Source organism: Paenarthrobacter sp. 10L420, from assembly GCF_056395385.1.
In genome coordinates this window covers 853079-910749 of record NZ_JBFTJK010000001.1, presented here as the reverse complement: position 1 = coordinate 910749, position 57671 = coordinate 853079, and the positions used below count along the sequence as shown (strand labels likewise).

The following is a 57671-nucleotide window of genomic DNA, read 5'->3' as shown; positions in this document are numbered from 1 at the left end:
CTGCACAAGGGCTTCGAACTTCCGCTGAGCTACGAGTTCCATCCTGTGGCTCCGGGGTCTGCTCCGAATCCTTCAGACGGTGTCACCGCTGAAGTTCCTGTGTTGTTCCTGAACCAACTGGACGACGCACCGTTCCGGTGGCAGATTCCGGGACAACGCGTAGACCTGGTCACAGCGCTTATCAAATCCCTGCCTAAGCAGGTTCGGAAGAACTTTGTGCCTGCCCCTGACGTCGCCCGTCAGGCTACGGAGGCCTTGGAAAGAGACTTCGATCCCGCCGTTGACGAACTCGAGTCCTCCTTGGAACTGGTTCTTCGCCGGCTCCGTGGACACGTCATCCCATCAGGATCATGGAACTGGGAGGCAGTGCCTCCCCACCTTCGCGTGAGCTTCAAGGTAGTGGACAGCAACGGCAAGGTCCTGGACGAAGGCAAGGACCTTGCCCAACTACAAGAACAACTGGCCCCTGCCACGCGACGGGCAATCGCCGAATCGCTCGGTGCAACACCCACGACGACGGCCCGCGGCAAGAGCGGCACAAGAACCGGAGCCCCCGGGACCTCAAACGGCAAGACCGCAGGTTCCGCGGCAGGGAGCGCCAGCAGCCCTGACGTTCGCGCCAGTGCCGACCCAGCCCAAGGAGCCGTGGCCGAACGTACTGGTATCACCGAATGGGACTTCGGGACCGTGCAACGCCAAGTTACCCGAACGGTCAGGGGCCACGCAGTGACTGGCTACCCAGCGATTGTGGATGAGGGTACCTCTGTGGCCCTGCGCGTGTTCCAAAGCCAGCAGGAGCAGGAAGCGGCCATGCGTGGTGGCGTAATCCGACTCCTGGCACTTCGGATTCCCTCACCGGACCGGTACGTGCTGGAGCATCTCAGCAACACCGAAAAGCTGACGTTCAGCCAGAACCCGCACGGCTCGGTAAGTGCTCTGATCGCTGACTGTGCCCTCGCCGCCATCGACAAACTGACCCCGGAGGCACTGCCTTGGGATAAGGAAGCCTTCGATGCGTTGTATGAAGTAGTCCGTGCAGAGCTGATCGATACCGTATTTACAGTGACGGCCGTCGTCGAACGCATCCTGGCGAGCACCCGCCGGATCCAGAAGCAGCTGAAGTCCAGTGCCAGCCTGCCACTCATCAGCGCCCTCAATGACATGAAAAGCCAACTGGAGCAGTTGGTCTTTCCGGGCTTTGTGGCACAGACGGGCTACGCGCAGCTGAGCCAGCTTCCACGGTACTTGCAGGCGATAGAGAAGCGGCTGGAGAAGCTTCCTGGCAACGTTCAGCGCGACGGATTGAATATGGCTATCGTCCAGGCGCTGGAGGACGACTACGACGACGCAGTGTCAGCGTTGCTCCCCGGACGCAGGGCAGGTGCGGAATTAACACGGGTGCGCTGGATGATCGAGGAACTGCGTGTAAGCCTGTTCGCCGTCGAGTTGGGCACGGCCCACTCTGTTTCCGAGAAGCGCATCCGAACGGTGCTGAACCAGGCCTTGGCGCCGGCCTGACGGTTAGTCTTCAGGTACGAAGTCCCCGTGGCCGGCAGCCCGCAAGGCCGCGCGGAGCTTCACAGCCGTAGCATCCATGACGGCAGGATCCGGGTTATGGTCCACGTTGTGGACCTCAAAGTCCGCCATCGAATAGGCGGGCCAGATGTGCACGTGCAAGTGGTCCACCTCGAAGCCTTCCATCAGGACACCCACGCGCTTGGCGCTGAAAAGCTCTTCCTGGACCTTGCCGATCCTCTGGGCAACGTCCATGACCTTGGCCAAAAGCTCCGGGCTGGCGTGCGTCCAGGAATCCACTTCCTCACGAGGCACCACCAGTGTGTGTCCCGGCGTGATCGGAGCGATTGTCAGGAAGGCCACAACGTCCTCGTCCTTCCATACGAAACGGCCCGGGATTTCCCCATTGATGATTTTGGTGAACAGCGTGCTCATGCATCTGCCCTTTCTGACGGTTCCTGAAGTGTTGAGGTGTCCAGCACGAATCGGTACTTTACGTCGCCGGCCACCATGCGGTCGTACGCTTCGTTAAGTTGGTCTGCCCCTACGATCTCGATGTCGCTGGCAACTCCATGCGCGGCGCAGAAATCAAGCATTTCCTGGGTTTCCTCGATCCCACCAATCAGCGAACCTGCATAGGCCAGGCGACGGCGGATAAGCAGCCCCGGGCTGACAGGCGGCATGTCTTCGGCGGGGAGCCCAAGCTGGAAAAGGGCCCCATCAAGCCGCAGCGTGCGGAAGTAGGGGTTGAGGTCATGCGGGGCTGCAACGGTGTCAATGATGACATCGATGCTGCGGTTCGCAGCCGCCATTGCCTCGGCGTCCCTGGACAGCACCACCTGGTCCGCCCCCAGTTCCCGTGCGGCGTCGAACTTCGCTTCAGAAGTGGTAAACACAGTGACCTCGGCGCCCATGGCCTTCGCGATCTTGACAGCCATGTGGCCTAACCCGCCCAGCCCCACTACTCCCACCGAATCTCCCTCTTCGACGTCGAAATACCTCAACGGCGAATACGTGGTGATCCCGGCGCATAACAGTGGGGCGGCTGCTGCGGCGTCCAGGGCTTCAGGGATACGCAGCACGAAGCGCCGGTCAACCACCACCGACGTCGAATATCCGCCCTGGGTTATTGCGTCGCCATTGCGCGGGTCCGCAACTCCGTACGTGCCAACATTTCCCCGCTCGCAGTACTGCTCCAGTCCGTCCAGGCAGCTCTCGCATTCCCGGCAGGAATCCACCAGGCAGCCAACACCAACGCGGTCACCCGGAGCGAAATTCTGCACAGCAGCACCCACCCGCGTTACCCGGCCGACGATCTCATGGCCCGGAACCAGCGGATAGGGTGGCAAACGCCATTCGCCACGTGTCGCATGAACATCGGAGTGGCACAGACCGCAAAACTCGATCGCGATCTCTACATCGTCTTCCTTGGGCGCGCGGCGCGCCACAGTCAGCGGTACCAATCCGCTGTCCGGGGACGTGGCGCCAAACGCCGCCGCGAGTGTGGAACCTGCCGGTTCAGATGATTGCCCAGGAACAGGCTTCGCTGTGTCTTTGGGAATTGGCTTCGCTAGCGGCGGGGGCACGGGACGTCCAGGGGTCATGATCCGACGCTACTCCCGGCAGCGGTGCTCGTGCCAGTTTGCCCGTGGGCGCCAGGAGCATCCCCAACGTTCCCTACATGTTCGTCCTCGAATGGTTCACTCCCAACGGCCACGGGATTCGTGTCATTGTTTGACCATTGCGAGAATGACCCAGGGAAGAGTGCCGCGGTGTATCCCGCAATTTCCAGGGCAGCAACCTGGTGCGCAGCCGTGACGCCGGATCCGCAGTAGACGGCAACGTTGCCCGGGCCATCCGCTCCCAAGCCAGCAAAGCGCCTGCGCAGTTCCTCCGCCGAAAGGAACCTGCCTTCAGCGGTGAGGTTTTCGGTGGTCGGTGCGCTGACAGCGCCGGGTATGTGTCCGGCGCGGGGGTCAATCGGTTCGATTTCGCCCCTGTAACGTTCCCCGGCCCGCGCATCCAGCAGTACGCCCTGCTCATGCCAGTGCGCAGCTTCCTCCTCATTGATCGTTGGCATTTTGCCGTCGGCCAAGGTGACATTCCCGACCGCGGGCGTCACCTCGCCTGCCTCCACAGGGTGACCTGCCGCACGCCAGGCGGCCAGTCCGCCGTCGAGCAGGTAGACGGTTTCCACGCCCGCATTCCTCAGCATCCACCAAGCGCGGGCCGCGGCCATACTGCCGCTGTTGTCGTAAGCGACCACGGTGTCGCCGTCGTTGATCCCCCAGCGTCGCGCGGCAAGCTGGAAGCCTTCAACTGAGGGAAGGGGATGCCGGCCCAGGGCAGGCTGTGCGTGGTCCGCAAGTTCGCTGGGCAGGTCAACGAAAACCGCCCCTGGCAGGTGGCCTTCCAAGTATTGGCTGTGCCCGTCCGTCCTGCCCAGGACCCAGCGCACGTCAAGGAGTACCGTGCGCTCCCCCGCCGCGAGCCGCCGGTGTACTTCGGATGCGTCCATCAGAATGGTCATCTGCTCTCCTTCAGGTAAGCCTGCGCGGGCGCTCTGCTACCCATGCCGGTCTTCCAGCCTAGTCTTGCGTTCCACACCCCGCCGGTAGGCTTGTCCGGTGAGCAATTCGTGCATTCAGGACAGGGTTTGGGCCAGCGAGGCCATCCGCAAGATCGAAGCTGAGAACAATCGTTCGGCGGATACGCACCTCTACGCCGTCCCCCTGCCCGAGCATTGGGGCGTTCAGCTCTATCTCAAGGATGAGTCGACGCACCGATCAGGCAGCCTCAAACATCGCCTGGCCCGTTCCCTGTTCCTGTACGGCCTGGTCAACGGCTGGATCACGGAGGGAACCACTATTGTCGAAGCCTCCAGTGGCAGCACCGCGGTCTCCGAAGCATACTTCGCCCGGCTCATTGGTTTGCCGTTCATCGCTGTCATGACCAAGACCACCAGCCCGGAAAAGATCGCCCTCATCGAGGAATTCGGGGGCGCCTGCCTTTTGGTGAACCACGCTTCAGAGGTATACGCCGTGGCGGAGGAGACAGCGAAAACCTCCGGGGGCTACTACATGGACCAGTTCACCTTCGCCGAGCGCGCCACGGACTGGAGGGGCAACAACAACATCGCTGAATCAATCTTCCAGCAACTCTCCCTGGAAGAGCATCCTGTTCCCGAGTGGATCGTTGTGGGCGCAGGAACCGGCGGCACGAGCGCGACCATAGGTCGCTACCTGCGATACAACAGGCACAGCACCGGCCTCGCAGTGGTGGACCCGGAGAACTCTGCGTTCTACCCGGCATGGCGGGATGGCAACGCTGCCGCCGCCACGGGTTTGCCGTCCCGGATCGAAGGCATCGGCCGTCCCCGCGCGGAGCCGAGCTTCGTCCCGGCTGTCATCGACCACATGATCCAAGTCCCGGACGCCGCCTCTGTGGCGGCCATGCGACACCTGCGTAAGCTCACGGGATTGCACGCGGGGCCCTCTACGGGCACCAACCTTTGGGGCGTCTGGCAACTCGTGGCCAAGATGGTCTCGGAAGGGCGAAAGGGAAGCGTCGTCTCCCTCATGTGCGACGGCGGCGAGCGCTACGTCGGCAGCTATAACGACGCGGATTGGCTGGCCAGCAAAGGACTGGACCCCGCGCCGTACGAAGCGGTCCTGGACCGCTTCCACGAAACCGGTGCGTGGACCGCTTAAACCTCTACTGACTCATGGGGCGCGAGTCGCGTGTACGTAGTTCCGTATCGGGCACCGATCCGTGTGACATGGCCTTCCACGATCCCCCGGCCCAGCTCGTTAAGCAGGCCGTCATGGACAGGGAACGCTTGGGGCGCGCGCACAGAGATGACAAAATCCACCACTTCCCCCACTTTGGACCATGGCGCATGGATGGGCACCAGCAGCGTCTGGACGTCGATACCGTCCGGAACCACGAATGAATCACCGGGGTGGAAGACGTTCCCATCCACAAGGTAGCCGATGTTGGACACCACGGGAATCTGGGCATGGATAATGGCATGCTGGCCGCCGAAAGTTCGCACCGGGAACCCCGCTGCCTCGAAATCGGACCCCGGTTCGACCGTATGGATGCGATTGGCCAACGTTTCGGATCCAGCTGCGTCCACTCCTGCTCCATCGATGAGGGACTTTGCAACACCTAATGGCGCATAGACCTCAAGCGAAGAGTTGCTGCGCAGGGCCGCCAGCACGGCCGGCCGATCAATATGGTCGTTGTGCTCATGGGTTACAAGGACAGCATGCGCACCTGCCAACGCTTCTTCGGCCTCAGAGAACGTGCCCGGATCGATGACCAGGACCCGCCCGTCTTTTTCGAGCCGGATACAGGCATGCGTGAACTTGGTGAGCTTCATGGTGACAGCCTAGGGGCGGCCACTGACAGTTTCCAAGCCTCCCCTGCTGGTAAAATTGGGGTTTGCCAGCGTTTCCAGGGAAGTGAGTCTTTCAATGCCACAAGGCACCAATTCCGCCACGACCGGCCCAGCCTCGCCGGCCGTGACAGGCATCAAGGAGCAGCGCGTCACCAAGCAACGTCTGGCCGTCAGCGCAGCGCTGGATGAATTGGACGACTTCGTCAGCACCCAGGAACTGTACCGCCTTCTGCAGAACAAGGGCATCTCCGTATCCCTTGCCACTGCCTACCGCATCCTGCAGTCACTTGCCGATGATGGACTCATTGATGTCCTGCGCAACGGGGAGGGCGAAGCCGTCTACCGACGCTGCACCGTCACCGGACACCACCACCATTTGCTTTGCCGGAACTGCGGCAAAGCTGTGGAAGTTGAAGCCCCGGCGGTTGAGACCTGGGCGGCCCGAACAGCCGCTGAGCATGGCTTCACCGAGGTGGCGCACACTGTGGAGATCTTTGGACTGTGTCCTGAATGTACAGCCAAGAAGGCCGCGGGAAAGCTCTAGAGAGCGCCGGCTGGCTGCTCCCGTGATACGCGGCCGTTGAGGCCACGGTTGGCCCGCACCCGCCCGATTACCCGGCACACTACGTAAATAAGGAATGACAACGTGGTGACATAGGGGCTGATGGGTATGCGGCTGCCAAGGGCAAGCAGAATTCCACCCACCGTGGCAGCGATCGCGAACACAACACTCAAAAGCACCACCAGGCGTGGTGAAGTGGTAACCCTGAGTGCGGCAGCGGCCGGTGTGATGAGCAGCGCCAAAACCAGCAGTGCACCCACGATCTGGATGGACAAAGCCACACTGACCCCCAGCAGCACCATGAAGCCTATCGCCAAGCCGCGAACGGGAACACCACGCGCTTCAGCCATTTCAGGGTCCACGCTGGCAAAACTGAGCGGGCGCCAGATCGCTACGAGGGCAATCATCACCAGGATCGCGGTACCCGCGAGTGCCTGAAGCTGGACGGTGTCCACGGAAACGATCTGGCCGGTGAGCAAGCCGAATTTATTCGCGGCCCGGCCCTCGTAGAGGGCAAGGAACAAGATGCCCAGGCCTAGCCCGAACGGCATGATGACGCCAATGATCGAGTTCTTGTCCCGCGCCCTGACACCCATGAATCCCAGCAGCACTGCCGCAGCGACTGAACCGATCAGCGAGCCGAAAATGATATCGGCACCGATCAGCAGGGCAAAAGCCGCACCTGCAAAGGACAGCTCAGAGATGCCATGGACGGCGAACGCCAGGTCCCGCTTCATCACGAACGTGCCAACGAGTCCGCCAAGAAGTCCCAGGACAGCCCCGGCCCAAATGGAGTTTTGAACCAGCACCAGCAATTCGCCGTAGTTCTCAAAGTTAAAGATGGTCTGCAGGATTCCATTGAGGTCCATTTAGAACTCCTGCCCAGCTGCCGCGTGCGCGTCGTCATGGAAGTGCGTGGTCGCGTCCGGAAGCCCGACGACGACGATCCTTCCGTTGGTGTGGATGACCTCCACATGGCTGTTGTACAGCTCGGACAAAACTTCAGTAGTCATGACTTCCTGTGGCGTCCCCACACGGAAATGGCCGCCGGCCAGGTAGAGCACGCGATCAACGTAGTCGATCACGGGATTGATTTCGTGCGTTACGAAAACGACGGCACTGTTCCGGGCATGGCATTGTTCGTTGATGAGTGAACTGACGCCCTGCTGATGATGCAGGTCCAAGGACAGCAACGGTTCATCACAAAGGAATACCTGAGGTTCCGTGGCCAGGGCTTGGGCCACTCGAAGCCGTTGTTGCTCTCCACCAGACAACTGCCCCACAGGCACTTTCGCGTAGTCCGAGGCTCCCACCAGCTCCAGCAGTTCATCGATCCGCTGGTTTACCTTCCTTGAGGCCAGCCGCATACCCCACCGGTGGCCGTCAATGCCGAGCCCTACCAGGTCTCGTGCACGTAAAGGCGTATCCGGCGCGAAGGACTTTTGTTGAGGAATGTAACCGATCCGCTTGCTTCCCCGCTCCACCGGATGCCCACCCAAGGCAACCGTTCCTGACTTCAATTCCTGAAGCCCCAGGAGGACCTTCAGGAAGCTGGTCTTGCCGCTGCCATTGGGGCCGAGGACGGCAAAGAACTCCCCCGGATTTATGTCGAGATCAAGATCGCGCCAGAGTGTCCTCTTGCCGAACTGAAGGCTCGCTCCGCGGAGGCTCACTACGGGTGTCAAAAGTTGTCCTCGATTCATGCGTTGCTGGCGAACGCAACTAGTGGCGGCGCCTTACGTTTGATGCCTGAGCTGGTACAGGAGTCCTTGCTGGTGCGGGATTCTGTGCTGGTAAGAGACAGAGGGCCCCGCAGCCATCCTGAATATCTTAGGACGCCAACAGGGCCCCCACCGCAGGGGAGGTGAGGAAATCTACTTCTTGAGTGCTGACGAGATCGATTCCACGTTGTCTGTCATCCACTGCACGTAGTCCTTGCCCTCCGGCAGGGTCTCAGTGAAGTTCACTACCGGCACGCCCGCAGTCCCGGCAGCCCGCTTTACGGACTCGGTCTGCGGCCCTTCCGTCTGTTCGTTGTACGCCAGCAGCCGGACACCTCCGGAGCCCACCAGGTCTGTCGTTTCCTTCAGGACCGACGCCGGCACATCGATTCCCTCTTCAATCGCTGCGCTGTAGGCCTCCGGAGTCTTGTTCTCCAGTCCGGCCGCTGCCAGCAGGTACAAAGGAACGGGCTCGGTGATCGCCACGGGAGCGTGGTCGTTGGCTTCCTTGAGGGCAGCAAGCTTCCCGTTGAGCTCGGTCAGCTTCGCCTTGAAAGTGTTCGCGTTGGTTGTAAACGTCGATGCCGATGCCGCATCCAGCCTGCTGAGCTTGCTGGCAACCGCGTCGGCGAATTTGCCCATCGTGTCCAGGCTGTACCAGACGTGCTCGTTGAATTCACCGTGGTCATGATTGTGGCCCTCTTCGGAGGACGCGCCTTCGCTGTGGCTTTCCTCTTCGGGAGCCAACCCCGAGACCTCAACGGCGCTGATCATATTTTCGTGGCCAACCTTTGTCTCATCGGCAATTTTGTGGAGGAATTCGTCATAGCCTCCGCCGTTCTCCACCACGAGCTTGGCTTTGGAGATGACCAGTTTGTCTTGCGCACTGGCTTCGTAGGAATGCGGGTCCTGGCTCGTCTTGGTGATGATCGCGTTCACGTTGACCTTGTCCCCGCCAATGGCCTTCACGACGTCCCCGTAAACATTCGTGGAGGTCACCACTTCAATGGCTCCTGTCGATGACGACGGGGTTCCTGCCCCGGCGCTACCGGAACAGGATGAAAGCAACAGGGCGGCAAGGCCTGCAGAAGCGGCCAACGACATGCGGGCGACGGAACGACGCACGGAAACCTCGGATCTACTCAAATGAGAATCAAAAACATTTATTGGTTGGGTTTCAGCTTAGCCCTAAATGGGAATGATTCCTATTTAGGATGGGCTTGCGCCGACCACCGAGGCCGGCGCAAGCTTCAACTTTCCGCTATTGCTGAGTCTGCGGACCGCCAAGGCGCCGTATCCCCGTGGCCTGCGTAGCATCCCGGATCTCGCCCACCAATTGCTCGATCACGTCCTCAAGGAACAAAACGCCCTGTGTCGCGCCGCCTGGTCCAACCACGCGGGCCAGGTGCGATCCTGTCCGCTGCATCACAGACATCGCCTGCTCAATCTCATCCTCCGGGGAGAGGTTCGCCAGGGAACGGATCCGCCCCTCGGCAATCGGATGGCGGCGACCCTCCTCAGGTATGGAGAGGATGTCCTTGACGTGCAGGTACCCGGCGAGTTCGCCGTCGTCGTCCACCATGGGGAAGCGAGAGAAGCCGGTACGGCTGACCGCCTTTTCCAACTCGACGGGAGTCGACGCTGTCCTCAGCACCACCAGCTTGTCCAACGGAACCATGATGTGCGACGCCGTATGTTCGGAGAACTCCAAGGCACCACTGAGCAAACCAGCGTCATCGTCCACCAGGCCGTGCCGTGTGGATTCCTGCACAATCGACTGGACTTCCTCAAGGGTGAACGAAGATGACACTTCGTCCTTCGGCTCGATCCGCATCAATCGGAGGATGTGGTTCGCAAGCCAGTTAAGGGTCCAGATCACTGGTTTGACCACGCGGCCGATAAACACCAGCGGCGGCGCCAACAGCAGGGCCGCCTTGTCCGCTACGGACACCGAGATGTTCTTGGGGACCATCTCTCCGAACGTCACATGCAGGAACGTGACAAAGAGGAGCGCAATCGCAAAGGCGATGACATCCGCCAACTCCATCGGAACGCCAACCATCTCAAGCGGCTCCGCCAACAAGTGATGGATAGCCGGCTCGGCAACCTGGAGAATCAAGAGCGAGCACACGGTGATGCCCAGCTGGGCGCAGGCCAGCATCAGGGACACACTTTCCATGGCCCGCAACGTAGTTTGCGCCCGCTTTGACCCAGCTTGCGCCAAAGGCTCAATCTGGCTGCGGCGTGCGGACATGATCGCAAATTCGGCACCCACGAAGAAAGCATTGCCGATCAAAAGAACCACGAGCCAGGCAATTCCTGCCCAGTCACTCATACGGCACCTGCTTCATGGCGATCATTCTGCGTGTCCTCAACGGCCGCTTCATCTTCCTCAATGTGGCGGAAGCAGATCCGGTCAATTCTCCGACCATCCATCCTGGTCACGGTCAGCGTGCCGCCCCCGGCCTCCACCACATCACCCACCTTCGCGATACGACCAAGCTTGCTCATCACGTAGCCACCAACAGTTTCGTAAGCAGGCTCGTCGGGGACAGTCAGGTTGGGGATTTGCTCGGATACCTCATCCGGCCTCAGCAGTCCAGGGAAGTACCAGTCGCCGGATGCGCTCTGCAAGAGGCCCGGGCGGACCTTGTCGTGTTCGTCGGAGACCTCCCCAACGATCTCCTCAACCAGGTCTTCGAGGGTTGCGATCCCGGCAGTGCCACCATATTCATCCAGAACCACAGCCAGTTGCAGGTTTCCTTCGCGCAGTTCGGAGAGGAGGGCATCCAAATGGATGGTCTCGGGAACGCGAAGCACATCCGTCATGATTGCCCCGGCCTGAAGCTTCGCCCGGCGATCTGCGGGCACGGCAACTGCTTTCTTAATATGGACCACCCCACGGATGTCGTCGGCCGAGTCACCGATCACCGGGAAACGGGAGTATCCAGTCCGCCGTGCGGCGTCGAGGATGTCGCTCACAGGTTGATCAGCGTCAATCGTTTCCATCCGGATGCGCGGCGTCATGACATCCGCCGCAGTGCGGCCAGAGAAATTCAGGGTTCGCGCCACAAAGTTTGCTGTGCCTGCATCCAGTGTGCCGAGCTCCGCGGAACGCCGGACAAGTGAAGCCAGCTCGGCAGGAGTCCGTGCCCCCGAGATTTCCTCTTTCGCTTCAAGCCCAAACAAGTTCAATACCTTGTTGGAGAAGCCGTTCAACACGACGATGGCGGGCTTGAAGATGGCCGTGAAAATCAGTTGCGGACGGGCAAGCTTCCTGCCCAGCGGGAAAGCAAGGGCGATCGCCATGTTCTTGGGCACCAGCTCGCCCAGGAGCATCGACAGCAGAGTGGCGAAAGCCATTGCGAGAACAAGTGCTATGGAATGTGCGACTTCCGGGGTGAGGCCAAGGAGGCCCAGGGGCCCCACCAGGAGCTGTCCCACAGAGGGCTCCATCACGAAACCCGTCAGGAGCGTGGTCAGCGTAATGCCAAGTTGGCAGCTGGAAAGCTGCGTGGACAGGGACTTCAAGCATTTCAGCAGCGGAGCTGCGCCGTGATCACCGTTGTCTACTGCGCGCTGAACGCTCGCCTGGTCCAGGGCAACGAGGGAAAACTCAACTGCTACAAAGAAGCCGGTGCCAAGAATCAGGGCAAAGCCGGCAAGGAGGAGAAACCATTCCACTTAGCGCTTCCCTCCAAGGGCAGGCGCTTGCAGTGCGGAACTTGCCCTCGAGGGAGAGATTCGCCCAGGCGGAGGCTGATCGGGTGCCGCAGACGCATGGTCCGTGGCGCCACCGGCTTGGAACGCCGGCGCGTGATGGGCATGTGAACGGGTATTGCCGGCTCGAGGGGTGCGCTGTGCGGAGTTGCCTGATCGGCTCCCCCGACAGCTCCCAGGCCGGCACCTAGATTTACTGTCCATAAGGGTTTCAGTCTACAGGGCAGGTTCCGCGGGCCCATGCAGCGGTCCCTCCCCCCCGGGAAATGGAGCGCCGGAGCATTACGTCGGCCTCAACATGATTTAGGTCACCACTATTGGCAGTTAACCAACGATCCTAACTAGACTGACAAAGGTCTGAGTTCGCGGGACCCGGACCCTGGTGCATTGTTGCGGAAAAGCAACCTTGACCAGCGGGAAATCAAAACTCATGGAAGAGGCGTATTTCAAGTGCCAGAGCAGCCCAGCCACCGTCTACCAGAGGAATTTGGCGGAAACGAGTGGCTCGTTGACGAACTGTACGAGCGGTACCAGCAGGACAAGAATTCGGTCGACGCCAAGTGGTGGCCGCTCTTCGAATCCTTCGACACCGGTGACGGCACTTCTTCCAACGGAACCTCCGCAGCCCCCACCGCTGCCAATCCCCCCACCCAAGTACTTCCCGTGGTAGCTCCGGCTGCAGCGGCACCGGCACCGGCGCCGGCCGCTCCTGAAGCTGCCCCTGCGACCACCCCTGCCGCTGCTGCTTCCGGTGAACCGGCAGTTGCGGCTCCGGCGAAGAAAGCCCCGGCCACGGTTGCCAAGGATGGAGCAAAGAAGCCCGTCGGCGGCAATGCTGCACAACCGATTCCTGCCCAGCTGCCCAAGAGCACCAAGGCGCCCACCGCTCCCGAGGAGGACGTCGTTTCCGTCCTTCGCGGACCGGCGAAGGCCATCGCTACCAACATGGTGACCAGCCTTGAAGTGCCTACTGCCACCAGCGTCCGGGCAGTTCCGGCCAAGCTGCTGATCGACAACCGCGTTGTCATCAACTCCAACCTTGCACGTGCCCGCGGCGGCAAGGTGTCCTTCACGCACCTCATCGGCTACGCGGTTGTCCGCGCCCTCTCCCAGTTCCCGTCGATGAACGTCTACTACGACGAAATTGATGGCAAGCCGAGCGCTGTCCAGCCTGCCCACGTCAACTTTGGCATCGCCATTGACATGCCCAAGCCCGATGGCACCCGCCTCCTGATGGTTCCCAACATCAAGAAGGCCGAGACCATGGACTTTGCCGAGTTCTGGCACACCTATGAGGACCTCATCAAGCGAGCCCGCAACGGCAAGCTCACGGCGGACGACCACGCCGGCACCACGGTCTCCCTGACCAACCCGGGCGGCATCGGCACCGTTCACTCTGTACCGCGTCTCTCCAAGGGACAGGCAGCCATCATCGGCGTCGGCGCCCTTGACTACCCGGCCGAGTTCCAGGGTGCCAGCGAGAAGATCATCGCCCAGAACGCCATCAGCAAGATTCTCACGCTGACCTCCACCTACGACCACCGGGTTATCCAAGGCGCAGGCAGCGGCGAGTTCCTCAAGCTGGTCCACCAGCTCCTCCTTGGTGCGCAGAACTTCTACGACGAAATCTTTGAAGCCCTCCGCATTCCGTACGAGCCCGTCCGTTGGAGCCCTGACCTCCAGGTTGACCCAGCAGATGAGATCAACAAGGTTGCCCGGATCCAGCAGCTCATCCACTCATACCGCGTGCGTGGCCACCTCATGGCCGACACGGACCCCCTGGAATACGTCCAGCGCAAGCACCCGGACCTGGACGTCCTGACCTACGGTCTCACGCTCTGGGACCTGGACCGCGAATGGCCTACCGGTGGCTTCGGTGGCAAGTCGCAGCTGAAGTTCCGCGACATCCTGGGCGTACTCCGTGATGCTTACTGCCGCACTACCGGCATCGAGTACATGCACATCCAGGAGCCGGCGGAGCGTAAGTGGTTCCAGGACCAGTTGGAGCACCCGTACTCCAAGCCGAGCCGCGAAGAGCAGCTGCGCATCGTTTCCAAGCTCAACGCAGCCGAGGCTTTCGAAACCTTCCTCCAGACCAAGTTCGTCGGGCAGAAGCGCTTCTCCCTCGAAGGCGGCGAGTCGCTTATTCCGCTCCTTGACGCTGTCATCTCGGACGCTGCCGACGACGGCCTGGACGAAGTCGCGATCGGCATGGCCCACCGTGGCCGCCTGAACGTGCTCACCAACATTGCAGGCAAGACGTACGCACAGGTGTTCCGTGAATTCGAAGGCACCCAGGACCCTCGCTCTGTCCAGGGGTCCGGCGATGTGAAGTACCACCTGGGTACTGAAGGCACCTTCACCTCGGACAACGGCAAGCAGACCAAGGTCTACCTCGCCGCCAACCCGTCCCACCTTGAAGCAGTCGACTCCGTGCTCGAGGGCATCGTCCGCGCCAAGCAGGACCGACTGGATCAAGGCGAGTCCTTCCCGGTCCTGCCCATCATGGTTCACGGTGACGCTGCATTCGCAGGCCAGGGTGTTGTCGCCGAGACCCTCAACCTGTCCCAGCTGCGTGGTTACCGCACCGGTGGCACCATCCACGTGATCGTGAACAACCAGGTTGGCTTCACCACGGCGCCGTCCTCTTCGCGTTCATCGACGTACTCCACAGATGTTGCCAAGATGATCCAGGCTCCGGTGTTCCACGTGAATGGCGACGACCCCGAAGCCGTGGTGCGTGTTGCGCAGCTCGCCTACGAGTTCCGCCAGCGCTTCCACAAGGACGTCGTCATCGACATGGTGTGCTACCGCCGCCGTGGTCACAACGAGGGCGATGACCCCTCGATGACGCAGCCCCTGATGTACAACCTGATCGAGGCAAAGCGCTCAGTCCGCAAGTTGTACACGGAATCGCTGATCGGTCGTGGCGACATCACCGAGGAAGAAGCCGAGCAGCTGCTCCGCGACTACCAGGAACGCCTCGAGCGGGTCTTTGCTGAGACTCACGCGGCGCAGACCTCCCCCATCCCGATCATCACGGCTGACTCTGCTGCTGTCTCGGACATCGAGCGCCCGATTGCCCAGCAGGCAGACTTCGGAACCAACTCACCGGCTTCCACCGCGATCTCCCCCGAGACCCTTGCCCGCATCGGCAAGGCCCACCTGGAGATCCCGGAGGGCTTCACGGTTCACTCCAAGCTCAAGCAGCTCCTGGAGAAGCGTGAGCAGATGTCCCGTGAAGGTGGCATTGACTGGGGCTTTGGCGAGATCGCCGCCTTCGGTTCGCTGATCATGGAGGGCGTCCCCGTCCGGTTGGCTGGCCAGGACTCGCGCCGCGGTACCTTCGTGCAGCGTCACGCAGTGTTCCACGACCGCGCCAATGGCAATGAGTGGCTGCCCCTGGGCAACCTCTCGGATAACCAGGCGAAGCTGTGGATCTATGACTCGCTGCTGTCCGAATATGCGGCCATGGGCTTTGAATATGGATACTCGGTGGAGCGTCCCGACGCCTTGGTGCTGTGGGAAGCCCAGTTCGGTGACTTCGTCAACGGTGCCCAGACCATCATCGATGAATTCATTTCCTCCGCTGAGCAGAAGTGGGGCCAGCGTTCCTCGCTCGTCCTGATGCTGCCGCACGGCTACGAAGGCCAGGGGCCTGACCACTCATCCGCACGCATCGAGCGGTTCCTGCAGCTCTGTGCCGAGGACAACATGATTGTGGCCAACCCCACCACGGCAGCCTCGCACTTCCATCTGCTGCGTCGCCAGGCCTACAGCCGTCCGCGCAAACCGTTGATCATCTTCACGCCGAAGCAGTTGCTGCGCCTCAAGGGCGCCGCGTCCGCCGTCGAGGACTTTACGACGGGCGGCTTCAGGCCAGTCATCAGCGATCCCGAGGTAGAGGCCGCAAACGTGGACCGGGTCATCCTGGTCTCCGGCCGCTTGTATTACGACCTCCTGTCCAACCGACAGAAGTCCGGGGACACCTCCACTGCGATTATCCGCGTGGAGCAGTTGTACCCGCTCCCGAAGGCCGAAATTGATGCAGAGCTCGCCAAGTACCCGAACGCTGACATCGTCTGGGCGCAGGATGAGCCCGCCAACCAGGGTCCGTGGCCGTTCATGGGCCTGAACCTGGCACCGGTGCTGGATCGCAGGCTCCGCCTCGTGTCGCGTCCGGCGTCTGCGTCCACCGCCGCAGGCTCCATGAAGCGCCACGCTGCTGAGCAGGATGCCCTGATCAAGCAGGCGTTCGAACGCAAGTAGCCAAAAAAACTGCCCGGCCGGAGGTGCTGTCAATGCACCTCCGGCCGGGCAGTTCTGTTTAATGGGACAGGTACCCGGTTCATCAAGCCGGCCGCAGATCCAAAAGCCGTGCAAGGACCGTAACGAGTGTGAAGAGGTAACCGTGGAAGACAGGAAGCTGCGCATTGCGGCTGTAGGAGATGAATTGCTCGCCGGTTTGGGTGACCCCCGCGCCTTGGGTTGGCTGGGAAGAGTGCTGGCCCGTACGCCCCAGGACACCGTGGTGGTGGAAAGCTTCTCACTCCCCTGCCCCATGGAAGGCACAGAGGGTTTGGCCTCGCGATGGCAGGACGAAGCCGGCCGCCGTTTCAGCGACTCGCACGAGAACCGGCTGGTCATAGGACTCTCCGGCCGTGACCTGGAATTCGGGCTTTCAACGGCGCGAAGCCGTTTGAACCTTGCAAACATTCTTGATGGAGCCTCGCACAGTGGCGTCGAAGTGTTCGTGGTGGGCCCTCCGCCCACCCTTGATCCGGCGCGCAACAAACGCCTGGCCGATCTCAACACGGCATTTGCGGATGTCACCACCCGCCGCAACCACCACTACGTCGACACTTTCTCTCCGTTGCTGAACCACGAGCAATGGAGGACGGACCTCGCAGCCAATGGGGGGACACCAGGACAGGCCGGCTACGGATTGATTGCGTGGCTCGTGCTGCACCGCGGCTGGTTCCAGTGGCTTAACATCGCCCAGCCGGAGTAGCCCTCCCAGAAAACCATTGCGTTCCCTTCATTCGCGATATATCGTGTTTTCATCAACGCGATATATCGCAATTTGGAGGGATCATGTCTGACGAGCTTTGGACCGTGACGGGCCCACAAACAATTGATGTGGACGATGTCCGCTCGCTCAAACTTGGAATAGTCAAGGGCAGGTTCGACGTCGTCACCCACGACGAACCCTTCGTCCGGATCGAGGTCAGCGAGATCAGCGGCGACCCCCTGACCATCACGCTGGTGAACGGCCGCTTGGAGGTACGCCACCAACTCCAAGGACCACAAGGTTGGTTCCGAAACCTGATGGGTACGGTCAACAACACCAGCACCAACTCCGTAGTGGTCGGGATCGCGCTTCCGCGTGGAGTGGACGTCGAAGCGGGAACAGTAAACGGCGATGGCATGGTCTCCGGCATCAACGGACGGATCCGGCTCAACACAGTTTCGGGCTCCGTCATGGCCGACGGCACCAGCGGTGAATTGCACGTCAACACCGTCAGTGGCGAGGTCATCGCCAGAAACCACGACGGCGTCCTGACCGCCAAGAGCGTTTCGGGTGAAGTCACCGCCTCAGGCAAGTTCAAGAACGTCCGGGCAAGCACGGTGAGCGGGGACCTCAGCTTCGACCTCCACGACTACACAAACGACCTCGGAGCCAATTCGGTGTCAGGGGACCTGACCATCCGGCTGCCGCACGACATCGGCCTGGACATCGTTGCCAAGTCCGCCAGCGGCACCGTCATCATTGATGACCAGATGTATGCCCAACCCGGAAGTAAAGTGCAGACCATTGTTGGTCCGGATGAGAGGCTCATGCTCGTACGGACCAATACGGTCTCAGGCAAGACTTACATCATGCACGGTACAGCGCCGGCATCCGAAAATGACCGCCCGATGCCTGGGGAGGCTGGTCTCTGATGCCTCCTGTTTTTGCGCATGGCGCCCTGCGCTTGTACCTTCTGGCACTGCTTGAGTCAGGACCCAAGCACGGATATGAGCTCATCAAGGCATTGGGTGACCGGTTCGGCGGTACCTACTCCCCCAGCGCCGGGACGATTTATCCGCGGCTCGGGAAACTGGAGGAGGAAGGCCTTGTGGCTACCGAGACGGAGGGCCGGCGAACAAAGTACTTCATCACGGAAGCGGGGCTGGCGGAACTGAACCGTCGGCGGCAGGAGCTTGCCGACGTCGAGGATAATATCTCAGCCTCCGTGCGGCGGCTGGCCGACAACCTGCGGGAAGACATCAGAACCAACATGCGTGGGCTGAAGGCAGATCTCGCCGCTACAGCTGAAGCCGCGCGCAGCACGGCGACGGCCGCCACCTTCCAAAGCAGAACGTCGGGCTTTTCCCCTGAAGGACACCGAATGCTCAAAGAGGCCGAGCTCCTGGTTCAATCATTCCGCGATGACATCCGCGTGGAGCTGCGTCAACACAGCGCCTCGCACCCGCTGAATCCCGTAACGCTGGAGACAGTACGTGCAGTCCTGGACCAAGCCCGCATCTCCATCAGGAATTCCCTGCGGAGCTGACAACAGTACAGTCCGGTTCGCGAGCGAACGCCCGGATGTGCGAAACTGGAGGGCAGCTCTATTGAGTATCAATCATTGAAGGAGGCCAGCTATGAGCAAGCGTGCACGTAAGCGTCGTGACCGTAAGCGCGGCGGCGCGAACCACGGCAAGCGTCCCAACACCTAAGCCACCGGCTTAGCGTCAAGGCTTAACAGCGAGGGCCCCGGAAACCATACGGTTTCCGGGGCCCTTGGCGTGTGTGGCCTTTTACCTGGTCCATTGCTGGATCAGCGGCGCTAAATCAAGCCTCCACCGGCTTGATGGAGTGGATCCGGTCAAGTATTGAGTTCTTGAGGTTCTCCGGCGCAGACTCCGTGCAGGAACGCTTGACCATGGTGCGGATGAGGCACTCAAGGTCATACTGCTCAGCACATTCCTCGCAGGTGTCCAAGTGCTGCTTGATCTCTGTGAGGTCCTCGCGGGTCAATGCGCCGTCGAGGTACTCATAGATCCGCTGCATCCGTGTATCGTCGCAATCGCCCAATCCCTGGCAGTCGCTCATTGCTCTTTCTCCTGATTGTTGCTCCCGGCCGCGGCCTGGTCTTCGGTGTGGGCCTTGAAGCCCCGTTCTGCGGCGTAATCCGCCAGCATGTCCCGCAGCATCTTCCGGCCGCGGTGCAACCGCGACATGACTGTGCCGATCGGGGTGTTCATGATTTCGGAAATCTGCTTGTACGCATATCCCTCGACGTCGGCGAAGTAGACAGCCAACCGGAATTCCTCCGGGATGCCCTGCAACGCGCTCTTGACATCGGAATCCGGCAGGTGGTCCAAGGCCTCAGCCTCTGCGGAGCGCAACCCGGACGAGGTGTGCGACTCAGCCTTTGCCAACTGCCAATCCTCAATCGTGTCCGAGTTTGACTGCAGCGGTTCACGCTGCCTCTTCCGATAGAGGTTGATGTAGGTATTGGTCAGGATCCGGTAGAGCCAGGCCTTGAGGTTGGTCCCCGGCTTGTACTGGTGAAAAGCCGAAAACGCCTTGGTGTAAGCCTCTTGCACGAGGTCCTCGGCATCTGAGGGATTCCGTGCCATCCGCATCGCCGCTGAATACAGCTGGTCCACGTACTGCATGGCGTCGCGCTCAAACCGCTCCCGCCGCTGTTCGGGAGTTTCCGTGGCGATATCGACGTCGGCCGGTACCGATGCGTCGGCTGTGCTGTCCTCCGGGGACGAGTCGGCTGCTTCGTACATGGCCGCTGCGGCCGGTTCAATGGTGCTCATCGTTGCCAAGTCTACTGTCAGCTTCCGGGAATCCCCCTGTGCAGGATAGCCAGCCTCCAGCAGACCCACACGGTCCTTAACCAAGGTCAAAAAACCAACTCCGTTCAGCGAAGCGGCAACACCATGCCGCGGCCCGGTCTTCACCGTGCCTGTTGTTCACAACGGCAGCCGCTGGGTAAATATTCCGCAAAGGTGCAAGACTAGAGCAGACTGCACCCCTTGAACACAGCACTTAGTGAATAACGTCATGAATCAACATGACAAGCCATCCAGGAGGCAAGACATGTCTGTTATCCGTTTTCTCGCGCGACCGATGCTCGCGTCCAGCTTCGTCATCGCAGGTCTGGACAAGCTCAAGAACGCGGACGACACTGCCAGGCAATTGTCCCCGGTCCTTCGCCGCGCCTCCGAGTCACTGCCCTTCCCGACTGATGAGAAAGTCCTGGCCCGGGTAATCGGTGGCGCGCAGCTGGGCGCCGGCGCGTTGCTTGGCCTTGGCAAACTCTCCCGCTTCGCGGCAACGGTCCTGGCGTTGACGTCCGCACTGAACTCCTATGTGGAGTGGCGCTCAGCAGACATCAGCACGAAGGAAGGCCGGAACGCCCGCCGGGCCCAACTCCTGAAGAACATTTCCCTGACCGGCGGCGTTTTGCTGGCCTCCGTAGACACAGAAGGCCGCCCCAGCCTTGCATGGCGGGCTGAACACCTGGCCGCCGATGCCAAGAAGGCCACCGGCAAGCAGCTCAAGCGGGCAGACAAAGCAGTACGCAAGGCCGTAGACAACGCAGTTGGAGCATAAGGAAGCATGACAGGTACCACCGCAGCAAACACGGGCTCAACACACTCCGTCGACACCCTGCCCCTTTGGGCGGCTCCCTACGCCACCGGGCCAGTGGATGCCACAGTGACGGTACCGGGCTCAAAATCGCTCACCAATCGTTTCCTGGTCCTTGCCGCATTGGCCGACGGCCCGTCCCGGCTGCGAGCACCCCTTCACTCCCGTGATTCCGTCCTGATGATTCAGGCGCTCAGGCAGTTGGGTGCCACCGTTACCGAGGTACCCGGCGATGGTGATTATGGGCCGGACCTTGAGATCACGCCCATGGATCCTTCAGCGTCGGGGGCGGAGACTGCCATCGATTGCGGCCTTGCCGGGACAGTCATGCGCTTCGTTCCACCTTTAGCTGCGCTACGCAATGGTCCAACTACGTTCGACGGCGACCCCCACGCCCGTAAGCGGCCTATGGGGACCATCATCGAGGCACTCCTCGCCCTGGGAGTTCCTGTCGCCACGGAAGGCGGCAGGACGCCGTCGGCCCTTCCCTTCTCGGTGGATGGCACTGGCGAGGTTCGGGGCGGCCACCTGGTAATCGATGCCAGCGCCTCCTCCCAGTTCGTCTCGGCCTTGCTGCTGGTAGGCGCCCGCTTCGCCGAAGGCCTTCACCTGGAACACGTAGGCAAGCCGGTCCCCAGCCTGGACCACATCAATATGACCGTTGCCGTCCTTCGTGGAGTCGGCGTCAAGGTGGACGATTCAGTCCCCAACCACTGGCGAGTCGCGCCCGGCCCCATTCACGCCTTCGACCAGCGGATCGAACAGGACCTTTCCAACGCCGGCCCGTTCCTTGCCGCAGCCCTCGCGACCCATGGCACCGTCAGGATCCCCAACTGGCCCACCCAAACAACCCAGGTGGGTGACCTCTGGCGTAGCATCCTGGTTGAAATGGGAGCCACCGTGACACTCGAAAACGGCACGCTCACCGTGAAGGGCGGGCCTGAAATAAAGGGCGCCGACTTCGACGAGACCAGTGAACTCGCGCCCACCGTCGCTGCGCTGTGCGCCTTGGCTACAGGTCCTTCACGTCTAACCGGGATCGCGCACCTTCGTGGCCATGAAACGGATAGGCTCGCCGCGCTGGCCGCTGAAATCAATCGGCTTGGCGGCGACGCAGAAGAAACAGCCGACGGCCTCATTATCCGTCCGGCCACTCTGCACGCAGGCGTCGTCCACAGCTACGCTGATCACCGCATGGCTACGGCGGGCGCTATTTTGGGGCTCGCCGTTGAGGGCGTTCAGGTGGAGGATATCGCTACCACGTCCAAGACGATGCCCGAATTTCCGCAGATGTGGGAGGCCATGCTGCAGCACGGCACAGGCGATGACTTGACCGTCACCAGTGAGGCCAGCAACTGAGCATGGGTCGCGACGCAAGCTCCTGGGACGAATCCGATGTCCGGATCCGTCCGAATAAAAAAGGATCAAGGCCCCGCACCAAGGACCGTCCCAGTCATGATGACGCGGTCATTGGCCGGATTATCACGGTAGACCGCGGGCGCTACACCGCCATCGTCGGTGAAGACTCGGCGGATGAACGCATCATCATCGCTGCACGCGCGCGTGAACTGCGACGAAACCCCGTTGTCCCCGGCGATTTCGTCGCCTTGGTGGGCGACGTATCCGGAGAACCGGATACCCTTGCGCGGCTCGTCCGAATAGAGGAGCGGAAGACGCTCCTGCGGCGCAGCGCTGATGATACCGACCCCATCGAAAGAGTGGTGGTAGCCAACGCAGACCAACTTGTGGTGGTGGTCGCGGCGGCCAATCCGGAGCCCCGAACCGGCTTTATTGACCGCGCCCTGGTTGCAGCCTACGACGCCGGGATCGAGCCGCTGCTGCTCGTCACCAAAGCAGATGTCAAGGATCCTGCGGAACTGTTGTCGAACTATCTCAGCCTCGACTTTCCCATCATCATCAGCCGTACCGCAGACGATGAAGCGTCCGGTATCGATGCCCGCTCGGACGACGGACTGTCCGCGCGGCTGGACAGCCGCGCCGTTGCCGAATTGCGGGCCCACCTTGATGGAAAAGTGACTGTCATGCTGGGCCATTCGGGCGTCGGCAAGTCCACCATGGTTAATGCCCTGACCGGAGCCGAGCGTGCTACGGGTGGTGTCAACGCCGTCACAGGGCGGGGCCGGCATACGTCGTCGTCGGCGCTGGCCTTGAAGCTGGCGGACGCACCGCCAGGTAGCTGGATCATCGATACCCCCGGTATCCGCTCCTTCGGACTCGCGCATGTGGACCCCGACCGCATCCTGCATTCCTTCCCCGATTTGGAACCGGGCACCGAAGCTTGCGACCGCGGTTGCAAGCACGATGCCAGTGCCATCAATTGCGGACTTGACGCGTGGGTGAACGAGGGACACGCCGGTCCTTCCGGGGTGGCCCGCTTGTCTTCGCTCCGGCGGCTGCTGGGCGCGGACCCGCGTTTGGAAGCGAAAGAGACCAAAGAACTGGGTACCGTCAACTAAGCATTGGTGCAAGGCGATCCCAACTGCAGGGAACGTTTCACGATAGTTTGGTGGCATGACCCAACCCGTTTCCAGCTACAACGATGACCTCCGACTGGCCCACGTGCTGGCGGATTCCGTGGATGCCCAAACCATGGACCGCTTCAAGGCCTTGGATCTGCAGGTCGAGACCAAGCCTGACCTCACGCCAGTGACGGATGCCGACAAAGCTGCGGAAGAAGCCATTCGTGGCCAATTGTCGCGCTCGCGCCCCCGTGACGCCGTCCTCGGCGAGGAGTTCGGCAGCAGCGGCCACGGCTCCCGGCGTTGGATCATCGACCCCATCGACGGCACCAAGAACTTCGTTCGGGGAGTTCCTGTATGGGCTACCCTGATCGCACTCGTGGACGAGGGTGAGCCGGTGGTCGGACTTGTCAGTGCTCCCGCGTTGGGCAAGCGTTGGTGGGCAGCAAAGGACATGGGCGCCTATATGGGTCGCTCCCTCGCGTCAGCGACCCGGCTCAAAGTGTCAAACGTTTCGCGGTTGGCAGATGCTTCAATGTCATATTCCAGCCTTTCCGGTTGGAAGGAACGCGGAAATCTGGACGAGTTCCTGGGGTTGACGGAAGACATCTGGCGCACACGCGCCTACGGCGATTTCTGGTCCTATTGCCTGGTTGCCGAGGGAGCCGTGGATATCGCCTGCGAGCCAGAGTTGAACCTTTACGACATGGCAGCACTGGTTCCGATCGTGACGGAAGCCGGCGGCCGCTTCACCTCGTTGGAAGGCGAGGATGGCCCCTTTGGCGGCAACGCCCTGGCCACCAACTCCATCCTGCACTCAGAGGTCCTCAAGCGGCTGAACCCTGCTCTGGATGACCTCCTCTGACCCAGCGGCACCAACTAGCCAACCGGCTTTGCATAGAATTTTCGACGGCGGATGCCTCCTTTTCGGGGCGTCCGCCGTTTTTTCTTCGCCCAAAGCCCGATTTCCGGACCCTTCGTAACAATGTGCTTAACAAAGCGAAGCGACTTTGGAGCAGGCCAGAGGAGTGCCCTAACCTCTTTACAGGTCACGAGTGCCAGCGCTAAACCCCGGTTTGCTGGCCGGCAACCCTCCATTCGCGGTGGGGTGCCCCGGGTGACGACCTGGCCGGTCCGGAACGGATACGGCAAGCGCGGATCCCCATAGGGGGTCCCTCTTGAGTGAGGTCCCATGAGCACTGCTACGTTCAACTCCACCGTTCTGCCGTCCCTTGTGGTCGAAGAAGCAGCGCACGAAGCCGCTGCAGGCAGGCCCCTGGCCGCCGTCACAGGCGCAGAGCTGCAAGCTCCCCTGATCCAGGGTGGCCACGTCCGCTACGCCAACCTCGACTACGGAGCATCCGCTCCAGCGCTGACAATTGTTTCTGCGTATCTCAATGAGATCCTCCCCTACTACGCCAGTGTCCACCGCGGCGCGGGCTACGCTTCCCAGATCAGCACCTCGGTCTACGAGAACTCCCGCGACATCGTCCGCGAATTCGTCGGCGGTCGTCCCGACGATTCCGTCATTTTCACCCGGAACACCACGGACTCGCTGAACCTGTTGGCAGGCTGCCTCCCGCAACTGGACGGAAAGCCAACGGGCGAGGTCCTTTACCTGGACATCGAGCACCATGCCAATCTCCTTCCCTGGCAGGGCGTCCCTCACCGCAGTGTCGTAGCTGCTTCGACACTGACAGCTACCCTCGCCAAGCTTCGCGAGGAACTCAGCCAGGGCGGCGTGTCGTTGCTGGCGGTCACCGGGGCCTCGAATGTGACCGGTGAAATCCTGCCGATCGCCGAACTCGCAGCACTTGCCCACGAATACGGCGCCCGGATTGTGGTGGACGCCGCGCAGCTTGCCCCCCACCGCCGCATCAACATCACCGCAGCAGACGTGGACTACATCGTGTTCTCCGGGCATAAGCTCTACGCTCCGTTCGGCGCCGGTGTTGTTGTGGGCCGTCCTGACTGGCTCGACGCCGGTACTCCGCACCTTGCCGGTGGTGGCGCCGTTCGCGAAGCCCGCCTGGACTCGGTCAGCTGGGCTTCAGGTCCCGCCCGCCACGAGGGCGGCTCCCCCAACGTCCTCGGCGCGGCAACATTGGCCCGCGCGACGCAGGTGCTGGCCGGGCTGGACCAAGAGGCATGGCATGCCCATGAAGCTGCCATCCGCTCCTACCTCGTACAGGGACTTGAAGCAATCGAAGGCGTGACCGTCCACCGGATCTTCAGCGACTCCGAAGACACTATCGGCGTGGTCAATTTCTCCGTGGAAGGATTCGACGCCGGACTGGTGGCCGCCTACCTCGCCGCCGAACATGGTGTAGGACTTCGTGACGGCCGCTTCTGCGCCCATCCCCTGCTCAAGCGGCTCGGACTCCCTTCGGGCTCGCTCCGAGCCAGTTTCGGAGTGGGTTCCCGATTGGAGGATGCCACACGACTCCTGGCTGGTATCGAAGAACTCAAGCGCACCGGGCTCGGCTGGGACTATGTAGTAGACGAAGGCCGCTGGGTACCGGCCAACGACCACCGCAGCTACCCGGAATGGGCACCAAACACCCCGGGCACCGCAGGGGCTGCGCCCTGCACGATTGACTAAAACGCACGTACTGTGCGGTAAATTCGTAGGGTAACTGGCGTTCGCGGTAAAGGAGTCTGTGCGTGGCCGTGCCTTCCGGCAGTGTTTCCGGCGTTGTTTCCGGCGGAAGTGTTTCCGGCCGCGTTGGCAGGCCGGGTGGTCCCAAGCTGCATGCCACGCGCCGCCGCGAGCTGGGCCAGAGCTTCCAGGACGGCGGCGAACACTACGATCGCGTTCGGCCCGGCTATCCCACAGACTCAATGGATTGGCTTCTCCCTCCTGGAGCGAAGTCCGCCGCGGATATTGGTGCAGGCACGGGAAAATTTACGGCACTGCTCGTGGACCGCGGCCTGCAGGTGGCCGCCGTCGATCCTTCCACAGACATGCTGGAGCAACTTCGAAAGTCCTGTCCCGGCGTTGAGGCGTTGGAGGGAACGGCCGAGGCAACAGGGCTGGCGGACTCAGCATTCGACGTCGTCAGCGTTGCCCAGGCATGGCATTGGTGTGACCCGCTGAAAGCCAGCACGGAAATCGACCGGATCCTGCGGCCCCACGGAGTACTCGGCCTGATATGGAACCAACTGGACACCTCCGTGCCCTGGGTTCACCGGTTGTCACGCATCATGCACGCCGGGGATGTGCACAAGCCCGGCTTCCGGCCAGTTATCGGACCGGAGTTTATGGACTTGACGAGCCATCTCACCAGCTGGGAGGACGCCGTGTCACCGGAGGACATCCTGGAGCTCACGAAATCGCGCAGCTACTACCTCCGCGCAAATGAAGCCACCCGCTTAAAGGTCATGGGCAACCTGGAGTGGTACCTCTTCGATCATCTGGGCCATGTCCCCGGCCAGCTCCTGGGATTGCCATATCTGACCACTACCTGGCGGGCCCGCAAGATCGACGGCGCCCCGCCACGGTAGGCTTGGTGTGTGAAGACCAGTACGCCCTCCTCCTCGATCGAGGACTACGTCAAGGTCATCTACTCCTATACGGAGTGGCAGGACAAACCAATTACGTCCTCGCAGCTTGCCCTGCGGCTTGGCGTTGCCAATTCCTCGGTGTCTGAAATGGTCCGTAAACTCAAGGACCAGGGCTTGGTGGACCACCAACCGTACAGTGCCATCCGGCTGACTCCGGAAGGCATGCGCCTGGCACTGTCAATGGTTCGGCGTCACCGCCTCATTGAGACATACCTCGTTGACGAACTCGGCTATAGTTGGGACGAAGTCCATGATGAAGCTGAGATGTTGGAACACGCGGTGTCCGATACCTTCATTGAGCGCATGGCCGCCAAGCTTGGCCATCCCCTCCGGGATCCTCACGGCGACCCGATTCCCTCGGCTGACGGATCGGTGGAACTTCCCCACGCCTACCGCATGATCGAGTTGGACGAAGGCCACTCAGGCCGCATCACCCGGATCAGCGATGAAAATCCTGACCTTCTTCGCTATCTCGCCTCGGAAAAGATCACCTTGGACGCGCCCGTGGAAGTGGTGGGGCGCAAACCATTCGGCGGAGCCCTGGTTGTTCGGATTGGCAGCGGACCCCAACGCCGCGAATTCGATCTCGCGGACGAGGTTACAGCGGCACTTTGGGTCCAAAGCGCCGAAGTCCATGAAGGCTGCGTGCTTCCCGCGCGCTGACTTGTGCGCTGCAGAGGCACGTGGCACAGGCTAGCTGCGCTGGCCGGCCGGCCCGCCGTCGTCGGACGCTGTATCAGGATCGCTTTCAGCGGCAACTGCCGCTTCGAGCACGGGGTTGCGGATCCCGACGGCGGACGCCACCGCCCCGACAACGAACAGTGCCGCCGTGACAACCAAGGCGTTGTACAAGCCCTGCCGTGTAAACACCGGACCAACGATCAGGCCGGCAAAGGCAATGCAGATGAGGCCGGCAATACGGGCCACGGCATTGTTGACCGCCGAACCAATTCCGGCCTCTTCCTGCGGTACCGCGCCTAGAATCGCTGCGGTGAGTGGCGCGACGAGGGTGGTGAGTCCCACGCCAAAGACGATCTGCCCCGGCAGCACCTGGGTCCAATAGTTCAGGGGCTCCTGGATGGAGAGGGACATCAGAAAGCCCACACCGCATAACAGCGGCCCCACGGTCATAAACCACCGCGGACCATATTTTCCAGCCAGCCCACCGAAGTAGGACGCAGTCAGCATCAGGATGACAGTCGCTGGAAGCAAGGCAATTCCCGCGATGGTAGCCCCCATGCCTCCCACCTGCTGAAGATAGATGCCCAGGACGAAGAATCCGAGGGATATTCCACCGTAAATTGCGAGCGTGGCAAGGTTGCCCCAGCCAAAGTTCCTTATGGCAAACAGCCTCAAGGGCAACATCGGCTCCGTGGTCCTTGCCTCGTGGACCAGGAACAGCACCATCGCCACTACACCGGCTAGGAGCGGCACCCACACCTGGGCGCTCGCCCAACCCATCCGGCCCTGTTCAATGAAGGCATAGACGGGACCACCTAGTCCGATCATTGCCAGAACAGCGCCGAGGTAGTCGATTCCCTTGCTCTTGTCCCGGGCCGCATCCGATGCCCGAAGGCCTGCAAGCAAAGGCCAAATCGCAACCGCGGGAATAACGTTGATGAAGAAAATCACCCGCCACGACAGCATGTCCACGGAGACGCCACCAATAAGTGGCCCTACGATGGCGGCGGCACTCGTCCAGCCCGACCATTGGCCAATCGCTTTGGACTGGGAAGGCCCGGAGAACGAGGTAATGATCATGGCCAACGAACTGGGCACCAGGAGGGCGCCTGCAATACCTTGAAGTGCGCGGGACACCACCAGGACTTCCCCGTTCCAAGCCAGACCGCACATCACCGATGTCAGCGCGAAACCTGCCAATCCCCACTCGAGAATCCGCGCCCGGCCAAAGTGGTCCGACAATGAACCAGCTACCAGGATGAGGGCACCAAGGGTCAAAAGATAGGCATCCACCACCCATTGCTGGATGACCAGGCCGCCGCCAAGTTCACGTCCAATGGCCGGGAGCGCAAGGTTCACCACGAAACCATCCAGGATGGCGATAAAAGAAGCCACAATTGCAACGACGAGCACACGCTTTTGAAGCGGCGTTCTCGGCAATAAAGCCACAGCATCCGTCATGTGCACAGCCTACGCGGCATTCGTCCATGGCGAAGTCCCGTATCGTTAAACAGTGATTAGCAGACGTGACGCAGCATTGGCCCTTGATATCTCCATGGAAATGGCCCAGCGCCACGGCATCCCGTCACGGCTGTCAGATGCGGAACTACGTAGCCTCCAGGACAATCCACCGGCCTGGCTGGTCCAGTCACGTGCCAACCGCACGGGAAAACGTCCTGTTTGGGTCCACCTGACCTGCGCGGTGTGCGGTTACTCAGAGGCGGTGCGGCCCAAAAAGTGGTGGCCCGACTTCTCGTTCGTCTTTTGTGGCCACCACAAGAACAGTGAGCTGCCGGAACTGTTCCTGGGTGACGTGCGCAGCGAATATGAAGGCGTCGGCAGCCGCTTTGTCGGCGTGGTCGACGTCCGCGAGGAACAAGCCTAGGCTCGCCTCATCGTTGCTGGCTCATCACTGCTGGCTCATCTCCGAGGGAACGGCTATCAGCTGTACCATTTTGCCGTCACGCAACACGGTCAACGGAAATGGTTCGCCTATGGCCTCGGCAAACAGCAGCTTCTGCAGACTTTCTGCACTCGATACAGCCCTGCCCTGCGCCCGAAGCACCAGGTCCCCCGGCTGGAGCCCCGACAATTCAGCAGGTGAGCCTGCGATGACCTCCACCACACGGAGCCCCTCTTTCTGGCCCGTGCGCACCACAGCACTCGCATCGAGTGGAATAGGCGTACTCACCAAGCCCAAGTAGGCGCGTCGCACCCTCCCATCCTTGAGCAAGGAGGCGATGATCCGCTGGGTTGTCCTATTAATAGGTACGGCGAGTCCGAGGCCCAGTCCGGCTATCGCCGTGTTGATGCCCACGATGCGGCCCCGGGTGTCGGCAAGGGCGCCCCCGGAATTGCCCGGGTTGAGGGCCGCGTCAGTCTGGATGACATCCTCAATCACACGCCGGTGCTCCCCTGCACGGACGGGAATGGATCGTCCCAGACCGCTGACCACCCCGGCAGTCACTGATCCCGCCAAGCCCAGGGGATTTCCTACTGCGATGACGAGCTGGCCAACCCGTAACGAGTCGGCGTTACCCAAAATGGCGGGTGGCGGAGTGGGTTTGAGACCACGCACCACTGCGAGGTCAGACAATGGGTCCGCCCCCACGAGCTCGACGTCCGTCTGCTTGCCGTTCGCAAACACCGCTCTTCCGGACTGGATACCTGCCACCACATGGGCATTGGTGAGCATGTACCCATCACCGGTGAAGACCACGGCCGATCCGCTGCCCACACGAAGTTGACCGTTCCGGCGCGCACTGGTCATTTCGATAGCGGCGACGTGCGGTGTGACAGACTCCGCAACCCGGATGACGATCTGTGAGTACGCGTCCAAGGCCGCGTCGTCACCCTGCTCTTCAGGCGCTTCTGAATCCCGGCCTTCATCCGGTATTTCAAACTCTGGCTCGGTGCTCATCACATGCCTCCTGCTACCGCGGTGCCGTGCACGTCCTGTCCAGTTCAGTCCAGTGCCTACCTGTACAACGGTCGGCGCAGGGCGTCTAGTCCTCGTTCCCCTACGCCGTGGGTGAACGGTATTTGCGGCAGGTTCAGGCAGGGGCAGGTTCAGGCATAGTAAAAGCCCCCGGATCACGAGGATCCGAGGGCTTTCCGGTGGAGATGGGGGGAATTGAACCCCCGTCCGATGTCGTTTTGTCAGGGCTTCTCCGGGCGCAGTTTGCGTCGGATTTTCTCGGCCCCAGCCATCCTGCAAACAGGTGGCTGATCCGGGCCCAGTCATCTAAAAGTCCCGTTTACCTCAATGACGAAGGCAAACAGCAGTGGCTATCTAAATGACGCCAGGAACCGGGGCGATAGCAACCCCGGGCTGACGGACTGTCTTACTGCTTAGGCAGCGAGAGCGAAGTCAGTGCGCTTAGATTCGGCACTTATTGGTTTGCAGACAGCGTTTACGAGATAATTCTGCATCCTCGGCCCGCTTCACCTGTCGCGACTAACATCGTCGAAACCGATCATCCCCGTATTCTGTTACCAAACCGGCAAGGCATTCATCAAGTGATCAAATCCCTACCGGACTATCCATCATAACGCATTCGCCCGGAAGATCATTCCCGCGACACAAGCCCTGGGCGGAAGCATCTGCATTCAGACCTAGCGCCGGTTGCGCTCCCGCAGTTCGCGCAACGATTCGCGCTTATCCTGCTGCTCACGCAGCGTTTGGCGCTTGTCGTAGTCCTTTTTACCTCGAGCTATGGCTATTTCAACCTTGGCCCGGCCGTCCAGGAAGTAAAGCTGCAACGGCACCACGGTGAAACCGGATTCGCGGATCTTTTGGGAGATCTTGTCCAGTTCGTCGCGGTGAAGCAAAAGCTTACGACGGCGGCGCGCGGCGTGGTTGGTCCAGCTCCCCTGGTGATATTCAGGGATGTGAATGCCCTCCATCCACAGTTCGTCATTGTAGAAGGTGCAGAAGCCGTCCACCATGGAGGCGTGGCCTTCACGGAGGGATTTCACTTCCGTACCCATCAGCGCAATGCCAGCCTCATAGGTATCCAGGACATGGTAGTTATGCCGGGCCTTCCGATTGGTGGCCACTACCTTACGGCCACTTTCCTTGGGCACGGTAGAACTCCTTGTTAGATGCGGATTTCAACTAGTGTACGCCAGAGCCCGCAGGCCTTGGTCGCTGACAAAGGGTCGGCCCACTAGAGGAGGGTCATCGGATCCACCGCGGCCCCGTTCAGCCAGGTTTCGAAGTGTGCGTGGCACCCCGTCGAGTTACCTGTGCTACCCGAGTACGCAATGAGTTGTCCCTGCGATACCTGCTGGCCGTTGGAAACCACGATGCTGCTGTTGTGGTAGTAAATGGTTGTCAGGGAGTTGCCCTGCACCACACCGTGGGACAGCTTCACGCGCCATCCACCGCCGTCGGCCGAGTTCCAGCCGGAGTTGAAGACGGTACCAGCCGCTGCAGCATAAACAGGAGTGCCGCAGGCTGCACCGAAGTCGATGCCGGTGTGCATGTAACCACCCGTGCCGTAGAAATCGATGGTTCCGGGCGGGGTTGCCCGCCAACCGAATCCTGACGTGATGGGTACGTAGCTGGCGAAGGGGTGTCGCAAACCAAACGCGGACGGCGAACCCACCGGCGGGACATACGGCTGCTCGGGCGGTGCCGGCTTTCCTTGCGCTGCTGCTGCGGCAGCCGCAGCAGCAGCGGCTTCCGCGGCAAGGCGACGCTGCTCGGCCTCCCACGCCTCCCGAAGCTTGCGGTCCCTCTCGACGATTTCGGCCGCAACTGAGTCCTGTTCGGCCTTCACTCGGGCAAGATCGGCTTCAATGCCGGGCTTGGCGGCCTGTAGTTGTCCATTCAGGCGGGTGGTGTCCTCAATGAGCTTGTCGACTTCGGCTTTCTTGCTGGCGGCCTCGTCGCGCGCAGCCTTCTCCCGCTCCAGCGCGGCGTCGGCTTTGGCCTTCAGGTCCTGGATCTCAGCCTCGACGGCGGCCAGCCGGGCCTGCGAGTTTACGTTGGTGGCGTTCTGCTGGGTCAACTTGGTCATCGCAGCGTTCTGGCTTCGCATGGCCTGATCGGCGAGGTCCATGGATTCTGTCAGGCTGCCGGACTCGTTGGATCCGAAGAGCAGGGCGATGTTGGTGGGCACACCCCCCGATTTATAGGCCTGGGAGGCGATCTGGCCGATCAATTTCTTTGTATCGGTGATCTTCTGCTTGTCACTCTCAAGCTGCTCAGTAATTTTGGCTTTGTTCTGCTGGGCGAGCTCCACCCGGGCTGCCAACGCCTCGACCTCCTTGACAGCACTAGCCACGCGGCCCTGCGCTTCGAGAAGTGCCTGCTGGGCGCCCGGGAGGCGTCCTTGGTAGATGACGAGGTCCCCGGCGGCCTTGGCGATCTTCGAGTCCACAAACTCCAAGGACGCCTGAACGCGCGCCGATTCGGCCTCGAGCGCAGCTTGTTGGTCGTCCAGGCTGTCCGCATGGGCCGTAGGTACAGCGGACAGGAGGCTGACGGCGAGGCCCAAGGCGAGCACGCCACCAAGAATCCTGGCTTGGCCGGACGCAAGCCGCCGACGCAGGGAGTTCTGGTCCAACGTGGTCATCATGAGTCCTTTTCGCTTGTCAGCAGAATCGTTCGCAGCCGCCCGTCATCCATCACTAAACCTTCAAGTAACGCCGGAGGGTCAACAAGGAGGATATCCCGGCCAAGCCACCGCCGAGCGCAATCAGCACCGGTGCGATCACCAGGACCTGCGTCGATGAGATGAAGGGAGTGTTAAGGAATTGCCTGGACAGATCACCGTTGAGCCAAAAGTGTGCCATTAGCCACAGCGTCACGGAGGCCAACAACGCCCCGACAACAGCGGCGATCACGCCCTCCAGGATGAACGGCAACTGGATGACTGTCTTGGAGGCGCCCACCAAGCGCATGATCCCCGTTTCCCGACGCCGGCTGAACGCCGATAGCCGGATCGTGGTGGTTATCAGCAGCACCGCACAGAAGATCATCACCGCGGCCACACCCATCGCGGCCACAGAAGCGCCGTTCATCCAGGAGAAGATCCGCTCCAATACCTGACGCTGGTCACTCACCGTCTCAACGCCCGGTTGCGAGGAAAATGTTTCGCTGATGATCTGGTACTTCTCGGGGTTCTTCATGTTGATACGGAACGACGCCGGCAACTGGTCCTCGGACACGGAATCAACAATCGGCGAATTCGAGAACTGCTCTTTGAAGTGCTTGTAGGCCTCGGCTTGGGATTCGAATTGGAAGTCGTTGATGTACTGCTTGACGGCGGGAGACTCCAACATTGCCTGCAGATTGGCCTGCTGTTCCTTGGTGGCTGGCCCCGAGGCGCAACCAACCGCCGTCGAGCCGTCGTTACAGAGGAAGACCGCAACCTGGACTTTGTCGTACCAGTAGCCCTTCATCTGGTTGATCTGCATCTGCAGCATTCCAGCTGCGCCAACGAACGTCAGGGATACAAAGGTCACCAAGACCACTGAGATCACCATTGACAGGTTGCGGCGCAGGCCGCTGCCGATTTCCCCGAGGATGAAAAGGAGCCTCACAGCTGTGCCCCCTGCGCGCGGTTGAGTTCCTCGCCACTGGCGTCCTTCAGCCGCCGCGATTCACCCACAACCGGAATCATGGACGTGTACAGTGCCTTCGCTTCGTCACGGATGACCTTGCCATTCTTGAGCTCCACCACGCGGCGGCGCATTTCGTTAACGATGTCGTCGTCGTGGGTAGCCATGACCACAGTGGTGCCGTTCTGGTTAATCTTGTCCAAAACTCCCATGATTCCCATGGACGTAATGGGGTCAAGGTTCCCTGTGGGTTCGTCCGCAAGGAGAATGCCTGGGCGATTGACGACGGCGCGGGCAATCGCCACACGCTGCTGCTCGCCGCCTGAAAGTTCGTGAGGCATCCGCTTTTCCTTACCCTCAAGGCCAACGGTCTTCAATACCTCAGGGACCGTCTCCCGGATGATGGAGCGGCTCTTGCCGATGACCTGCATGGCAAAGGCTACGTTCGCGAAGACATTCTTCTGCGGGAGGAGACGGAAATCCTGGAAGACCACACCGATACCCCTGCGAAGCTTGGGCACTCGCCAGCTCGAAATGTTGGCCACGTTCTGGCCGGCAACGTAAACCGAACCTGAGGATGCTTTGTCTTCCTTCAGGATCAATCTCAGGAAGGTGGATTTTCCTGAGCCTGAGGCGCCCACCAGGAAGGTGAATTCACCGCGGTTGATCTCAAGGCTGACAGAATCGAGCGCCGGTCGGGCATTCTGCTCGTAGACCTTGGTGACATTCTCAAATCTGATCATGGCCCTTTAGAACCCCGCCGGACATGACGTACTCGCCCAGTCCAACAGCCGGAGCGCGGGCTTTCGATGGGGGAAGTGAGAGCACCGGCCACTCGACTATACGCACGCAGCAGCCGGGATTCCGGGGGTTTGGGGGGCGTGTCGTGGAATCGGACGCCTCCGGTACGCGGACTGAGACCCTAGTTGGCAGCGTTGCGGTTGCCGGTGCGCCAGCGGATACCGGCGTCGATGAAGTCATCGATGTCGCCGTCCAGAACAGCCGAAGTGTTGCCTACTTCGTGTTCCGTGCGGAGGTCCTTGACCATCTGGTAAGGATTGAGCACATAGGAGCGCATCTGATCACCCCAGGACGCCTTGACATCACCTGCCAAGGCTTTCTTTTCAGCGTCCTGCTGTTCCTTCTTAACAAGCAGCAACCGCGACTGGAGCACACGCAGGGCCGCTGCCCTGTTTTGAAGCTGCGACTTTTCGTTCTGCATTGAAACGACGATCCCCGTGGGAATGTGTGTCAAGCGCACGGCGGAGTCCGTGGTGTTGACGGATTGGCCACCTGGTCCAGAGGACCGGAAGACATCAACGCGGATTTCGTTGTCCGGAATCTCGATGGAGTCGGTCTGTTCAATCAGCGGGATGACCTCAACGGCGGCGAACGACGTCTGCCGTCGGCCCTGGTTGTCAAAGGGACTGATACGGACCAGGCGGTGTGTGCCCGCCTCGACACTCAGGGTGCCGAAAGCGTACGGCGCCTTGACCTCGAACGTCGCGGACTTCAGGCCTGCTTCTTCAGCATAGGACGTGTCCATGACGGTAGTGGGGTAACCATGACGCTCCGCCCACCGCAGGTACATACGCATCAGCATCTCGGCGAAGTCGGCAGCGTCAACACCACCTGCTCCTGCCCTGATGGTCACTACGGCTTCCCGTTCGTCGTACTCGCCGGACAACAGGGTGACGATTTCGAGCTCGGCGAGGGCTTTGCGAATAGAAGCAAGTTCTTTCGCGGCCTCGGCCATCGAGGCTTCGTCGCCCTCATCCTGGCCGAGCTCCACCAGCACTTCGAGGTCGTCTATCCGGGAGGCAAGCTTGGACAACCGCTCCACTTCAGCTTGCCGGTGGGACAAACGCGAAGTGACAACTTGCGCCGATGCGGGGTCATCCCAAAGGTCCGGCGCGCCAGCCTGCTCACTCAATTCGGCGATTTCTGCCTTCAAGGCATCAATATCGGTGACGTTCTCGATGGAACTGTAAGTGGCGCGAAGCGCGCGGATTTCTGCGGGAAAATCAATCTCAGCCATGGTCTTTCCAGCGTACGCTATCAGCCGGACTCCCCCGACTGGGCGCCGTCATTGCGTCCCTATCATTGCGTTATTACGTTGTGCCCCTATTGGGTGAGCCGAGACCTGGCAGTGGATCTTGCTTCAACGGCGATTCCTTCAGGCAGCAGGAAGGTGACCAAGGGCGGATGGGCGATGGCACTTAAGACCACCACCGCTGTACCGCCGGGAGAACTACCCGTCCCGGAAGAAACTTCCAAGTGATCGTGCATGGAGAAGGCTTCGCTGTTTCCCAGATACAGATCAACCGCGCCCAGCACCCGCTCGTCCACCAGCGACGCCGAGGGCACACTGCTTCCCTCGATGTCACCCACCACGTACGAATCTGCAGCGGCAAGTGCGGCGCCATCAGCCAAGGACAGAAGTTTCTTGTGTTCCAAGTAAATCGCGGAAGTAGCCATTACCACCGCAGCCAACAGGAGTGCCAGAAGCACGAAGCCTACGATCAGCACGCTCATTTGTCCCTCTTCGGCTTTGCTCCCTATCCGTCCCATCGCCACTTTTGCGCCTCCTCCTCACGTTGACGATTCACTTAAAGCGCCCCACGACTTGCGTGGCAGAGGCATTGAGCACAGCAGCATTCAAATGTAGCGAGTCGCCAAACGGAACCATCGGCAAAGGGACAGCCAATCGAACCCAAACTGTCACTGCTGCGCCTGCTGAAAGGCAGTCTGCCCGGTCGCACGTGATCTCCATCGTGGCTGCTTGCGCCGGGTAGCCGTAATCCCTCAGCGCCAAGAGGACGCTCTGTTCTGCGCTGGTCCTCGCGAGGACAGGTTCACTCTGGGAGACAAAGACCTTGGCCGCCTGATCCGCCGCACCCACCACTGCAAAGGATCCGCCTTGGATTTGGCCTACGGTTACCAGGAAATAGACCACCGGGACCATGAGCAACAGTGCCAGGAACGTAAACTCCACGATGGCACTGCCGCGCTGCCTTTTGACGTCGGTACCCATACTGGATGTGTCTTGATATGGGCCGAACGCCAATTGCCAAGCCCTGTTCAGCCAATGCCCAAGGCGATTCATTATCGAACCTGGGCACGGCACCGGGGTCAGGACATTACTTTGGAAGGGCAGCATGTCCGGTAACCTCCATGAGTCCACCGGGGCCGATAAGCCCCACAACTGGCATAGGCGCCCTCACGGTCACTTCCAACGCCCGAATTCCATCCAGAGTCCTTTCAGCGGTGGTCACATCTGCCGCGAAATCTCCATTGAGCGCCGTTTCGATCAGCTCGGACGTCCTGGCCTCCGCATCCATAACCGTTCGATCGGCAAGGGTTCCATATCGCGCTCCGGACGCGGCGGCATCAACAAGTGTGTTTCGGACATGAAGGACAAGCGTGAGCTGGACGATTGACATGAACAGCAACGTCAGGAGGGCACCAATCATCACGAAATCGATAACCGCGGAACCTCGTTCCCCACTATTAACTGCACACGGATTTTTATCTGCGCAGCGAATTTTAAGTGCACTTGGACTTTCAAATCCACAGGGCAGGCAGAATGGGCGCTTTTGGCTGCGGGACCACACCTGCCCCATTTCCTAACTACCCACCTTGGCCATGGCCTGCGTGAAGAGGTCCGCCAGTGCTGGCGATGCAATCGCGAGGAGCCCTGCGACCAATATGGCGGACATTAGGGTGATCATCACCCATCCCGGGACGTCACCGCGCTCAGGGTGTTCCAAGGGTGATGCCACATTTCGGGCGATCACAGCGAAGGCCCATGAGAAAAACGGCAAAGTCATTGTATTTGCAGAAAACGAGTGTCCATACTTCTTCTTCATTATTTTCCCCAATGTGTGTGTTTGTGCTGGTAATGTGCGACCGGCGGATAAAGGTAATTGGTCAAAGAGCCCGGCTCGGTCCGGTCAAAGGCTCAACTGCAAAGCGGCGAGCGCTGGAAACGCTGCGAAAATGACCGTTAGCGGAAGGACGCCGAATACAAGGGGCACCATCATTCCGATTTCTTTTCGACCGGCTGATTCCATCAGTTCCCGCTTCGCAGCGTCGCGGACGTCGGCAGCTTGTGCGCGAAGTACATCGGCCAATGGAGTGCCCCGCTCCACAGCCACCACTAATCCGTCCACGAATCGGACCAGGGGCGGCAGTTGCGTTCGGGTAGAGAAAGCTTGGAGTGCCTGGATCAGCGACTTTCCTGATCTCGTGTCGGCCAGGACGGCGCTGAATTCCTTGGCGAGCTCGCCATTGGAGGTACGGGAGATTCGGTCCATCGCACCCACGGCGCTCTCTCCGGCGGCGACGGCAAGCGCCATAAGTTCGGCAAGGCTGGGAAACTCCGCAAGAATCACCGATTCCCGGCGCTTAGTCTTTTGGCCAAGCAGGAAATCGCGGAGCACGTAACCACAAAAGGCACCCCCGATGACCGCCACCAGTGATGGAAGCGGGCTGAATCGTCCGGAGGCAGCACCCAGCCCCACGCCGATCACAGCAAGCAGGAAGCCGCCTGCGGCCCACACCAGTTGCTCGGCGCGGAAATCCACCACGCTTTTCGCGGAGCCGGCTCGAGCGAGTCTCTTGCGCAAGGCTGGGCCGCCACCGTTAAAACGGGACAAGTAGAGAATTCCATCCTGCATAACGGGGCGGAGAATGCGTTCCAGTGGTCCAAAGGGTGTGAGATTATGCGTAGGCGCCCGGAGGAGGCGCGACTCGAGATTCTGCGACTTAAGCTGTGGGTCAATCCGCTCCGCGAAGGTCCGGCCACGCATGAAGGGAAGCCGCACCAGGATCAACCATGTCCCTCCGCCCAAGAATAAACCAAGGAGCGTGGCGGTCGCCGTCGAGGTGCTCATCGGAGGACCCGCTCATCCTCGGGTAATGCCCCAATCCGCAGCATGACTGCGTAACACAAAACGGAGACAACAAGTCCGCCGAGGAGCACCGCGGCACCAATTCCGGAGTTGTAGGCAAGCATGGCTTCAGGCCGACCGGCCATGACCACCAGGACTATCCAGGGTGCCGCGACTGCCAGCCGTGCACCGTTTACGGTCCAGGATTGCCTGGCCTCGAGTTCGCTGCGCGTCCGGGCGCTTTCCCGAAGAAACCCGGCCAACGTGCCCAACATGCGCCCGAGGTCGGAGCCACCCACTTCCCGGGTCATGCGGAGTGCCTCGATAATCCTGTCGGCCACGGGATCTGCCAAGCGGTCCTTCAGTTTGTTGACAGCCGCATCGAACTGACCGCCCGATCGGTAATCGGCACCAAAATCAAGGAAGAGGCTCCGCAGTTCGTCCGGCCCGTTATGCCCAAGTTGGATCAATGCCTCTGGCAAAGCCAGGCCGGCGCGAATGGCGGATCTCAGATGGTCAACAACATCCGGCCACAGTTGGCGCAGAGTGGCACGCCGTTTCCGCGCCCGCCGACGCACGAGGCCGAAAGGGATCCAAGCGCCGAAGACTCCGAAGCAAAGGCAGACGGGCAATGACGCGGTCACAACGAAGAACAGGAGCATTGCAACGACTCCACATCCAGCGCAACTGAGAAGGAGGCCCGCACTGGTGACCCTTTCTATGCCTGCCGTGAGCAAGAGAAGTTCCAGGGGCCGTGGCCGGGGTTCGCTGACCCGGAGGTCAGGTGGATGGTCCCAGGTGGACCACCAAATAAGTAATGCGCCACTGCCACAAAGGATCCCCAGTAGCGGGGCCATCAGTTCAGCTCCAGCAGCGCGGCGACATCAAAACCAGCCACGGCAAACTTTTCGACCGCGGGTATGGAGTTGGCTTTGGGCTGCAACTGCCCCTCTAGCATGCGGAACACCACCGAGGATTCGATGACCCCGTTTTCCACGCGGCGTCCCAAGGACAGGATTTCGGTTACCTGCCTCCGCCCATTGGCCTGCCGGGCACAATGCACCACTAAGTCAATGCACGAGGCAACTGTGGGCAAGACGAATGCACTGGAAATATTCGCCCCCGCCAGCAAAGGCAGGGTGCAAATCTTGGTGACGGCGTCATGGGCCGAATTTGCATGGACCGTGCACATGCCAGGAAGCCCGGAATTCAACGCGATCAGCATGTCCAGGCTTTCGGCTTCGCGGACTTCACCGACCACCAGGCGGTCAGGTCTCATGCGCAGGGCTTCCTTAACGAGCCTTCGCAACGGAATTTCTCCATGACCTTCCAGGTTCGGTTGCCTGCATTGGAGACCCACGACGTCACGCAGAGGGAGCTGCAATTCAAAGATCTCTTCCACGGTTATTACGCGCTCACGTGAGCCAATGCTTGCTGCAAGGCAGTTCAACATAGTGGTCTTCCCTGCCTGGGTGGCACCGGAAACGAGGATGTTGAGTCCGCTTGCAACGGCTGCACCAAGGAACCTGGCAGATTGGGGTGTGAGGCTTCCCAACTCCACGAGATGCTCAAGCCGGTTAGCCCTGGCGATGAACTTTCTGATGTTGACAGCCCAGTGCTTCCTGGTCACGTCTGGAATAGCAACATGCAAGCGCGACCCGTCCGGAAGGGCCGCGTCCACGAACGGTGAAGACAAGTCCAGCCGCCGCCCCGAGCTCTTGAGCATCCGCTCCACGAGGTCGCGGATTTGTTGCTCGCTCAGGGTAATTCCGGTTAGCTCGGACTCGCCATTACGCGCGACATAAATTTCGTGCGGCGCGTTGATCCAAATTTCCTCAATTCCAGGATCATCCAGGAATGGCTGCAGCGGCCCGAATCCCGCTACGGCGTCAAATACGTGCCGCCGGGCGGTTTCCAAATGTCCCAATGGCGGAAGGGGCCCAAGGAGAGCCCTTTCGTCATAGTCGTTGACCGCGTCCTCAACCAAGCGCCGGACTTCCGCGGTCTGTTCAAGAGGGTCCAAACCGCGGCGTCTGATAAGTTCGCGGACCTCACCCTCCACAATCCCAACGGCCTCCATATTTCCCCCCCAAAAAGCTCTTTGTCCGTATCCGAGAGGCGTATCTCGAGTCACCTACGCTAGGGGAGCCGAAGTTTAGGGCCAAGTCCCGCATGAGGGATTGTGGATAACTATTGGAACAAGAGTCCCTTTGGCATCGTCTGTACCACTAGTCACTCCAGTTTCCGAATGTTAGGGTAAAGCCCGTTAGGAGCTGGCCTTTGGTCCCATGCGCAGGCGCCCGCCCCGGAGCTTGTCAGCAAGCCACACCATGCGCCGCTGAGCCGCGGCACAGGGCCGGAATTGGATATGACAAGAACCCCCGTAAAGACGGTCCGTCGCATGCCGCTTGCAAGGACTGGAATCGCCCTTTGTCTGGTCCTCCTTGCAGGGACTTTTCCCGGCATTCCTGCATGGGCGGAGGACTCCGGCCCTCGGCCAGCGCCAGCCCCGATCGCCGAACAGAAGTCGCCAGCGACGACTCCACTTCTGCCATCGACAGACTCCGGCGCCCTCCCCGCGGAAAGCGCACCGCCGGTGACGAACCAGCAGCAGGTGCCAACCGCCGTCGAGCCTTCACCTGCTGTTGCTCCGCAGCCGGCCAACGGCCCCTCCATGGACGATCCAGCTGGGCTGCCAACCGCCAAGGCAATGCCCGGCAATGCTCCGGACGCCGAGACCATGAAGGCAGCAATGCGAGCCGCGATTCCAGCGGGCGGGGCAGAAATGGGTCAGCGCTCGCCCAGGGTCATCGCGGCAAAGCAAGGCAACGGAAATTCAGGGCCTGCTGGCTCACGCACAGTGGGACAGGTGGTGCCGATGGACGCTGACCCAGGTCACTGGAGGCCAACCATCGGTATCCATGGACAGGACGTCAGCGCGCACCAGGGCAACGTCGACTGGCAGGACCAATGGAACGAAGGATCCCGCTGGGCTTACGTCAAGGCCTCCGAGGGCAACTATTACCTGAACGAAAACTATGCACAGCAATATGACGGCTCAAGGAACGTCGGAATGGTTCGTGGCGCCTATCACTTCGCCATTCCAAACTGGTCTTCGGGTGCGGACCAGGCGAGATACTTCGTGGCGAACGGCGGCGGATGGACTGCAGACGGTTACACGCTTCCTCCTGTCCTGGACATCGAATACAACCCCTACGCTGGACGCACCATCAACGGCTTCTATTTCGGCAACACGTGCTACAACATGTCAAAGGCGCAACTTGGGCAGTGGGCCGCCGATTTCGGCAACACGGTCAAAGCCCTGACGGGGCGCTTTCCGGTCATTTACAGCACCACGGATTGGTGGAATACGTGCGTGGGCAACTCCACGTTCGGGAGCTACCCGCTGTGGATCGCGTCGTACTGGAACAACCCCACGAATTCTCCTGGATCTTTACCGGCCAGTTGGGGCGACTACACCATGTGGCAGTACAGCAGCACCGGGCCGTTCGAAGGTGATTCCAACATCTTCAACGGCAGCTACGATCAGCTGCGGACGTTCGCCCGTGGTGCCTCAGCCCCTTCCAACCCGTCCATCAAGTCCGGCGCCGACCTCCTGGCCACAAGCTCGACGGGCCGGCTCGATGCATTTCCAGCCGACGGCAGTGGCCGGATCACTGGTCCTGTGGCCATCGGTTCGGGGTGGACCGGTGCAAAATCGCTGTACGTCGTTGATTGGAACCAGGACGGCGTCCAGGACATTCTTTCGCAGTGGTCCGACGGGACACTGAGAGTCTTCCGCGGCGCTCCCGGCGGGGGCTTTTATGCTCCCCTCCAAGTCGGTTCCGGCTGGCAGGAAATGTCCCTGACGGTCGGTTGGTGGAACTCCAAAGACGGCTATCCGGGCGTAATAGGACAGGACTACCTGGGCAATTTGTACCGGTACCCGAACACGGGAGGTGGAACGCTGGGAAATGGGGTGCTGATCGGGACCGGCTTCAGCGGCCACCAGTTGAACCAGATCGACTTCGATGGCGACGGTAGCCAGGACATCCTCACGCGCACCTCCGATGGCACCCTTCGCCTTTATCGTTCGAACGGCTTGGGCAGCTTCCTCAACGAAGCCGCCCAAGTAATTGGTTCCGGATGGAATGGCATGACGTCGGTAAGTTCAGCGATCGGCTTCAGCGGGGCCGGGTCCCAGGGACTCCATGCCCGCACCGCCAACGGCGACCTCTACTATTACCCAGCGGTCTCGGGTGCGTGGGGCAACCGCAGCCTCATCGGACTTGGCTGGGATGACGCGATCCGGATCAGCGACGCTCCCCTGGATGTTGAGACAACACTCGGCATCGACCAGGAGGATGTGGTCGCGGTCCGTGCCGATGCCAACCTCTACCGCTATCCCGGTACCGGTACCACGGCGCTCCTGCCGGAGGATCTCATCGGAACAGGGTGGGCCGGCCTGAAGGCCGGGTTCGTCACGGATTGGAACGGGGACGGCGCCTTGGACATCGTGGCGCAATGGTCCGACGGCCGGCTAAACGTCTACCCGGGCAGGACTGGCAGCGGTTTTGGGACCCCCATCGCCCTCGGCAGCAATTGGAAGGACTGGACGCTAAGCGTTGGGACATGGAAAAAGGCCGATGCACACCCCGGTCTCGTAGGATACGACTCCACGGGTCGCCTGTACTACTTCAGCAACCCCACCGGGAAGACCGTGTCCACCGGTATCTCCATTGGAGTCGGTTGGAGCGGTTTGGACATAGCGCAAATGGACTTTGACAAAGACGCAAATGCCGATCTCCTGGCCAAAAACGCAGCTGGCGATTTGAAACTGTACCGTTCCAATGGCACCGGAAACTTCATGCAGGAACCTGCAGCGGTGGTCGGAACAGGGTGGAACGTCGTTACGAGTTTCGGTGCGGTCCGCGGATTTGCCGGAGCCGGCTCCAGCGGTGTCATCGCCCGGACCACCGCTGGCGAGCTGCGGTACTACCCTGTGGGTTCGAACAGGTCGTGGGGAACAACAACCCGCATCGGTACAGGCTGGAATTCCCTGACCATTCTGGCACCTGCGGCAAAATAGCACGCACGCAGTCCGGTTTCGAGTGCCCTTTCGTGGAAAACTTCCATGAAGGGGCCCTCGGTTCATTCCAGCTGACTGACACGCCCGTGCGGGCGATAAATATCGCCCAGGAGCGGCCTAAATTGCTGGATCACATGGTCTAATGAAGGTGGTCTCACGTATTGGCTGTTCAGCGCATTCGGGAAACGGACTTTGTTTGGGGGCAAGCGAAGGTCACCCATTGCGCACAATCAAGGAGTGATCTTTTATGGCGTTTAGAGTTGGAACTGCAAGCGCTGACATTACGCCGTCGCTGAGCACCAATCCGTATATGGCCGGATATGGCACCACCGATGGCGGACGCGAGGCCACCAGCAGTTCGCCGTTCGAGCCCCTCTATGCTCGGGCAATCCTCATCTGGGAAGACGCACATCCCCACATCATCATCTCGCTGGACGTTCTGGCAGTGCCTCGGGCTATGCACCAACGGATCCGCGACAGGATCATTCAACTCGCGGATTGGTCCAGCAGCGACATCCTGATCCAGGCGACACATACGCACAACGGTCCAGCACTGATCGACACATTGCATCCCTACATGGCGTACGGACTGGCAGACCTCGGGTTGCTCCGCTCGTACAGTGACGACCTGGAAGACACAATCGTTGACCTTGCCCAGGAAGCCCTGGACGCGGCTGAAACTGCAGTGACTTTCGACTACAAAGTTTCAACACAGAACTTTTCCGCGAACAGGGTTGGCCTGCCGTACACAGAAACCGCCGTCCCCATACTCGTAGCCAGACGGGGCAACGGCACACCGGCAGCTGTGATCTTCAGCTACGGCTGCCACCCCATCAGCGCTGGTTTGCGCACGCTGTTTGACGGAGATTTCGCGGCGGGCGCCTGCAATTACATCGAGAACCGCAATCCGAATTGTTTCGCCATGTTTGTGCAGGGACCCGCCGGGGACCAGGACCCTGGAGGGGTCCGCAGCTGGGAACTCAGGGACCAGCATGGGGACGCCCTTGGGGCAACCGTCAATTCAAACATGCAGTCTGCCGGCAGGGCGCTCAGCGGCCCGATGGTGACGCGCTATCAGGAGGTCCAGCTTCCACTGGACATCACCCCCACCGCGGGTAATCTCGCCGCTGTACGTGCCGCGTATGTTGCGCGTTTGCCAAACCCCAACGGCCAGCCGCAGTGGTACCAGCGTCACGCCCAGGTCATGATCGGCCGTATTGACAGCAATAGCTACAAAACTGCGGTGCCGTCCCCCTTCCAAGTGTGGAAATTCAACGGAAGCCCCCAACTGAAGATCGCCATGATCGGCGGCGAACTCGTCAGTGGATACGGAGCGTATTTCAGAAGTCGCAATGGCGGAACCAACGGCATAATCGTCGGCGGATACGCCAATGAGTCCTGCTGCTACATACCGAGCAATGAATTTTTTCCGCCGAACATGCCACTTGGCAGCTACGAGGGTGGTTGGGAGCCGGACTTCCCGGGAATTGCTGGTGGCTCAATGACCGTCTACGGACATCTGGCCCATTTCAAGGCGGGTACGAATGGCGTGGAAACAACACTCATCAATGCGATGAATTCATTGCTTGCCTGAACAGAAATGCCCACGTAAAGGCGCGGACCCAAAGTGGTCCGCGCCTTTCAATTTCTCCTTGATTGCGCGCTACACGCCGATGCAGCTATCCGGAAACTGCCGTCTTCAGCCACCTGGTGAGCACGGCCGCCTGCGGCGCGAGCGGGGCAAGTGTCAGGGCGCCCTTCACAACCGGAACCCCATAAGCGGCGAGCGAGGCTGCGAGCGTCCTTGGGTCCGTCCGGGTGCAGGCCTTAATGATGCGTAAGCACAGAGCGGAGGCGTCGCCCGGTGCGGCACCTGCCGCGAGGGCGGCATTCACGGCAGCCGTCTCCTCGGGAGTGAGCATGTGGGGTCCGCTTCCGACATACTGCACTTGGCAGTCCGTGACGTGCATGTAGCGCGTGGATGCCCAGACCTCTTCCAGGCTCGAGAACTTGCCTATCAGGCTGCCATCAGCACCTGTGCACGTGAATTGATACCGGATCAAAGGTTCCGGACGTTCCCGTGGGATTTTGTCATCGTTCGCGACCACAGGCGCCATATCAAGTGCGGCTGGTTGGGAAGTATCTACATTGGTTCCTGAACAACCGGCCAAGGCAAAAGCTGCCACACCGAGCTGAAGAACACTGCGCCTGCGCATGTCCACCGAGGGATCCCCACTTCATTCGGATGCTCCCCAGCTCCGCATGCATTGGTTATTCGCCCCAAGCCGTTTCCGGCTGCGTCTTAGTACATCTTCCCCCAAATTCCGCATTTGTCACTAGTAAAGTTTTGGCCGCCAGCAAGATCGACGCCTGCGCCGGCCTCCGGCAGTCCTCCCTCCGCGGTAATGGCACCCCCTGTGCCGGCTACGGTCCACCTGCAATCTGCCGCAGAAGCGCCTTGCTTGACCAGTTGGTATTTGCCGGGTTGCACCGCATCGCCCACCAGATGGCTGCCATCAGACATCCTCGTGCCCTCGGCCCACGCTGCGATGATTTTGCCCTGTGGAGCATCCGGGCAAAGTGAGGCTGCAGCAAGCAACGGCCCGTGTCCGGCTTCCTCGAATCCGCCTGGTCCGCTTTCATCGCTTACCCGCGTGCAGAGACGGAGGACGTCCAACAACACTGCCAGGCCTCCATCATCGCTTGATCCTTGTGGTGCCGCCGTCGAGATTGCTTCTGCTTCCCGTGGTGTGGGCTCGAACGGTTGCGGTCCGGTGTAGGTAACTTCGCAGGAGTCCATCCGCGTGTAGTTGGTGGCGGCCCAGACCTCGGCAAGGCTCGACAACTGGACTTCCGGGGAGGCGTCAAGGCTTGTGCATCGATAGGCGTAGCGGCCAGGTTCGTCACCGTCGCCCAATGGCTCCCCATCACCTGTGGTGCCATTACTCGGAACCGTCGACGGCGAGTGGCTGGGTTCCCCTGTGGCGCCGGTAGTCGCGGTGCCGGTTGGTGTCGACGCGGCTGTTGACGAGGTACTCAATCCCGGAGTCGGTTGGGGCGATGGAGTGCAGGCGGCCAGCAGCATAATCAGCGGCACCACCATCGGAAACAGTCTGCGCATTGTGACCTCCACCTCAATCGTGCGGGGCTGCGTTTGCCCGGTCAAGACGTCGGGAAGGGCGAAAGTGAAGCAAGAAAATGTCCCGCAAGAAAATTACCTAGTGACAAAAGTGAAAATTGGGGGAAGATGTACGTAGACGCAGCCGGAAACGGCGTGGGGCGAATAACCAATGCATGCGGAGCTGGGGAGCATCCGAATGAAGTGGGGATCCCTCGGTGGACACGCGCAATCGCAGTGTTCTTCAGCTTGGTTTGGCGTGTCTTGCCTTCGCCGGTCGCTCAAGAACATCTCATGGAAACTCCCATCCCTCCGCCATCAGCGGGATGGTCCGAGGACCGCATCGCCATAAAATCACCGCACTGATCGCCTCGGCCAGCCTGGCAACAGCAGCGCTCACAGGTGTGTTCACAGCGGGGGCTGCCAACGCCGACCAGGCCCGCCAAACCGTCGCCGTGGGTCTCACGAAGGCCGCCGGTTCGGTGGTGGACCCAGCCGGAAGGATCTGGGTCTCGGACGCGCGTGCCGGATTCTGCCGAGTGACCGAAGCTGTGGGCGCCACGCCGGGCGGGCTCGAAACAGGCACCTGCCTTGGGGGCACCCTGGCTGGCCATAAACAGGGCCCTGCGTTAGCCGGAACTCCTGCCATGATTGATCCGTCGCCTGCCAATCACGGCTCGGGCGACGAAATCGCGTTCATTCCGGATGCCGCCGTCGGAAGTTCCGAGGTAGTCCGTGCAATCTGGAAGCCCACCGCCGGAGTCTTCGACTACGACGGTCAGTTGACCATCTTCGACGGCGACCTTCGTCCGAACGCGGTCAGTGACGGCCCCGATGGCAACATCTATTTGTCGTTCGCAAATGCCCGCTCGATTGTGAAGATCGTAGATCCGACTGCCCTCTATCCGAGCATCGAATCAATCGCTTCGGTTAATTCAAGCTCCTTGAGCCTTGCTGCCACGCACCGCAACAGTGCCGGCAATGTAGTGGTCTATGTCGCGGAAACTTCGGGACTGACCGTGTTCACGGCACCAGAGGACGGAGTCTTGACCAATTTCGTCCCCTCGCCCCTCTATAACGTCGGCAAGCCGACGGCCATCTACTACGACTGGCAGTCGCCCTTGGTCCTGTACACAGGAACAGGTGGCGGAACAACTACTGCCGACGCCGGCAAGGACACCGTCTCGCGCATCGACTTGAGCACCGACACCGTAAACAACCAATGGGCGCTCGGTTTCAGCAAGATCGGTGGACTGAACATGCGCGATGGCAAGCTGATGGTCATGGAAGATCCAGGTCAGCTGGATCCCGCCAAACCGGCCCAGCAGGGCAGGCTGCTCACTTTGGGCGGCGTAGTACCTTCCATCGTCAGCGGTCCGACGGCGGCTAACGGAACCCAAGCGGCCAATCCGGCTTTCACCGACGATTCCACTCCCACTTTCACCGTAGCCTCAACGCCTCCCGGGGGCACTCTTGAATGCAGCCTCCAATTGAGCACCGCAACACCTGTATGGCAGGTATGCACGAGTGGCACGTATACACCGGCAACCGCCTTGACCAACGGCGCCTACACATTCTCTGTACGCGCGGCACCATCAGGGCTTCCTGTATCCAGGGCGTTCACCGTTGATCTGACGGCACCCACCGCTCCGGTGATAACCTCACCGGCCGCTGGAGCGACCGTCAACCGCTCGCCTGTCCTGGGCGTGACCTCGGAGGCGGACTCCGTCCTGTCCTGCTCGGTCGATTCCACCACAGTTTTCACTGCCTGCAGCAACGGCTATGTCTTCAACCTCGCTACCGCAGGACAGCACATCCTAGGGGTCCGGGCGACAGACATGGCGGGCAACGTCAGTACCCTTGCATCGGTGACTGTGACCGCGGACTTGACCGCACCTCAGGTGTCCATCAGTTCACCTGCAGAAGGCGCAACAGTCGGGATCTCGCCGTCGTTCGTCTTTGCCTCAACGTCCACGGACGTTGCCGGTTTCAGGTGCAAGCTGGGCACAAACGCCTTCACCGCATGTACGTCGCCAAAGTCGTACAGCAACGTACCCAATGGTCCTGTCGCCTTCACGGTGGAAGCCACGGACAACGCGGGGAACACCTCCACTTCAACCAGGAATGTCACTGTCTTCGCTGCCGACACCACGCCCCCTGTGGTCTCTGTCGATCCGGCTGGAGGAACGTACGGGGCAAACAAAACCATCAGCCTCACGGTGAATGAAGCAGCCACTATCTACGTGACCACCGATGGTTCCACGCCCACCACATCCAGTCCTGTCTACTCTGGACCGATAGCGCTGACGTCGTCGATGACATTGAAGTACTTTGCACGCGACACCGCGGGCAACTCTTCAACGGTAGCCACCCAGACGTACGTCCTTGACACCACTGCCCCGGTTCTGACCGTTGTACCCGCTGCCGGAGCCTATGCTTCAGGGCAACTTGTCACCATGACTTCCAGCGAACCTGGAAGCATCTTCTACACAACGGATGGCACCACGCCCGCTACTGCAGTCGCAGGAAGCACGAAAGCATACTCGAGCCCATTCGCGCTGACGGCAAACACCACCGTAATGGCTCTTGCTGTGGACGCATATGGAAATGCTTCCGCAGTCACTGCCCGTGCTTACACGGTCTTGGACACAACCCCACCAGTGGTTACCGTGACTCCACCTGCGGGAAGCTACCCTGTGAACCAGCAGATCACGCTCACGGTGAATGAAGCGGGATCGAGCATTTACTTCACCACCAACGGAACCACTCCGACTGCCACAGCCGCCAATAAGTACTCCACAGCAATCACGCTGACGGCCGCGATGACCTTGAAGTACTTCGCGGTGGATCCGTCCAACAACAGTTCGGCGATCATCAGCCAGGCCTACACTGTGACAGCGCCACCGGCCAATACGTGGAAGGACTACACCGGTGATGCAAAGAACGACGTCGTGGCACGCGACAATGGCGGCACGCTATGGCTCTATCCGGGCAACGGCACCGGCGGTTGGCTGACGCAACGTTCGTTGGGCACAGGTTGGAACTCGCTGAACGCTATCGTCCCCACCAAGGACCTCAATGGTGATGGACGAAGTGACGTCCTGGCGCGAGATACCAATGGTGTCCTCTGGCTCTATCCCGGGAATGGAGCCGGCGGGCTTCAGCCCCGGGTGCAGGCAGGCACAGCGTGGTCGGGCATGACGCTCATCCTCGCGCCAGGGGACTTCAGCGGCGATGGCAAGGCGGACGTGTTGGCCCGGGATTCGGCCGGTGTCCTGTGGCTCTATCGCGGAAACGGCACTGGCGGCTTTGTATCAAGCGCCCAGATTGGCACCGGATGGAACTCCATGACGGCGATACTGAGTACCGGCGATTTCAACGGCGACAGCAAGACTGATGTCCTGGCCAGGGACACGTCGGGCATCCTGTGGCTCTACCCAGGCAACGGGACCGGCGGTTGGCTGAGCAGGGTCCAAGTTGGAAGCGGCTGGAGCGGGATGACTGCAATCCTGGGCCCTGGCGACTTCAACGGAGACGGCAAGAACGATGTGCTTGCCCGCGACTCCGGTGGCAACCTCTTCCTGTACCCCGGCAACGGAACATCAGGATGGCTCTCCCGGAGCCAGGTCGGGTGGGGCTGGGGAGGGTTCACGTCGCTCCCCTAGCAGCAAAGACGTGACCCCGGCCAGGAAAGAGAAGGGAGGGTCAGGACGCCAAGCGTCCTGACCCTCCCCTTCTTGTTCCAGGAATTCCCTACGTACGTTCCTTCATGGGATGCATCGTGGGTCTGTTTGGGCTTGCCTGTATGTCCAGTTGGAGGGATACCAACAGCATCTGAACTCCCAGCACAAAGGGCACAACAGCCAACATCACCGATCCCGCGGTAGGAGATCCTACGCTTGCCGCGAGCACCCAGATCCCAGCCACCAGACCCATGACAATAAGGGCGATGCCTGCGATCAACAGAAGAGCCACAGCTGAGAAGGACCACACCATGTACTTCCACCACACACGGCGCCAGAAGCCGCCAAAGAGCATGGCCAGCAGCTCGGGGATCACCTTCCGGAGCTTGATGCTGGAAACCTCGTTGCCGTAAACAGCAGGAATGGGGACATCCACAATCGGTACATCGAGGATATTCAGGTGAATCAGGAGGTCGTTCTCAAAGCTGTAGCGCGCAGCCACCTTATTCATTGGCAGGCGGCGAAGAACTTCCGTCCGGATCGCCGTGTAGCCATTCTGGGGGTCGAAGATGTGCCAGTAACCCGACGCCAGCTTTGTCATGAACGAGAGAACGATGTTTCCGAAGATACGGTATCCAGGCATGCCGGCAAAAGACTCACCTGAAAAGAAGCGGTTGGCCTTTGCAAAGCCGTAACCATCCACCACGGGGTCGAGCAGCTGGGGCAGGTACTCCGGATCCATCTGGGCGTCGCCGGCCATCACAACATTGATGTCGGAGCCCAACTCCATTGCTGCTTTATGGGCCGTCAGGACAGCGCCACCCACACCTTGATTGACCTCGTGCCGGATCAACGTGACCCTGCCGTCATCCGCCCGAAGGGCAGCCCCGGAGGTGTCGTCCGGGCTGCAGTCATCAACAATGACAATGTCATCGACGAAATCAGGCATCGTTTCGATCACCTGTGCGATGTGGTTCTCTTCTTTATAGGCCGGTACTACCGCGGCAATTCGAACGCCTCGATACATCGATTATCCTTCGCTGCTGTTAGGTGTGAATTTCTGTGCTGGCGCTTCAGTGCCCGAGGCGCCATCTGTCTGTCCGCCGGCGCTCTGCGGCTGCTTCTTTTGCGGGAAGATCCAGTGCTTGTAAATGAAGTAGTTCCAGCCCATGGTCACAATCGTCGCAACCACTTTACCGGCAACATATCCGGCCCCCAGGAACTGGAAAAGCTCGACGATTCCCATGACCGCCACGGTGTTGAAGGCCAGGAGTCCGGAGTACCGCAGCACTCCACCCAATGCCGTTCCGCCACCCCCGAAGGCAAAGTGGCGCTGCAGGAAATAGTTGAAGAAGAAACTTCCCCAGAATCCTGCGCCCGTGGCCAACCAAAGGGGCCAACCAAACACTTGGAAGCAGAGCGCCAGCAGACCGAGGTCCACAATGAAGCTCAGACCGCCCACCACGAGGAATCTGAACAAACTGGACGAGAGGAACTTTTTAATGAATGCCTTCATTGGTTAACAAATCCTTCCAAGCGGGGCGATGCCATCGGGGTTCCGGTTCTCGAGGATGCCCGGGACTCCATCAAGCTGCACACGGTCCTTGGCAGCGGCGTCGAAGGCTTGCTTGCCACCTGGTAACTGCGACCAATCGATCCGGTAGAGGGCAGCGTTTCCGTCACGCACAACAAGCTTCAAGTAAGGGATGGAATCAGGATGGGTCAAGCCTGCCTTGGGCTCATCCCAGGCCCGGATCCGACCGTCGGCTATGTACACCCATTCGATACCAAGCTCCGAAGCGGCAGCCCGCGCGTCGGGATCCGTCGCCAACTCAGGGAGCTTTTGCAGGACAAGCAGCTGGCGGTTCGTAGGAAGTATTTCGAAGTGCCGAATCATCGGCATTCGGTTCCCGAGTGCATACATCCATACGGAACCATCGCAGGAGTCATTCAGCACTGTGGCGTCCTGGGGGACGTACTGGTCGATTTTGCTCAGCAGATCCACTTCGGATGAACTCAGGGTGAGGCCATCCACCTTCGTATTGATGTTGATGCGTTCGGCGTTTTGCTTGAAATACGGGATCGCCCCAACGCCACACACCAGCAAAACTGCGACAGCAGCCGCCGCTGTGATGACGTGGTTGGGCCTGCGTCCCTTTGTGCCTTGGGATTCATGGGATGCTGCCCGACGATTGCGGAGCCACCGGACGGCCCACTCGATTGCCTCGCCAGCCTGGGCAACACCCAAGCCGGCAAGCGGCACGAGAAGCATGACAAGGATGCCGAAAATACGCCATTGATCGTCGTAAAAGGGGGCTGTCAGGTTCAGGAAACGGGGGCTGTCGCTGCCCATGGTGTAAACCGAAAGAAACGCAAAAGCCAGGACCGGGCCGAAGTACCACCACATGCGGATCCTGAAGACAACAGCAAGGCAGCCAAGTGCGACAAGCGTTGTCAGGATCGGCATTGCCATGGAGCCATGGTTCAGGAAAACAATGTTCTGAATGGCACCGTTTCGATCAGTATCCGGAGCCCACATCATCTTGGAGACGCGCTCAGATTCCTTAAGCATCTGGGTAATGATCGGCAGGCCGATGATCGCCGCGAGAACCCCTGACACCGCCAGGTAAACGGTAATGCCCAGGATCCGGCCCTTGCGTCGTATCAATGCGGAGAGCAGCCAGAAGACGAGGACCGGCAGTACTACGAACGCCAGCGAGGGGTGGACGGCAATAAGGCCCACTGCGCCGAAGGCAATGCCCAGGACCCAGAACTTTTGCCGCTCCAAGGCACCTTTGACGGCCAGGAAGACGAATGGACCCACCAAGAGCATGCCAGCGAAAAACGGAATCAGCGGGCCACGCCACAGTAAATCGTAGGGGTAGACCGTGAACCATCCCGACACTGCAGCCGCGGCGGCCACGGCAACAGGGCGGCGCGTGAGGATCATGGTCAAGGCCATGGCGCTGAGGGGCAACTGAACGGCCATCATCACCAAGACGAAAACATTCAGGAAGACCGGGATGCTGACACCACTCATCGGCCAGAACAGCGAGAGCACCGCGTGGAACGCAATCGGGTAGCTCCTGATGGGAGCATCAGAAATTGTGGTGTCGTAGTAGGCGAAGTTGCCCGCAATGGCGGGATCCCATTCATGATTCACGGAGATAAGCCGGATCATGTTGGCGTGCCAAGGAATGTCCCAGTCCTGGTTTATGCCCAGAAGGCCCTCAGTGCCGACAAACCATGCCACGGCGGCGACGGCTCCGCCCGCAACAAGGCCCACAAGCAGGATCCACCAGGAGCCCGCAAATCGGTGCTTACCGAAAATGCTTGGCTGTGTTCGCAGGGGTGTCTGGAACTTGTCGGGGAATCTGCGCCTCAACACGAGGCGCAGAGCCAACAGGACACCAGCCAACACCAGCAGAACGGCGGACACCGGAAGCAGCTGCCAGCTCAAGCCCAAGGAATTGCCCATCACACCGATGACCGTCAGGGCACCCATGCCCAACAATGGTGCCACGACGGGCAGGAGGGTTCGGCGCACTCCCAGCGCTTCTCCGAGAAGCCAGCCTGGACCCCACCACAACACAATGATCAGGAGTACACACAACAGCAGTGGGCCGATACCCATTCCTACGATCGCCTTTCCTAGATGCTTCCACTAGCCATCCCTTGACAGACGACTCTTGCTATTGGATGCGGGACTTAGTTGCGTTCCCGCAGCCAGGCGACAGCCTGATCAGCCGGACCTTCGAATTGGACAGTGCCGGAGGATAAGACGACTCCCCTGTCGCAGATCCGCGAAATCATGTCCAGGTCATGGCTGACAACCACGAGGGTCCTGCCTTCGTCGGACAGCTGCTTGATCTTGGCCAGGCACTTCCTCTGGAAAGGTTCATCTCCAACAGCCAGGATCTCGTCCACAAGGAAGATATCCGGCTGCGTATGAACTGCCACCGCAAAAGCAAGGCGCAGGAACATTCCGGAAGAATAGAACTTCACTTCCGTGTCGATGAACTGCTCGATTTCCGAGAAGGCGACGATCTCGTCGAATTTCTCGTTGATCTCCTGCTCTGTCATTCCAAGGATCGCGGCGTTAAGGAAGACGTTCTCACGGCCGGACAAATCCGGGTGAAACCCGGCCCCAACCTCAATCAGGCCCGCGACCCTGCCTTTGGTCCGCACAGTGCCCTGATCGGGAAGGATGACACCGGAGATCAACTTGAGCAACGTGGATTTACCGGAGCCGTTGAAGCCCAGAAGGGCCACAGTCTCCCCATCCTGTATCTCGAAGCTGACGTCGTGCAGGGCATCAAATTTCTTGGTGAGATCACCCTTGCGTCCCTTGACGAGCCACACAAGCGTCTCTTTAAGGGAGTGCGAGTGACGCAGATTAAAAGTCTTTTTCAAGCCCTTGACTATGACGGCGGCGCCCACTCAGACCTCCTGCGCAAAATGGCCTTCGAGCCGGCGGAACACCAGCTGGCCGATGATAAGGAAAACTGCGGCCATCCCCAGTCCAGCCAACCCCGTCAACATCAGGTGAGGGGGCAGTTCGACCGGCTTAGTGACCGTCGGGTACCAGAACGCCCAGTGGAACAATTCCACCGCCACGGTCACGGGGTTGAGCTGGTAGATCGTCAAGACCCAGTCCGGTGCAAGACGGCGGATCATGGTCCAGTCATAGAGGACGGGTGAAGTCCAGGTGACGATCATCATCAACATGTCAACGATGTTCTCTGCATCGCGGAAAAATACGTTGACAGCACCTGCCAGGAGGCCCAGGCCCGTGGCGGTTACGGCCACAATGACGAAGCCCAGCGCTGCACCAAGCAGCTGCATTACATCAGGTCGCCACCCGTTGAACAGGGCAGCAGCCAGCAAGACCACCAGTTGGGGAAGGAAATGCACGGCAGCGACCCAGACCGACGCCACGGGAAAAAGTTCCCGAGGCAGGTAGATCTTCTTCACCAGGGCCGCATTCCAGACTATGGAGCGCGTAGCGTTTGAAAACGCTTCAGTGAAGAAGTTGACGACGATGACGCCGGAGAACATGTACAGGGCGTAGTTGGGAATCTGGTCCCCCACGCGAAGGACGATGCCCAGTGCAAAGAACAGAACCAAGTACTGGACCAAGGGCTTCACATATGACCAAGCCAGACCCAGCACGGAACCCCGGTAGCGGACCCTGAGTTCCTTGCGGACGATCAGCTTAAGGAGGTACCGGCGCCGGAAAACATCCAGCAGACCGGCACCTACCCCGGGAACAGCATAAATATCAGTGGAGTTGGCCATCGCTACTTTTTGGGCTCCGAAGCATCGAATGTCTCGCGCCAGGACTCCATCGACGTGATCTGCGGCAGTGCTGCACGGTACTGGGCCCGAAGCGTCTCCCAATTCGAGAAAAGCTGAGCGTGCAGCTGCGTTGTTTCAACCAAAAGCCGGCGTGCCAGCTTGGGATCGCGCTGGTACCACGAGGCACCTGTGCCATCGGCATTGGAGACAACTGCACTGTCCAGGTGCGCCAAGCTCCACCATTTGCCGTCCTGATGCGCAACGTGGGCCTCAGGGTTGGTCTTGGCAGAATCGCGAACCGGAGCAAGGACCTGCTTGAGGACCGTCTTAACCGCCCAAGGCAGCAGGCCAAGGGCACCCGGCTGCTTGTAGGACTGCGGCTTCTTCGGCGGACGTTTGCGGAAGGACTCAGGGAAGGCGCCGGGATCGGTCTTGACTTGTGAGTCGACAAATTCCTCGCGCATGGCGCGAAGTTTGGGCATTGTGGTGGGCAGCTGCTCATGGAGCTTGCCTGGGCCCTCCAAGACATCCCGAAGAGCCATGACGCGGGCTTGCTCCGGGTAATACTGCATCGACACCAAATGCTTGATGTCCGTGTTCAGGCTTTCGCGGAAAATGCGGCCACCCTTGGGGAACGGCGAATGCAGAAGGGTCGCGATGAGCCTGTTGCGTTCGTGGTAGTAGGCCTGCCAGTCCACTGAGTCATCTTTATCAGCCCAGGAGACGTGCCAAACCGCTGCACCCGGCAGCGTAACCGTCGGGAAGCCTGCGGCACGGGCGCGCAGGGAGTATTCCGCGTCATCCCACTTGATGAAAACGGGAAGGGAGAGTCCAATGTTTTCCACGACGGTCTTGGGGATGAGGCACATCCACCAACCGTTGTAGTCAGCATCCCAGCGGCGGTGCAGCAAAGGCGTTGAGCGAAGGCCCTCCGCGGAGAAGTCGTGATTTCCCAGGCCCTCGACGGGTCCCCAGAGGAAGCGGTAAAAATTCACCACTTCCGCGTAGGCGTGCAATACGGACTTGTTGTACATATCGAACATGTGTCCACCGACGATGGTGGGCTTACGGCAGAGGTCGGCAAATGCGACCGCCCTGAGTACACCTTCGGTTTCAAGTTCAATGTCGTCGTCGAGCAGCATGACGTAGTCGCTCTTGTCAGAGACGAGCATCTCGTACATGTTGCGGGCAAACCCACCCGAACCACCAAGGTTGCCCTGGTTGATAATGCGCAACTGCTCGCCCATGGATGCGGCGACGGCGTCGAACCCGTCTTCGTCGGCCACCTTCTTGTTGCCTTGGTCCACGATGATCAGTTCCGCGAGGATTTCACGGAGACCGGAGTCGGCATCGATTGACTTGATGGTTTCAAGGCAGTAGTCGGCACGGTTGAACGTTGTAACACCCAGCGTGACTTTCCCCTGGGGCCTGCCTTCATCAGGAACAGCCCAGTGGGCGCTCTTAAGCGTCATTCCATCGCCGCCGGCAATGAGGTCGAACCAGTACCAACCGCCATCGCCAAAGGGAGCGAGCGTAAGTTCGAAGTCGTTCGACGCAGTTCCCTCAACGAGGATCGAGTCGACCCGCTGCGACGCGCCGCGCGCATTCGACCGGTAAACGATGACCGTTCCTTCGCCCTCGGTCTCGATGTGGAGAACCGTCTTTGTGGCAATGGTCCATTTGCGCCAGTAACTGGCCGGGAAGGCATTGAAGTAGGACCCAA

The 57671-nt window shown here is 60.4% G+C and carries 52 protein-coding genes, 1 other RNA gene and 1 riboswitch (2 of these 54 running past the window's edge); of the genes, 19 read left to right on the top strand and 34 right to left on the bottom strand.

The genetic code is table 11. The annotated features are described in order from the left end of the window. Positions 1-1518, top strand: partial view of an ATP-dependent RNA helicase HrpA gene (gene hrpA, locus AC1DD5_RS04345; protein ID WP_477518321.1) — the 3' end only. It extends 2478 nt beyond the left edge of the window; only the last 1518 of its 3996 coding nucleotides appear in the window; its start codon lies off the left edge, out of view; its stop codon occupies positions 1516-1518. Between the two features lie 3 nt (positions 1519-1521). On the opposite strand, the gene AC1DD5_RS04340 is transcribed toward hrpA, so the two are convergent. From AC1DD5_RS04340 to AC1DD5_RS04330, 3 genes are read right to left on the bottom strand one after another with little or no spacing between them, the layout of a single operon-like run. Then, positions 1522-1950: an HIT family protein gene (locus tag AC1DD5_RS04340; RefSeq protein ID WP_442018858.1), complete on the bottom strand. Its 429-nt coding sequence runs from the start codon at positions 1948-1950 to the stop codon at positions 1522-1524. Further along, positions 1947-3119, bottom strand: a complete 1173-nt coding sequence (locus AC1DD5_RS04335; protein ID WP_477518320.1) for an NAD(P)-dependent alcohol dehydrogenase — start codon at positions 3117-3119, stop codon at positions 1947-1949. Before AC1DD5_RS04335 ends, AC1DD5_RS04340 begins: the two co-directional genes overlap by 4 nt. Then, entirely contained in the window at positions 3116-4045 is a 930-nt protein-coding gene (locus tag AC1DD5_RS04330; RefSeq protein WP_477518319.1) for a sulfurtransferase, read from the bottom strand. Before AC1DD5_RS04330 ends, AC1DD5_RS04335 begins: the two co-directional genes overlap by 4 nt. A gap of 97 nt (positions 4046-4142) precedes the next feature. Here AC1DD5_RS04330 and AC1DD5_RS04325 point away from each other — a divergent pair, with 97 nt between their 5' ends. Then, complete coding sequence (locus AC1DD5_RS04325; RefSeq protein WP_477520672.1) at positions 4143-5225, top strand: PLP-dependent cysteine synthase family protein; 1083 nt, start codon at positions 4143-4145, stop codon at positions 5223-5225. Here the strand turns inward: AC1DD5_RS04325 and AC1DD5_RS04320 are convergent. Then, complete coding sequence (locus tag AC1DD5_RS04320; protein ID WP_477518317.1) at positions 5222-5899, bottom strand: MBL fold metallo-hydrolase; 678 nt, start codon at positions 5897-5899, stop codon at positions 5222-5224. The genes AC1DD5_RS04325 and AC1DD5_RS04320 overlap by 4 nt on opposite strands. Before the next feature lie 94 nt (positions 5900-5993). Here AC1DD5_RS04320 and AC1DD5_RS04315 point away from each other — a divergent pair, with 94 nt between their 5' ends. Beyond that, complete coding sequence (locus AC1DD5_RS04315) at positions 5994-6461, top strand: Fur family transcriptional regulator (RefSeq protein WP_442003823.1); 468 nt, start codon at positions 5994-5996, stop codon at positions 6459-6461. Here AC1DD5_RS04315 and AC1DD5_RS04310 read toward each other — a convergent pair. The 5 genes from AC1DD5_RS04310 to AC1DD5_RS04290 all read right to left on the bottom strand — a co-directional run bounded on the left by AC1DD5_RS04310 (position 6458) and on the right by AC1DD5_RS04290 (position 11884). Continuing rightward, complete coding sequence (locus AC1DD5_RS04310) at positions 6458-7348, bottom strand: metal ABC transporter permease (RefSeq protein WP_477518316.1); 891 nt, start codon at positions 7346-7348, stop codon at positions 6458-6460. The two genes, AC1DD5_RS04315 and AC1DD5_RS04310, sit on opposite strands and share 4 nt — an antisense overlap. Further along, positions 7349-8182, bottom strand: a complete 834-nt coding sequence (locus AC1DD5_RS04305; RefSeq protein WP_442018853.1) for a metal ABC transporter ATP-binding protein — start codon at positions 8180-8182, stop codon at positions 7349-7351. A gap of 171 nt (positions 8183-8353) precedes the next feature. Then, on the bottom strand, positions 8354-9304 hold the full coding sequence (locus AC1DD5_RS04300; protein ID WP_477520745.1) for a metal ABC transporter solute-binding protein, Zn/Mn family: 951 nt from the start codon (positions 9302-9304) through the stop codon (positions 8354-8356). Positions 9305-9461: 157 nt separating this feature from the next. Then, positions 9462-10535: a hemolysin family protein gene (locus AC1DD5_RS04295; protein ID WP_477518314.1), complete on the bottom strand. Its 1074-nt coding sequence runs from the start codon at positions 10533-10535 to the stop codon at positions 9462-9464. Then, positions 10532-11884 carry a hemolysin family protein gene (locus tag AC1DD5_RS04290; protein WP_442018850.1) on the bottom strand — a complete coding sequence of 451 codons (1353 nt, stop codon included), beginning with the start codon at positions 11882-11884 and terminating at the stop codon, positions 10532-10534. The genes AC1DD5_RS04295 and AC1DD5_RS04290 overlap by 4 nt, the downstream gene beginning before the upstream one ends. Before the next feature lie 486 nt (positions 11885-12370). On the opposite strand from AC1DD5_RS04290, the gene AC1DD5_RS04285 reads away from it, so the two are divergent. The 5 genes from AC1DD5_RS04285 (at position 12371) to AC1DD5_RS04265 (ending at position 18643) form a co-directional block, all read left to right on the top strand. Continuing rightward, positions 12371-16189 (top strand): multifunctional oxoglutarate decarboxylase/oxoglutarate dehydrogenase thiamine pyrophosphate-binding subunit/dihydrolipoyllysine-residue succinyltransferase subunit, encoded by a 3819-nt coding sequence (locus AC1DD5_RS04285; protein ID WP_442003818.1) that lies wholly within the window; start codon positions 12371-12373, stop codon positions 16187-16189. Between the two features lie 142 nt (positions 16190-16331). Next, complete coding sequence (locus AC1DD5_RS04280; protein WP_216923989.1) at positions 16332-16931, top strand: GDSL-type esterase/lipase family protein; 600 nt, start codon at positions 16332-16334, stop codon at positions 16929-16931. Positions 16932-17014: 83 nt separating this feature from the next. Further along, the gene (locus AC1DD5_RS04275; RefSeq protein ID WP_477518313.1) at positions 17015-17863 is read left to right on the top strand and encodes a DUF4097 family beta strand repeat-containing protein; all 849 of its coding nucleotides are present in this window, start codon (positions 17015-17017) and stop codon (positions 17861-17863) included. Beyond that, complete coding sequence (locus AC1DD5_RS04270) at positions 17863-18477, top strand: PadR family transcriptional regulator (RefSeq protein ID WP_442003816.1); 615 nt, start codon at positions 17863-17865, stop codon at positions 18475-18477. Before AC1DD5_RS04275 ends, AC1DD5_RS04270 begins: the two co-directional genes overlap by 1 nt. A 91-nt stretch (positions 18478-18568) precedes the next feature. Next, positions 18569-18643: a 50S ribosomal protein bL37 gene (locus AC1DD5_RS04265; protein ID WP_369299106.1), complete on the top strand. Its 75-nt coding sequence runs from the start codon at positions 18569-18571 to the stop codon at positions 18641-18643. Between the two features lie 115 nt (positions 18644-18758). On the opposite strand, the gene rsrA is transcribed toward AC1DD5_RS04265, so the two are convergent. Both rsrA and AC1DD5_RS04255 read right to left on the bottom strand, forming a co-directional pair. Then, positions 18759-19019: a mycothiol system anti-sigma-R factor gene (gene rsrA, locus AC1DD5_RS04260; RefSeq protein ID WP_216923992.1), complete on the bottom strand. Its 261-nt coding sequence runs from the start codon at positions 19017-19019 to the stop codon at positions 18759-18761. Next, positions 19016-19828 carry a sigma-70 family RNA polymerase sigma factor gene (locus AC1DD5_RS04255; protein WP_477518312.1) on the bottom strand — a complete coding sequence of 271 codons (813 nt, stop codon included), beginning with the start codon at positions 19826-19828 and terminating at the stop codon, positions 19016-19018. Before AC1DD5_RS04255 ends, rsrA begins: the two co-directional genes overlap by 4 nt. Positions 19829-20021: 193 nt before the next feature. Here AC1DD5_RS04255 and AC1DD5_RS04250 point away from each other — a divergent pair, with 193 nt between their 5' ends. The 7 genes from AC1DD5_RS04250 (at position 20022) to AC1DD5_RS04220 (ending at position 27280) form a co-directional block, all read left to right on the top strand. Further along, complete coding sequence (locus AC1DD5_RS04250; RefSeq protein WP_477515050.1) at positions 20022-20537, top strand: DoxX family membrane protein; 516 nt, start codon at positions 20022-20024, stop codon at positions 20535-20537. 6 nt (positions 20538-20543) lie between these two features. Further along, positions 20544-21932 (top strand): 3-phosphoshikimate 1-carboxyvinyltransferase, encoded by a 1389-nt coding sequence (aroA, locus tag AC1DD5_RS04245; protein ID WP_477518311.1) that lies wholly within the window; start codon positions 20544-20546, stop codon positions 21930-21932. A gap of 2 nt (positions 21933-21934) precedes the next feature. Next, positions 21935-23050: a ribosome small subunit-dependent GTPase A gene (gene rsgA, locus AC1DD5_RS04240; RefSeq protein ID WP_442003812.1), complete on the top strand. Its 1116-nt coding sequence runs from the start codon at positions 21935-21937 to the stop codon at positions 23048-23050. A gap of 55 nt (positions 23051-23105) precedes the next feature. After that, a complete protein-coding gene (gene hisN, locus AC1DD5_RS04235) occupies positions 23106-23918 on the top strand; it encodes a histidinol-phosphatase (protein WP_477518310.1) in 813 nt (270 codons plus the stop codon). 182 nt (positions 23919-24100) lie between these two features. Continuing rightward, positions 24101-24214, top strand: a riboswitch (SAM riboswitch). A 31-nt stretch (positions 24215-24245) separates the two neighbouring features. Then, the gene (locus AC1DD5_RS04230; protein ID WP_477518309.1) at positions 24246-25655 is read left to right on the top strand and encodes an aminotransferase class V-fold PLP-dependent enzyme; all 1410 of its coding nucleotides are present in this window, start codon (positions 24246-24248) and stop codon (positions 25653-25655) included. A 146-nt stretch (positions 25656-25801) separates the two neighbouring features. Beyond that, positions 25802-26557, top strand: coding sequence for a class I SAM-dependent methyltransferase (locus AC1DD5_RS04225; protein WP_477518364.1), 756 nt, complete (start codon positions 25802-25804; stop codon positions 26555-26557). A gap of 9 nt (positions 26558-26566) precedes the next feature. Continuing rightward, positions 26567-27280: a metal-dependent transcriptional regulator gene (locus tag AC1DD5_RS04220; RefSeq protein ID WP_477518308.1), complete on the top strand. Its 714-nt coding sequence runs from the start codon at positions 26567-26569 to the stop codon at positions 27278-27280. A 30-nt stretch (positions 27281-27310) separates the two neighbouring features. Here the strand turns inward: AC1DD5_RS04220 and AC1DD5_RS04215 are convergent, their stop codons facing one another. Continuing rightward, complete coding sequence (locus AC1DD5_RS04215) at positions 27311-28765, bottom strand: MFS transporter (protein WP_477518307.1); 1455 nt, start codon at positions 28763-28765, stop codon at positions 27311-27313. Positions 28766-28853: 88 nt separating this feature from the next. Between AC1DD5_RS04215 and AC1DD5_RS04210 the strand changes: the two genes are divergently transcribed. Next, positions 28854-29183, top strand: coding sequence for a hypothetical protein (locus AC1DD5_RS04210; RefSeq protein WP_442018839.1), 330 nt, complete (start codon positions 28854-28856; stop codon positions 29181-29183). Positions 29184-29207: 24 nt separating this feature from the next. Here the strand turns inward: AC1DD5_RS04210 and AC1DD5_RS04205 are convergent, their stop codons facing one another. The 14 genes from AC1DD5_RS04205 to AC1DD5_RS04140 form a co-directional block, all read right to left on the bottom strand. Beyond that, positions 29208-30221: a S1C family serine protease gene (locus tag AC1DD5_RS04205; protein WP_477518306.1), complete on the bottom strand. Its 1014-nt coding sequence runs from the start codon at positions 30219-30221 to the stop codon at positions 29208-29210. Positions 30222-30413: 192 nt separating this feature from the next. After that, positions 30414-30782, bottom strand: a transfer-messenger RNA (tmRNA) gene (ssrA, locus tag AC1DD5_RS04200). 131 nt (positions 30783-30913) lie between these two features. Further along, complete coding sequence (smpB, locus tag AC1DD5_RS04195; protein ID WP_017198498.1) at positions 30914-31384, bottom strand: SsrA-binding protein SmpB; 471 nt, start codon at positions 31382-31384, stop codon at positions 30914-30916. An 83-nt stretch (positions 31385-31467) separates the two neighbouring features. Continuing rightward, positions 31468-32880 carry a peptidoglycan DD-metalloendopeptidase family protein gene (locus AC1DD5_RS04190; RefSeq protein ID WP_442003980.1) on the bottom strand — a complete coding sequence of 471 codons (1413 nt, stop codon included), beginning with the start codon at positions 32878-32880 and terminating at the stop codon, positions 31468-31470. A gap of 55 nt (positions 32881-32935) precedes the next feature. Then, positions 32936-33850 carry a permease-like cell division protein FtsX gene (gene ftsX, locus AC1DD5_RS04185; RefSeq protein ID WP_442018837.1) on the bottom strand — a complete coding sequence of 305 codons (915 nt, stop codon included), beginning with the start codon at positions 33848-33850 and terminating at the stop codon, positions 32936-32938. Next, positions 33847-34611, bottom strand: coding sequence for a cell division ATP-binding protein FtsE (gene ftsE, locus AC1DD5_RS04180; protein ID WP_216924001.1), 765 nt, complete (start codon positions 34609-34611; stop codon positions 33847-33849). Before ftsE ends, ftsX begins: the two co-directional genes overlap by 4 nt. Before the next feature lie 179 nt (positions 34612-34790). Next, the gene (prfB, locus tag AC1DD5_RS04175; RefSeq protein WP_442018836.1) at positions 34791-35906 is read right to left on the bottom strand and encodes a peptide chain release factor 2; all 1116 of its coding nucleotides are present in this window, start codon (positions 35904-35906) and stop codon (positions 34791-34793) included. 86 nt (positions 35907-35992) lie between these two features. After that, positions 35993-36403 (bottom strand): pilus assembly protein TadG-related protein, encoded by a 411-nt coding sequence (locus tag AC1DD5_RS04170; protein ID WP_442003804.1) that lies wholly within the window; start codon positions 36401-36403, stop codon positions 35993-35995. Positions 36404-36473: 70 nt separating this feature from the next. Next, on the bottom strand, positions 36474-36902 hold the full coding sequence (locus AC1DD5_RS04165; protein WP_477518305.1) for a hypothetical protein: 429 nt from the start codon (positions 36900-36902) through the stop codon (positions 36474-36476). Between the two features lie 106 nt (positions 36903-37008). After that, complete coding sequence (locus AC1DD5_RS04160) at positions 37009-37413, bottom strand: TadE family protein (RefSeq protein ID WP_477520744.1); 405 nt, start codon at positions 37411-37413, stop codon at positions 37009-37011. A gap of 81 nt (positions 37414-37494) precedes the next feature. Beyond that, complete coding sequence (locus tag AC1DD5_RS04155) at positions 37495-37698, bottom strand: hypothetical protein (protein WP_477520671.1); 204 nt, start codon at positions 37696-37698, stop codon at positions 37495-37497. Between the two features lie 123 nt (positions 37699-37821). After that, positions 37822-38763, bottom strand: a complete 942-nt coding sequence (locus tag AC1DD5_RS04150) for a type II secretion system F family protein (RefSeq protein ID WP_477518303.1) — start codon at positions 38761-38763, stop codon at positions 37822-37824. After that, positions 38760-39617, bottom strand: coding sequence for a type II secretion system F family protein (locus tag AC1DD5_RS04145; RefSeq protein WP_477518302.1), 858 nt, complete (start codon positions 39615-39617; stop codon positions 38760-38762). Before AC1DD5_RS04145 ends, AC1DD5_RS04150 begins: the two co-directional genes overlap by 4 nt. Beyond that, positions 39617-40840: a TadA family conjugal transfer-associated ATPase gene (locus AC1DD5_RS04140; protein WP_442003799.1), complete on the bottom strand. Its 1224-nt coding sequence runs from the start codon at positions 40838-40840 to the stop codon at positions 39617-39619. Before AC1DD5_RS04140 ends, AC1DD5_RS04145 begins: the two co-directional genes overlap by 1 nt. Positions 40841-41128: 288 nt before the next feature. On the opposite strand from AC1DD5_RS04140, the gene AC1DD5_RS04135 reads away from it, so the two are divergent. Both AC1DD5_RS04135 and AC1DD5_RS04130 read left to right on the top strand, forming a co-directional pair. Further along, positions 41129-43849, top strand: a complete 2721-nt coding sequence (locus AC1DD5_RS04135; protein WP_477520670.1) for a GH25 family lysozyme — start codon at positions 41129-41131, stop codon at positions 43847-43849. 247 nt (positions 43850-44096) lie between these two features. Further along, positions 44097-45443 (top strand): neutral/alkaline non-lysosomal ceramidase N-terminal domain-containing protein, encoded by a 1347-nt coding sequence (locus AC1DD5_RS04130; protein WP_477518300.1) that lies wholly within the window; start codon positions 44097-44099, stop codon positions 45441-45443. A gap of 85 nt (positions 45444-45528) precedes the next feature. On the opposite strand, the gene AC1DD5_RS04125 is transcribed toward AC1DD5_RS04130, so the two are convergent. Both AC1DD5_RS04125 and AC1DD5_RS04120 read right to left on the bottom strand, forming a co-directional pair. Beyond that, positions 45529-46065, bottom strand: coding sequence for a hypothetical protein (locus AC1DD5_RS04125; protein WP_442003796.1), 537 nt, complete (start codon positions 46063-46065; stop codon positions 45529-45531). Positions 46066-46151: 86 nt separating this feature from the next. Continuing rightward, positions 46152-46970, bottom strand: a complete 819-nt coding sequence (locus tag AC1DD5_RS04120) for a hypothetical protein (protein ID WP_477518299.1) — start codon at positions 46968-46970, stop codon at positions 46152-46154. 215 nt (positions 46971-47185) lie between these two features. Between AC1DD5_RS04120 and AC1DD5_RS04115 the strand changes: the two genes are divergently transcribed. Next, entirely contained in the window at positions 47186-50632 is a 3447-nt protein-coding gene (locus AC1DD5_RS04115; RefSeq protein ID WP_477518298.1) for a chitobiase/beta-hexosaminidase C-terminal domain-containing protein, read from the top strand. Between the two features lie 88 nt (positions 50633-50720). Here the strand turns inward: AC1DD5_RS04115 and AC1DD5_RS04110 are convergent, their stop codons facing one another. The 6 genes from AC1DD5_RS04110 to AC1DD5_RS04085 all read right to left on the bottom strand — a co-directional run. Beyond that, entirely contained in the window at positions 50721-51677 is a 957-nt protein-coding gene (locus tag AC1DD5_RS04110) for a glycosyltransferase family 2 protein (RefSeq protein WP_216924011.1), read from the bottom strand. A gap of 3 nt (positions 51678-51680) precedes the next feature. After that, positions 51681-52166: a GtrA family protein gene (locus AC1DD5_RS04105; RefSeq protein ID WP_477518297.1), complete on the bottom strand. Its 486-nt coding sequence runs from the start codon at positions 52164-52166 to the stop codon at positions 51681-51683. A gap of 3 nt (positions 52167-52169) precedes the next feature. Beyond that, positions 52170-54284 (bottom strand): DUF6541 family protein, encoded by a 2115-nt coding sequence (locus tag AC1DD5_RS04100; protein WP_477518296.1) that lies wholly within the window; start codon positions 54282-54284, stop codon positions 52170-52172. A gap of 74 nt (positions 54285-54358) precedes the next feature. Further along, positions 54359-55090 carry an ABC transporter ATP-binding protein gene (locus tag AC1DD5_RS04095; RefSeq protein ID WP_216924014.1) on the bottom strand — a complete coding sequence of 244 codons (732 nt, stop codon included), beginning with the start codon at positions 55088-55090 and terminating at the stop codon, positions 54359-54361. Then, complete coding sequence (locus AC1DD5_RS04090) at positions 55091-55948, bottom strand: ABC transporter permease (protein ID WP_477518295.1); 858 nt, start codon at positions 55946-55948, stop codon at positions 55091-55093. It lies immediately after the preceding gene. 2 nt (positions 55949-55950) lie between these two features. Further along, positions 55951-57671 carry the 3' portion of a glycosyltransferase gene (locus AC1DD5_RS04085; protein WP_477518294.1) on the bottom strand. Its footprint extends 292 nt past the window's final position, so the window shows 1721 of its 2013 coding nt (coding positions 293-2013); its start codon lies off the right edge, out of view; its stop codon occupies positions 55951-55953.

Coding starts and splice junctions, on each gene's coding strand:
- AC1DD5_RS04340 (WP_442018858.1), bottom strand. CDS start 1,950: ATGAGCACGCTGTTCACCAAAATCATCAATGGGGAAATCCCGGGCCGT.
- AC1DD5_RS04335 (WP_477518320.1), bottom strand. CDS start 3,119: ATGACCCCTGGACGTCCCGTGCCCCCGCCGCTAGCGAAGCCAATTCCC.
- AC1DD5_RS04330 (WP_477518319.1), bottom strand. CDS start 4,045: ATGACCATTCTGATGGACGCATCCGAAGTACACCGGCGGCTCGCGGCG.
- AC1DD5_RS04320 (WP_477518317.1), bottom strand. CDS start 5,899: ATGAAGCTCACCAAGTTCACGCATGCCTGTATCCGGCTCGAAAAAGAC.
- AC1DD5_RS04315 (WP_442003823.1), top strand. CDS start 5,994: ATGCCACAAGGCACCAATTCCGCCACGACCGGCCCAGCCTCGCCGGCC.
- AC1DD5_RS04310 (WP_477518316.1), bottom strand. CDS start 7,348: ATGGACCTCAATGGAATCCTGCAGACCATCTTTAACTTTGAGAACTAC.
- AC1DD5_RS04305 (WP_442018853.1), bottom strand. CDS start 8,182: ATGAATCGAGGACAACTTTTGACACCCGTAGTGAGCCTCCGCGGAGCG.
- AC1DD5_RS04300 (WP_477520745.1), bottom strand. CDS start 9,304: ATGTCGTTGGCCGCTTCTGCAGGCCTTGCCGCCCTGTTGCTTTCATCC.
- AC1DD5_RS04295 (WP_477518314.1), bottom strand. CDS start 10,535: ATGAGTGACTGGGCAGGAATTGCCTGGCTCGTGGTTCTTTTGATCGGC.
- AC1DD5_RS04275 (WP_477518313.1), top strand. CDS start 17,015: ATGTCTGACGAGCTTTGGACCGTGACGGGCCCACAAACAATTGATGTG.
- AC1DD5_RS04270 (WP_442003816.1), top strand. CDS start 17,863: ATGCCTCCTGTTTTTGCGCATGGCGCCCTGCGCTTGTACCTTCTGGCA.
- rsrA (WP_216923992.1), bottom strand. CDS start 19,019: ATGAGCGACTGCCAGGGATTGGGCGATTGCGACGATACACGGATGCAG.
- AC1DD5_RS04250 (WP_477515050.1), top strand. CDS start 20,022: ATGTCTGTTATCCGTTTTCTCGCGCGACCGATGCTCGCGTCCAGCTTC.
- aroA (WP_477518311.1), top strand. CDS start 20,544: ATGACAGGTACCACCGCAGCAAACACGGGCTCAACACACTCCGTCGAC.
- rsgA (WP_442003812.1), top strand. CDS start 21,935: ATGGGTCGCGACGCAAGCTCCTGGGACGAATCCGATGTCCGGATCCGT.
- hisN (WP_477518310.1), top strand. CDS start 23,106: ATGACCCAACCCGTTTCCAGCTACAACGATGACCTCCGACTGGCCCAC.
- AC1DD5_RS04230 (WP_477518309.1), top strand. CDS start 24,246: ATGAGCACTGCTACGTTCAACTCCACCGTTCTGCCGTCCCTTGTGGTC.
- AC1DD5_RS04210 (WP_442018839.1), top strand. CDS start 28,854: ATGGAAATGGCCCAGCGCCACGGCATCCCGTCACGGCTGTCAGATGCG.
- AC1DD5_RS04190 (WP_442003980.1), bottom strand. CDS start 32,880: ATGACCACGTTGGACCAGAACTCCCTGCGTCGGCGGCTTGCGTCCGGC.
- ftsE (WP_216924001.1), bottom strand. CDS start 34,611: ATGATCAGATTTGAGAATGTCACCAAGGTCTACGAGCAGAATGCCCGA.
- prfB (WP_442018836.1), bottom strand. CDS start 35,906: ATGGCTGAGATTGATTTTCCCGCAGAAATCCGCGCGCTTCGCGCCACT.
- AC1DD5_RS04170 (WP_442003804.1), bottom strand. CDS start 36,403: ATGAGCGTGCTGATCGTAGGCTTCGTGCTTCTGGCACTCCTGTTGGCT.
- AC1DD5_RS04165 (WP_477518305.1), bottom strand. CDS start 36,902: ATGGGTACCGACGTCAAAAGGCAGCGCGGCAGTGCCATCGTGGAGTTT.
- AC1DD5_RS04155 (WP_477520671.1), bottom strand. CDS start 37,698: ATGACTTTGCCGTTTTTCTCATGGGCCTTCGCTGTGATCGCCCGAAAT.
- AC1DD5_RS04150 (WP_477518303.1), bottom strand. CDS start 38,763: ATGAGCACCTCGACGGCGACCGCCACGCTCCTTGGTTTATTCTTGGGC.
- AC1DD5_RS04145 (WP_477518302.1), bottom strand. CDS start 39,617: ATGGCCCCGCTACTGGGGATCCTTTGTGGCAGTGGCGCATTACTTATT.
- AC1DD5_RS04140 (WP_442003799.1), bottom strand. CDS start 40,840: ATGGAGGCCGTTGGGATTGTGGAGGGTGAGGTCCGCGAACTTATCAGA.
- AC1DD5_RS04135 (WP_477520670.1), top strand. CDS start 41,129: ATGACAAGAACCCCCGTAAAGACGGTCCGTCGCATGCCGCTTGCAAGG.
- AC1DD5_RS04130 (WP_477518300.1), top strand. CDS start 44,097: ATGGCGTTTAGAGTTGGAACTGCAAGCGCTGACATTACGCCGTCGCTG.
- AC1DD5_RS04125 (WP_442003796.1), bottom strand. CDS start 46,065: ATGCGCAGGCGCAGTGTTCTTCAGCTCGGTGTGGCAGCTTTTGCCTTG.
- AC1DD5_RS04120 (WP_477518299.1), bottom strand. CDS start 46,970: ATGCGCAGACTGTTTCCGATGGTGGTGCCGCTGATTATGCTGCTGGCC.
- AC1DD5_RS04110 (WP_216924011.1), bottom strand. CDS start 51,677: ATGTATCGAGGCGTTCGAATTGCCGCGGTAGTACCGGCCTATAAAGAA.
- AC1DD5_RS04105 (WP_477518297.1), bottom strand. CDS start 52,166: ATGAAGGCATTCATTAAAAAGTTCCTCTCGTCCAGTTTGTTCAGATTC.
- AC1DD5_RS04100 (WP_477518296.1), bottom strand. CDS start 54,284: ATGGGTATCGGCCCACTGCTGTTGTGTGTACTCCTGATCATTGTGTTG.
- AC1DD5_RS04090 (WP_477518295.1), bottom strand. CDS start 55,948: ATGGCCAACTCCACTGATATTTATGCTGTTCCCGGGGTAGGTGCCGGT.